Below are 57,671 nucleotides of genomic sequence, written 5' to 3'. Positions count from 1 at the left end.
AAAAACGGGTTACAGGTATATCAACAGGTAAGCCGGCTTAGGTTGGGCTTCTGTGTTTATAGATTGGCAGAAAAGGCGAGGAATCTATGCTTTTAAGGGCTGAAAGCTTGATACAACTAAATGACTGCACAATCATATTTATCACAATAGACTATAGCATCAGATCACAAACTGCATTTCTCTGAAATGTTCCAATTTTTTTGATATCTATTTTATTTTTGCTCAAAGTGAATTGGATATAAGTAACTAAAATCAGCAAAAAATCAGCCGATATTTACTAGCTAAAAGTTACGAGGTTTTTGATCTGTGATTACTATTTCACCTCGTCCACTAGGACGTCCCTGGGGTACAATTAGCTTTGCCTCAACTCTTTATCTTTGTCCAATCTTGGACTTACTTTTAGCAGAGGTTCCCTGTAGATGGCAAGCTGAACTGCGCTTAGGACTTCAAGAAGCATTAGTCAACGCAGCAAAGCACGGAAACAACCTCGATCCCAGCAAGTTAGTTATCGTTAAATTCAAGATAGAAGACGACCACTATTGGTGGTTGATTTCCGATGAAGGTTGTGGGTTTACTCCCCCCTGTGAGTGTAATGGCAACCCTCATGAATACCTACCCTCCGAAGAATCAGAAAATGGTCGGGGGCTGTGTATTCTCCACAAAATTTTTGATCGGGTACATTGGAACGCCAATGGAACAGAATTAAGACTCGGCAAACACTTTAATAATCGCTTTCGCCTACCGCTATTACACTAGCACCTCGCTCCACGCTCCTACTCTCTATTATGTCCATGTGTAGGGCAAGGTGGTGCCGAAATCGAACGATCTAACCAGCCAGATGCTTGCTGTAATCGTTGTAAAGCTTCTTCGGGTTGATCCTTGAGCAGAAATATAATTGCTGCCGCAGCTTGTTCACTCGCACGTACTTTGCGGTTAGACTTTAATCGATGCCAGTCTTGGGGAGATATCGCGAGTTTTGCCATTAAAGCTTGAGCTAATTCTAAAGTGCTAAGGTCTTGAACAGAATTCTTGTTCTGGTTAGCTTGCAACATAGTTACGAAAAAATCATTTTACTTATTCTTACCTATAATCTTGGATGCATACCAGTTGCTCTGAGGTTTGCAATATAGGATACACAAATATTAAATATTTCATATGGCGCAGTCGCCCCCAGATCCATTATCAAGTGAAATAGAGCGATCGCTTGCAGAAATAGAGCGATCGCTCGTTGCATTAAAACAACGCTACAGCCAAGTGCAAAACGACTTACACCGTCAAGCAACACTTCAGCAGCGCCAAAAAGAACTTGGTAGAACAAAAGAATTTCCAGATGAACTAAACCGCATCAAAGCCGAACTTGAAGAAATCGAAGTGAATTTAGAAAGTCAATTGTTTTCTTGGGGAAGCCTAAGAGAACCATTTTGGCAAGCTGTACGCTTTGGTGGTTTAGGAATACTCATCGGGTGGATGTTACGATCCTGTGTAGGGTAGTGACGTAGGCTTCGCGCCTGCCAGCGTCTAGGAAACTATAATAATCTTTACATTTGCCATTGTTGCTGCGCAAGGATTGCTTCTATTCATGCACAAACGGATTATAGATATTTTGCGGCACGGTCAACCGGATGAGACTGTATCAATTCAAGGTTGGGTACGGACAAAACGCGATCTCAAGGGATTTGCTTTCATTGAAGTTAACGATGGTTCTTCTTTAGCTAGCCTGCAAGTCGTACTCAATGCTGAAATGCCAGAATACGAGTCTCTGTTAAAGCAAACAAATACTGGATCATCTGTTGAAGTTACCGGAAAACTTGTTGCTTCGCAAGGTAAGGGACAACGCATAGAACTACAAGCCCAAAGCGTGAAAGTTTACGGGGAAGCTGATCCCGAAACATATCCCCTGCAAAAGAAACGTCATTCGTTTGAATTTTTACGCACCATTGGACATTTGCGATCGCGTACTAATTCTTTAGGTGCAGTTTTTCGCGTACGTAATGCTTGTGCAACCGCTGTGCATCAATTCTTTCAAGAACGCGGCTTTTTGTGGGTACATACGCCAATTATCACGCGTAACGATTGTGAAGGTGCAGGAGAATTATTTACTGTCACAGGCTTTGATCTCAAAGATGTTCCGCGCACAGAAACTCAAGATGTTGATTATAGCCAAGATTTTTTCGGTGGCAAGGCATATCTTACCGTGAGTGGGCAACTCGAAGCCGAAGTCATGGCAATGGCATTTAGTAATGTTTACACATTTGGTCCCACTTTCCGCGCCGAAAACTCTAATACATCGCGCCATTTAGCCGAATTTTGGATGATTGAGCCTGAAATGGCATTTTGCGATCTTCAGGGAAACATGGATTTAGCTGAGGCGTTTCTCAAGCATATCTTCAAATATGTGTTAGAGACTTGCCCCGAAGATATGGAGTTCTTTAACCAACGAATTGATAACTCAGTCATTGCAACGGCTGAGAATATTATTAATAACCAGTTTGAGCGAATTACTTATACAGAAGCGATCGCACTTTTAGAAAAATCCAATGCACAGTTCGAGTATCCTGTCAAGTGGGGCTTAGATTTACAATCAGAACACGAGCGTTATTTAGCAGAACAGTTATTTAAAAAACCTGTGATTGTTTCTGACTATCCCGTGGAGATTAAAGCATTTTATATGCGGCTCAACGACGATCAAAAAACCGTTGCAGCAATGGATATTCTTGCACCTAAGATTGGGGAGATTGTCGGCGGTTCGCAACGGGAAGAAAGATTAGACGTACTAGAGCGTAGAATTCAAGCTCAAGGTATGAATCCTGCTGATTTGTGGTGGTATTTAGATTTACGCCGTTATGGTACAGTGCCTCACGCAGGTTTTGGCTTAGGGTTTGAACGCTTGGTGCAATTTATGACAGGTATGGGTAATATCCGCGATGTGATTCCTTTCCCGCGATCGCCATTAAGTGCAGAGTTTTAACATAGGAGGTAAATCACATTCAACCGACTGTAGATCAAGCTTTTGCTTGTTTGCGCGTATGTCAGATGCTTTCTAACTGCTTCCAGCCTATTCATTTATTTCGCTACGATGACAGCACTGGAAATGTGTTTATTTTGGCTGGAATAAACGAAAATCTTGAAATTGTCGTTTGTCGCAACGGATTGTGGGAGTTTGCTGATGAACAAACCTAACTTTAAAGAAATGAGTAGAGCGGAACTCAGGGCTTATATTATCGCTACTCATGATGATGAAGCTATCTATGAGTTATTTGTAAATCGTCGCGATCCTAATGCCAAAAAGTATCCAGCCCCTTTAGACGAAGCAGGGATCAAAATTATGGAAGAAGCTTTTCGCCGCAAAATTCAGGGCGAACCGGAACTATAGAATACTGGGCGAATGAATTCACACACTATAAACGCGAAAGGGCTTCCCGCAGGTATAGGTAAGGCATGCTTTAACCTTTTTAAAAGTCTTAATTTTAGTGTACGAAGGTACACTTTGCCTGGATAGCCCCGACTTCAGTCGTAGGGCGTCTGCGATTCTGAGAAGCCTTAACAGAACTGTAGTTGTTCCTTACCAAAAAGCTTAAAGCTACACCGAATTTTACTGACAAAAACTCAGCGATCGCACTTGCTGAGTTGCGTTGCTTTTCTCCTATTTGCTGTGTATAATCGACATCCAGGGAATTAAATCCGGTATCCCGACCGAATAACCGGAGTTTAAAGGAGAGGGTTTCATGGGGCTGCTGCAAATTATCCCAACGCTACGAGCATCGTGGAAGAAGTTTGTGTCCCTATTTTTGGTAGGAGTCGGATTAAGTGTAGGGATGGCGTCCTGTGCGCCTTCTAGTGCCCAAAACCGCGATGTAGAGATTACACTTGTGTCCTACGCTGTTACAAAAGCTGCATACAAAGAAATTATTCCGCAGTTTACGGCAATGTGGAAACAGCAGCATAACCAAGACGTACTATTTAACGAAAGTTACGGTGGTTCTGGTGCGCAAACTCGTGCGGTGGTAGATGGTTTAAATGCTGATGTTGTAGCACTAGCATTAGCGCTTGATATGAAAAAAGTTGAAAAAGCAGGCTTGATCCAACCAGGATGGGAAAAAGAAGCGCCAAACAACGCAATTGTACATAAGTCTGTCGCCGCTATTGTCACTCGTGAAGGCAATCCTCAAGGTATTCAAACTTGGTCAGATTTAACCAAAAATAACGTAAGAGTGGTTACAGCTAATCCGAAAACTTCTGGAGGGGCGCGGTGGAACTTTTTAGCATTGTGGGGCGCAATGAAAGAAACCGGAGGAAGCAACGAGCAAGCTTTAAATTTTACTAGAGAAGTTTATCAAAATGCCCCTGTGCTACCACGAGATGCACGTGAAGCTAGCGATGTCTTCTTCAACCAAGAAGAAGGCGATGCTTTGATTAACTACGAAAATGAAGTTATCTTGGCAGCACAACGAGGAGAAAAGCTACCATATATAGTTCCTAAAGTCAATATATCGATCGATAATCCGATCGCAGTAGTAGACAGAAATGTTGATAGACACGGTAATCGCGAAGTAGCAGAAGCTTTTGTTCAATTTCTATTTACTCCTACCGCGCAACGCGAGTTTGCCAAAGTAGGATTTAGGCCTGTTGACCCTACGGTAGAACAAGAATTTGCACATAAGTATCCCAAGATAGAAACATTATTTACAGTGCAAGATCTAGGAGGTTGGAACACCGTACAACAGCAATTTTTTGAAGATGGCGCTGAGTTTGACAAGATTCAAGCTAGTTTGGCTGCAGCAAGATAGGCATTGTGCTACAAAAAAGCGATTGCTTCTTCAAGAAGTAACTCAACAACTACCACACACAATATATTGTGCTTAATTTATGGCGGCATCCTCTACTCAACCTGTTCCTGTACGTAAAAATCCCAAGTTCCACCTGACATGGCCTTGGCGAATTACAATCACTTACATGACGTTCATGCTGTTTTTACCAGTTGCTGCGTTATTTTTGAGGGCTGCAACGGTATCACCAGCTGAGTTTTGGCAAATTGCCACAAGTCCTATAGCGCTCTCCGCTTATGATGTCACCTTTGTTACTGCAATAGTTGCAGCCGCTGTGAATGCAGTATTTGGAACTTTAATCGCTTGGGTTTTAGTACGATACGATTTTCCCTTGAAGCGATTTATTGATGCAGCAATCGATTTACCATTTGCTTTACCAACAGCTGTTGCTGGATTAACCTTAGTATCTGTTTATAGCGAAACAGGTTGGATTGGTTCATTACTCGCTCCTTTGGGCATCAGAATCGCATTTACACGGTTGGGCGTCGGGGTAGCAATGCTGTTTATCTCCTTACCATTTGTCGTGCGATCGCTGCAACCAGTTTTACAAGAATTAGACATTGATGTTGAAGAAGCTGCTTGGAGTTTAGGTGCTTCTCGCATCCAAACCTTTTGGCGTGTAGTCTTACCACCATTATTGCCAGCGTTGCTTACAGGAGTCGCATTAGGCTTTTCGCGTGCAGTAGGGGAGTACGGTTCGATTGTGATTATTGCTTCCAATATCGCATTTAAGGATTTAATTGCATCTGTACTGATTTTCCAACGCTTAGAGCAATACGACTATGCAGGCGCAACTGTCATCGGTACCGTTTTATTATTAATTTCGCTACTTATTCTCGTGGGGATCAATTTATTACAAGCTTGGAGGAGACGATATGAGGTCTAATGCTTTGAGTGGCGACGTAGTTGCCCAAAATAAAGCAGGTTCTCAAACAAAAGAAGCCTCATGGGTAAAAATTGCACTCATTGGAATTGCAGTTGCCTATCTTGCGTTAGTATTATTTTTTCCTGCAATCAACGTTTTCGTCCAAGCTTTTAGAAGTGGAGTAGGACCTTTCTTTGCAAATTTCTCCGATGCAGCATTTATCAATGCTATTCGATTAACATTACTAATTGCTTTAATTGTTGTACCAATCAACACTATTTTTGGCTTGTGTGCAGCTTGGGCAATTACGCGACACAAGTTTCGCGGTCGTGCTTTAGTCGTTAGCATTATAGACTTACCCTTTGCTGTGTCTCCTGTAGTTGCAGGGTTGATGTTGGTATTGCTTTACGGAAGAAGCGGTTGGTTGGGACCGAGTCTAGAAGCAATTAATATCAGAATTATATTTGCACTACCAGCAATGATTATTGCCAGTGCTTTTATTACTATGCCTTTCGTCGCTAGAGAGGTGATTCCTGTATTAGAAGAAGCTGGTACAGATCAAGAAGAAGCTGCTAAAACCTTAGGGGCAAAAGATTGGCAAATATTTTGGCGTGTTACCCTTCCTAACATTCGCTGGGGTTTACTTTACGGTGTGATTTTGACTAACGCTAGAGTCATGGGTGAATTTGGTGCTGTCTCTGTTGTATCTGGCAACATTATTCGTAAAACACAAACGTTACCACTATATGTTGAAGAAGCTTATAAGCAATACGAGTCACAAGCAGCATTTGCTGCATCGGTATTACTCGCTTGTTTAGCGCTAGTTACCTTAGTACTTAAAGAAATTTTAGAACGCAAAACTAGCATTAAGGATGTAGAGGAATAGGTCATTATTACTCAACCCTAACGGGCGTGATGATGGCTGGTTTGATTTAGAACTACGAGGAACCAGCCAACAAATTCAAAATGCCCTAATCTATTTCAATGAATTAGATTTAGAAATTTGGAACCAGCTACCTTCAGAAGAAGACGGATGGTAATAAAAAATTACCAGCCTTATCCTATTAAGTGAATTTGCATAATTCAACAGACTCAGATATTAGAAATCAAGTAGCTGAAAACTGTATCTGAATCTGAATTTTATGTTGATTTACTTGCAGAAATATAAATCTACTTAGGTAGTAGAGCATAACTAGATAACTAGATAATCGCTCAATAGTTGAAGTTGATCACGCCATCTGATTTTCAATTGCCCACCGCGCTAATTCTGTACGGTTATGTAAGCCTGTTTTACCCAGCATATTTGAAACGTGACTTTCTACAGTCCGCTGACTAACATTAAGTTCTTCAGCAATATCACGGTTTGCTAAACCTCTAGCAACAAACTGCACAACCTTCAGTTCAGTTTGAGTCAGATGAACATCAAAAGGAACTTGAATTTTAGGTGCAACCTCACTACCGTTATTTGTTTGCTGAGTACGGCGATACGCCTGTTTTAAAGATGCTTCTACCTGTGCTACAAGTTCTTCTGGCTCAAATGGCTTGACCATATAAACATCAGCACCTGTGTTCAGACCTTTAACTCGATCTTGACTTTGACCTTTAGCTGAAAGGAACAAAACTGGAATCCAGCTGATTCTTTCGTCTTGGCGTACATTATTGACAAACGTGTAGCCGTCCATTTCTGGCATCATCACGTCGCAAATAATCATATCGGGAATTTCCTGCTCTAAAATCTGCAGGGCTTCGCGTCCATTTTCTGCGGTAATAACTTCATAACCACGGAATTCTAAATAATCCTTGACGAGCAAAATCAAGTTCGGATCATCGTCAATCAGGAGTAGTCGCTTGTTGTCTTTGGCAGTAGTTTCTTTCATGGTATATGCTACTCACTACAATTGAGCTAAAGGTATTTATCAATAATCTTTTCTACAATATTTTCTGCTTGTTGGCATGTTGTTAATAATATTATTTTGTGGTTAAAGTATATTAACATTATGTTTTTTGAGAGGGTTTGCCAGCCGTAATTGAGATAGAAGCACTGAGATATTAACAATGGTACGAAAATTTTGAAGTATATCTAACGCGATATTATATCTGCATTCTTAGGAATTGTTGGTATGCAGTTAGAAATTATCTTATTTTTGATTGAGGTTGACTAATGTCGGTAGCGATCGCTATTCAACATCCGCAGTCTCCTTTACCATTGCGGCGGGTTTAGGTAAAGGATGTGTCAAAAAAGCGTATTCCTCAACAACTCGATTACCAATAATATGCTCCTGGAGAATGCGTTCAATCACTTCTGGGGTTGCTTGTCGATACCACATACCATCAGGATAGACCACTAAAATCGGTCCTTGGCAGCACACTCGTAGACAATTTGCTTTAGTGCGAAAGACACAACTTGGACGTGTCGCAGTTGGTTTATCAAGTTTTAGCTGTTTCAAGCGCTTTTTAAGGTAGTCCCAAGATTCTAGACTCGCTTCTTTAGAGCAACATTGCGCGAGAGTCTGGTCAGCACAAATAAATATATGACGTTGGATCTGTGGCAAGCCTAAACTTTGAACGCAAGCACTTAATGCGTCTTCATCTTGCGGCGTACAAGTTTCCGCCTCTACCACATCTGTGGCTGTTAGATCCGTTGCGGCTGATTCATCCATCACGACTACATCACCAAATTCACTTCTTATCCCAGCTTTCCAATTTAAGCATAATAATTATTTTGCAGCCTTATAGTTATTAATTAGTGTTACCACCAATTACCGATTACCAATTACCCATGACCTAGTTAGTGTCATTCTAGACTTAGGAATTATCAAGGTGCGCTATGCAATCAACATCACAACCTTCCCCCAAAATTATTGTTGTCGGTGCTGGTTGGGCTGGGTTAGGAGCGACTTATCATTTAACAAAGCAAGGCTACGATGTGACGCTTTTGGAAGCAAGTCCCTATCCTGGTGGGCTAGTCGCAGGTTGGCAAGCCGCAGGGCGTTCGGTAGAAGCCGGAATTCATGGCTTTTGGTATCCCTATCGCAATACATTTTCCCTCGTCCGCGAATTAAGTATTAATCCCTTCACACCATTTACTCGTTCCTCGCAATATTCCCCAGCAGGATTAGAAGTGGTATCACCTATTTTTCAAGATTTACCGCGACTGCCTGCACCACTTGGAACATTTCTCTACACTCAGTTTCAGCGTTTACCCCTGATTGATCGCCTGAGTGCTTTACCGCTACTTTACGCTGTAATTGACTTCGATAACTCTGACGCTGCATGGCAACGCTACGATTCTGTTACCGCCAGAGAATTATTTAAAGATTTTGGTGTTTCAGCACGTTTATATCGCGATTCCTTTGAACCGATGCTTTTAGTTGGTTTATTTGCCCCTGGCGAACAATGTTCTGCTGCTGCAACTTTAGGAATGCTGTATTACTTTATCTTGGCGCATCAACCAAATTTTGATGTTGTTTGGTGTCGCGGAACTGTGGGCGAAATGATTTTTCAACCTTGGGTTAAACGCATCGAGCAAGCTGGTGGTAAATTGGTAGCAAATCAACGAGTAAGTGACTTAATTCTTGATGACAACGGTCAAGCAACAGGTGTTGTTTGTGGAGAACGAGTTTTTACCGCTGATGCAGTTATCTTTGCGGTGGGAATCAGCGGAATGCAAAAAATTATTAGCAGTAGCCGCTCCCTGCAAAGCCGTCAAGAATTCCGCGATGTGATGAACCTAGGTGCAATTGATGTTTTAGCCACTAGGCTGTGGTTTGATCGCAAAATTGAGATTCCCCGCCCATCGAATGCATGTTTTGGGTTTAATGCGACAACAGGTTGGACATTTTTTGATTTAAACGCACTGCATGATGAATATCGCAATGTTCCAGGTACAGTTATTGAAGCTGATTTTTACCACGCCAATCAATTTCTTCCCTTGAGTGACGCAGAGATTGTGTCTTTAGTACAACGTGACTTAGCAAGGTGTATTCCCGCATTTTATACCGCCAACGTCATCGACAGTAATGTCATTCGTTTACCACGGGCTGTGACGCATTTTTCCCCTGGTAGTTATCAATATATGCTGCCTGCAACGACAAGTCTCAAAAATGTGTTTATGAGCGGTGACTGGATTGTCAACCGTCACGGTTCTTGGTCGCAGGAAAAAGCTTATGTTACAGGATTGGAAGCAGCTAACTTAGTTATTTCACGCTTTGGACGCGGTACTCCAGCTGCAATTATTCCTGTTGAATCTGATGAACCACACATTCAGCTTGGGCGATCGCTCAACAATACTCTACATTACCTAACTCAGAATTTGCTCCCTGACTTTTGGTTGCCTTAGTCTACCAAAATAATACCGTATTACTACAAAAAATTATTGTCTCCAATTTAGCGCAGATTTATTTTATGGCTAGACGGAAATCACTCGTGTCAAAAGTGACAAAGAAGTATCAAGCAACGATTCCTCAAGATGTTAGAAAAGTATTGGAAATGCGTACAAATGGTATTCAAAAATTGCCATCACTGACGCTGTAGCAGAAACGGCAGGTGAGTGGGAATCAGCTGCAGATGAGCAAGCGTATGGCGAGTTATAACCAGTTTAACGAACCACAGAGTCACAGAGATCGCAGAGGAAGGAAATAAGGAGAGATACTTCATGAACAATGTAGGCTTGCTACAAGCAAATCATCTATTTTTCACCCTTACCCCTCGCTCCTCGCTCCTAGCCCCTCAGAGTGTGGCACAATGAAAAGCGGTGTCCCCACATTTTCAGGTAATCTTCTGTGAGTTCAACTGCCCAAGCTGTCCGCCGCGTTTTTCCCTTCACTGCCATTGTCGGTCAGGAAGAAATGAAACTTGCCTTATTGTTGAACGTGATTGACCCCAAAATTGGTGGTGTCATGATTATGGGCGATCGCGGTACTGGTAAATCAACAACAATTCGAGCATTAGCTGATTTGCTTCCAGAAATTGAAGTTGTTGCTGACGATCCTTTTAACAGCGATCCTCAAGATCCCGAACTGATGAGTGATGCTGTTAGGCAGCAACTCGAACAACAAGCAGAAATTCCTGTGACGCATAAAAAAGTTCCTATGGTTGATTTGCCCTTGGGCGCAACCGAAGATAGAGTTTGTGGCACTATTGATATTGAAAAAGCCTTATCTGAAGGCGTCAAAGCTTTTGAACCAGGACTTCTTGCCAAGGCAAACCGAGGCATTCTCTATGTTGACGAAGTTAACTTACTTGATGACCACTTAGTAGACGTTTTGCTCGATTCAGCAGCAGGTGGTTGGAACACTGTAGAACGTGAAGGCATTTCAATTCGTCATCCTGCACGTTTTGTTTTAGTTGGTTCAGGAAACCCCGAAGAAGGTGAATTACGTCCGCAACTCCTCGACCGCTTTGGGATGCACGCAGAAATTCATACTGTAAAAGAACCCGCACTACGCGTCCAAATTGTTGAACAACGAGCCGAATTCGATCAAAATCCACAGCAGTTTTTAGAAAAATATCAAGCCCAGCAGCAAGAATTGCAACAAAAATTAATTCAAGCTCAAGCACTACTACCTTCAGTGAATCTTGATTACGACTTGAGAGTAAACATCTCAGAAGTCTGCTCCGAACTTGATGTTGATGGCTTGCGTGGTGACATTGTTACAAACCGTGCTGCAAAAGCTCTAGCAGCCTTTGAAGGACGTACCGAAGTGACTGTCGATGATATTCGTCGCGTCATTACGTTATGCTTGCGCCATCGCTTGCGGAAAGACCCCCTAGAAGCAATTGACTCTGGATACAAAGTCGAAAAAGCTTTCAACCGCGTATTCGGTATTGAAGATGTTACCGAGACTGCACAATCAAACGGTACCGCCCAGATGAGTGGACGTCGCTAATTATCTCTTGTTGGTAGGCACAATATGGCAATTTGGCGCTTTTGGCTGAATACTTTAATTCTATCTAGCCAGTACAATCCACCCCGCTTTGTTGAGCTTATTATGCTGTGGATAGCATTAATCCTCTTAGCAGTTTGGAGTCTTGTACCATTCTGGCCTTATTTAGTATTAAGCCTCAGTTTTGTCATTGGATCGTCAATCTCGATTTTGATCCGCGAAGCGATCGCGCCTTCACCTTATATCCGTGCAACTCAAGTAACTGCAGTCCTGATGCTGATTATTAGTATTTACGGTTTAGCGGATGTCATTCAATATTTTAATTGGTGATATCTAGTAGAGTTAATAGCCAATGATTGACGTCAACTAGACTGATGTAGAATTAGACGATTGCCTTGTGGATCGTAGGCATATATTTCTTTTCCGTGAGAAGCTGTTAATGTTTCGCCTAGTGGTGGGTAGCCTAGAGAGGTAAGGTGCGCGACGGCATTTTCTAGGTCACTAACTTCTAGGCATAAACTCATTGCGCTACTTGAGTTCTCAAATTCAGGTTGGTGCATTTGCTTTGGTTTAAAAATACCTAATCGCAAACCTGGTAACTGAAACTCAGCATAACTATTTAGAGTGTAATGCTGTGGTTTTATATTTAGTAGATTACTGTAGAAAAGCACTAATTTTTCTAGATCAACTGTTGCTAACGTTATAAAGGCACTGCTACAAGAGAAATTCATAAAATAAAAATTTCATCAATTTGACACAATAAAATCATGGCTGCTCCTCATTCATCTGTAGTAGCTGGATTAACAGCTTTAAATCAAGGAGACTATCACAAGGCGATCGCGCAACTTGAAGCAGCGATCCAAAACGACAATGACCCCATAACGCTTGTGAAAGTTCAGATGGGTTTAGTCATTGCTTATAAAAATATTAGAGATGAGCGTGCGATCGCACTTTGCCAAACTTTAAGCCATCATCCCGATCCTCAAATTCAAACATGGGCATTGCGTCATCTTCAGGAATTAAACCGCCCTTCTCAACAACTTAAACCAACCCAAGTAAATCAATCTGATCGCACTAGTTCACTAAAGCAGAATTCTGCCACACCAGCGACACTCCCGACTAAACACTATGCCCAACGATTAAAAAAACTACAACGACTACCTCAGATAAATTTGCTACCGCTGTGGTTACTACAAGCAGGAACAGCGATCGCGTTCTTTTGGCTAATCTGCAAACTGCTACAAGTATTCATGGGAGTCACTAACGATTTATTAGTTAATTTACCCTACCTAGAACCAATCCAACTTTTTTACCGCGATCCAACACAGTTTGTTCTCGTCACACTTTTTGTATTGCTTAGCGTCTCTCCCTGGTTACTTGATGGATTGCTACAAGTATTTTATGGTTTACAACCCTTATCACTCGATACACTAACATCTCATAGCCCAGAAGCCCGCCAGTTACTAGAACGCTACTCTCAACGGCAAAATTGGAAAGAACCACATCTGAGATTATTACCAATTTCAGTACCGCTAGCACTCACCTATGGCAACTTACCTAGAAATGCCCGTATTGTAGTTACTCAAGGGCTTCTAGAACACTTGGCAGCAAATGAAATTGCCACGATTTATGCAACGCAACTAGGACATATTGCTCACAAAGATTTTGCACTCATGTCCTTAATTATGGCTGCAACGCAGTTACCTTACATTGCTTATTACCAAATATCGCAATGGGGTGATAAAATTTCTTACTTTTATTTGCGATTTCTTGCTGGTGTTATCGCTAATTTTGCCTACGTGGTTTGGTATCTTCTTTGCATTCCTGCGGTTTGGCTATCTCAGGTACGAATTTACTACAGCGATCGCTCTTCAACTGAAATGACAGGTAATCCAAATGGTTTAACTCGTGCTTTACTTAAAATTACTCAAGGTGTCGCAACAGACATTCAAAAACAAGAATGTCTAAGTTGGCTATTGGAAAGTTGGCAGTTGCTTGTTCCTATCAATCACCATCAAGCTATTACTCTTAGTTCATGCAAAACATCGACTGATTTTGAGTCTGTACTAACTTGGGACTGCTGTCATCCTTATCGATACTGGTTTAGTCTTAACCAGACACATCCGCTTGTAGGCGATCGCTTGCAACGTCTTGCTGACATTGCTCAAAATTGGTCTTTGAAGCCTGAATTTGCGTTCCTGAGAACAAACGTAGATAGGTCAACCTTTGTGCCTTTTTTACGACAAGGCGCTCCTTTTTTCGGCATTATCCTAGGTTTAATTCTTGGATGTCTGACTTGGTTAATTGGCGCAATTGGAATTTGGTTAAGAATACCGCAGTTAGCATGGATGTTTGGTGACTGGTTTTTAATTTTAGGTTTCTTACCAATAGGCTTTAGTATTGGTACGCTTATTCGCATTAATTCTTTTTTTCCTGACAGCAATTTTTCCAACTCAAAGTTTGAACCCCTCAATTTCTTATCTAACCCTAATATGCTCCCCCTAAATAGCCAACCGCTACGTCTACAAGGTAAACTCCTAGGGCGCCGCGGTATCAGCAACTGGTTAGTGCCAGTTTTGATTTTAGAATCGGATATTGGATTAATCAGACTGCATCAACCATTACCGAAACTTATTGACACATTGCTCAATCACCATTCACCGCTTGAAGAGCTAGTTGGTCAATATATTGTCGTGACTGGGTGGTGTCGTCGCGGAGCTACATTGTGGTTAGATCTTCATACATGGCATCAAACTCGTAGTGGTCGTAGTTATCATCCAATTTGGTCTACAATTTTAGCTTGCGCCGCCGCTATCTGGGGAGCATATATTATCTTACAAGGTGGTACAAAATAATATAAAGAAAAATTGCAGAGATCGCTTAACTTGTGTTACATTATTTTACATAAAACCAAAACTTGTCTTAGGTAAGGTATTGCGTATAAGTAATTAATTGCCTGGTCAAAGCAATATAAGGTTATTCTTTCCTTGTTCCAACACAGCAAGCTCAACCAGCCAAAGGCTGGTTTTTATTTCTCGCTCTAAACAAGAAGAGCCTCGCCTTAGATGGATAAAGCTACTGATACCGAGTCAAAAATATTGCTAAAGACGGAAATGTTGATTTTTAAGTGCTGACAAGACGAATGCCATGATACTGTAAAGAATGGTGTCAACGTTCCAGCAAACCAAAGGCGTTACCCGTAGCAAAACAGCTGGCAGCTGGTGGAATATATACTTAACCAGTTAATCAGCAGATGAGTTACAAGAAGCTATAGCCTTGAATCAGGCAAAGAACTATATTTTAGAGGTTGGCAAATATCAAAGTGAAAAATTGGTTTGTTGCAACGCACGTCAAATCCAGTCATTATCCAGCCTTCCTCATGTAATGTAAACAGTTTTGTTACCAATTCTATTCGCACCCAAGTCCGGAGGTATCTTCCATGTCAGTTCGTCTATATATTGGCAATTTGCCGAAAGAAGAGTTAGAACGCCAGGAACTGCAAGCAGTTTTTGCAGAAGCTGGAGATTCAGTGACTACAAAAGTAATAAAAGATCGGAAAACTGGTAAATGTCGCGGCTTTGGCTTTGTAACAGTTAATAGTGACGAACAGGCTGATCAAATCATTGAGAAATTCAATGGTTACATGTTCAAAGACACTCCTCTCAAAATTGAAAAAGCACTACCTCGTTCTAAGGGACAAGAAGACGAGGAACAATCTAGTCCAAGCAATGCTGCTACCAATAATTCAAGTGGTAGTAACCAAGAAAAAGGTTCAGCCCGTCGCAACAACAAAAAGTCACGTCGTAGCAACAACAGCACCCAATCTTCCAACAACCCAGACACCATCCAACCAGATCCTCGCTGGGCTTCTGAATTGGAAAAGTTAAAGCAAATGCTATCTGCACAAACAAGTAATGGGTAAGTTGTGCTGAGGTGATAAGGATTGCAGCAAGATCCAAACTTACTAGGCTTAAGCTTAGTGATCCTTTTCCTTGTGCATTTGCAATATGAAACTAGACGCAGCCAGTGCTTTACGCGTGAGAACAATTATTTACCACATTATTAGCGCTGGCTCATAAGCTTTTTCAACTAAGTGTTCATACTTGACTATTTATGTTGATGCTTTAGAAATGCTCAATCAACAATCGCACTAGTACCTTTTTGCTTAACATTGAAACTGAATAACTATTGTGCGATTTCATACAATAGACAAAAGTAAGTGCAACAATTGAGTTAGAAGAATAACTTAGAATAAAACTAACTTAAGCAAATCTGATTCTAGTCATTAGTTAAATTAATAATTTGCTTTTCTATCTTTAGGCGTAATGTGCAATTTAAAACAGTTTAGTAGACATGAGAAGCTGTCAGTAAGTATTGAGATTACACTGTATAGTTCATAGTCATAAGCAGATAACATAAAGACTTACATACAAATTTATCTATTGGTAGAAGCCAGAAATAATTCTAATCGACTCCGTATTTTCCTCAACTTAAGTTGAGCAATGGTGAATACAAAGATACCTTTTTTAGAGCAATTTTAGCCCAAATTAAATACAAAAGGTCTTACTAACGATAGAAGCGCAATTGAAAGTTTAATAAAATAAGCAATAATAGTGACTCACAAGTTTAACTTTGAGCGGATTACAGTATTTCCCATAGGGGATGTGAAGAAATGTGTGACCGCATAAATTAAACTTGAGAATGATGAACATTCCTTTTTGGTTTTTAAAGGATAGGTCACGACCACCTCAAAACCAATTTAAACCTAACTAAATTGTTCTAACAACTACACCATGAACTCTGTAAGCCAAAAGCATATAGCCTTGATTTCAGTCCACGGAGATCCAGCGGTTGAAATCGGTAAGGAAGAAGCCGGAGGACAAAACGTCTATGTGCGGCAAGTGGGAGAGGCACTCGCTGAGTTGGGATGGCAGGTTGATATGTTTACCCGTAAAGCAAGTGCAAGTCAACAAAAGATTGTCCAACACAGCCCTAATTGCCGTACGATCCGCATCACTGCAGGTCCAGAGGAGTTTGTACCCCGAGACAACTTGTTTAAGCACATACCCGAATTTGTAGAGCAGATGTTGAAGTTTCAACAGGAATCGGGAATTGAGTATGAAATTGTTCATACTAATTATTGGCTGTCTGCTGCAGTAGGTATGGAGTTAAAGAAAGTTCAGGGCTGTAAGCAAGTTCATACTTACCACTCACTAGGAGCAGTTAAATACAAGTCAGTTTCGACAATTCCTATGATTGCCAAAACTCGCTTAGCAGTGGAAAAAGAGGTTTTAGAGACTGCACAACGCATCGTAGCCACAAGCCCACAAGAGCAAGAACACATGCGATCGCTCGTCTCGACTAAAGGCAACATCGATATTATTCCTTGTGGTACCGACATTGACCGCTTCGGCAAAGTTCAACAGCAGCAAGCAAGACAACAACTAGGAATTAACCCTGATACTAAAGTAATTCTCTATGTAGGACGATTTGATTTCCGTAAAGGCATCGAAACGTTGGTACGTGCTGTTGCCCAGTCAAAATTACGAGGAGCCGATCTCAAGCTGATTATCGGTGGCGGTAGCCGTCCTGGACAAAGTGACGGAAAAGAACGCGAACGTATTGAAGGAATTGTCAATGAACTAGGAATGCAAGACTTTACTGTATTCCCAGGGCGTTTGGGTGATGACGACCTACCAACATATTACGCAGCAGCAGATGTTTGTGTTGTTCCTAGTCACTACGAGCCTTTTGGTTTAGTAGCAATTGAGGCAATGGCGAGTGGCACACCTGTTGTAGCAAGCGATGTTGGTGGATTACAGTATACAGTAGTACCAGAAGAAACTGGATTACTCGCACCACCAAAAGATAATGATGCTTTTGCAACCGCGATTGACCGCATATTAAGTGATTCAGAGTGGCGCGATCAGCTTGGTTGTGCGGCAAGAAAGCGAGTAGAAGATATGTTTAGCTGGGATGGTGTAGCTGCTCAACTCAGTAAACTATATACTCAACTGTTGGAAGAACCAGTTATTGTCCCTAAAGATGAGGCTGTTGCTACAGCATAAACTAAGCTCTGAGCATTGAATTTTGAGTTTTAGTTTGACTGTGTTCCTGACAACTTAATATTCAGCACTCATAGCTTTGATAGTGGTTTTAGCTGGCAGCTTTATAGTTGTCAGCTAATGCTATTTAGGGCAGCTTTATGATGAAGATATTACACAAACTCTGAACCGTAGGTTTAACAAAAGCGCTTCCCCTGTCTGTAGATAGTAAATTTTCTTCAATCTAGGGGTAGCATTGCGGGTACGCTTTATGAAATTGTTGAGGTTGAAGTTGCAGCATCTAAATCGTTTACAAGAAGTTATGCCCACTACCTCAACTGTTCGTCAAATATTGTCAGATTCTGAACAAGGATTACTGCCGTATCTACATCACCAGCTAGCAACAGAAGAGTTTGCTCACTTTCGTTCGCAGTTTGTTTTTCATCCTGAAGAATCCTCTACTGATGTTAATTCTGAGGCGCGATCGCCAGAATTACAAACTGCATCATTAATTTCTCTGAAGTTTACTATTATTGTAGACAGCCACATCGGTGCTGATGATGCCACGATTTTAGCATTAGAGTTTCAAGAGAAGATTGATAGCTGTTTAGTCACATGGAGTCAGAAAAACAAACAACTACTTTCTCCTGTTACGCAAATCAAAGGTTCATTCGGTAGGCTTGAAGAAGTTCGCTATCATGGAGGCTTTCTTCCTGGCTTTTCGATTGAACGCCAATTTCGTCTTCAGTACAAAACGTCTGTAGCCGCAACAGACAATTCAAATTCTAGTAGCATATTGTATAAACCAGGAGAAATAGTGCCAGAAAGCGGCTTATACGAACTGACAGGACCTCGTGGTGGCAACAAAGGACAAGAAGTCACTGCAACTAAAGGAGAACCTTTTCCGCCAACGCCAGAGTCAGGAATGTATTACAAGCTGATGACTCCAACAAAGCATAAAAATAGCTAAAAGGCAATATGCGTTGACTCACAGAGAAACTTACAAGCTTTCGTCGATTCAAAATGCTTAGGCAAGTACGTTAAAAAGGACTAATTGATCCAAATGGCAAAAGATAAAACTCACAAAGCAGGTGACTCACATAGTCGTCCTGTTGACTCAAGTGACTTAGAAATTCAAGGCAAAATTATTGATGACGGAGAACGTCCTGTCACAGCAAATCAGTTCGTTGTCACAGATACCTACCAAGAAGATGGGGAACGTCCTATCGCTGCAAATGAATTTAGCGAACAGGCAACGCTCAATATTGACGGCAAACGTCCCATCGATCCGAGTCATCTTAAAGTGCGGAATACCGTGTATATGGATGGAGAGCGACCCATTGCAGCAGATAACTTTGAAGTAAAAGGTCGGTTAAATATCGATGGTAGCCGCCCGATTGCCGCAGATGAAGCACCGTCTGATCTACCAGCAGACTTTGTAGATTAGCAAATGTTCTCTAACTGAAGTTAGGGTTATTCAAAGCTAAGTGTGACGCGCTCTCTCACACTGCAGCATTAGTTTTACAAGTGAGTCCACGCAGGTGGACTTTGTTTGTCTAGCAATGTGGTCAATATGGTTAGGACATTTTGCAGGCTCAGAACTATTGAGCTAAATAATGTTACTCCTGTGTGACACCTAACCCCTGACCTCTGCTATGGCAACGCGTGGTAGTCGGTGTTTGAAACTACAAAGGATTTCCCACGAAATTGTATTTAATTGAGTTGCCCAGTCGTCAGCTGAGATTTTTTCAGTACCATCTTCACCCAGTAGCGTCACAACTTCTCCTTCTTGAACATCAATGATCGCACTAACATCCAACATCAGTTGATCCATCGTAATCGCACCAATTTGGGGTACGCGCTGACCTCGAACTAAAACAGTCATTTGATTAGATAAATTGCGAGGTACTCCGTCAGCATAGCCAATTCCTACTACAGCAAGTTGAGTGGGGCGATCGCTCATAAATTTATGACCGTAACTCACTCCAGTTCCCGCAGGAATTGTTTTTACTTGCGTTATTCGTGCTTTGACTTGCATCACAGGCTTCAGGTCAATTGGAGCTAAATGCCAAGCTGGATAAAGCCCATACATTGCTAGCCCAACACGAACCATGTCATAGTGTAAATCTGGAGCAGTAAGGGTCGCAGCTGAGTTTGCCAAATGTAATGCGGGTTGTGTTTGCTCGTTTTGAAAAAGCAATTTTGCGTCCTTAATTTGAGCGATCGCTTGCTCAAAGTTTCGTTGTTGCTGTCTTAAGATAGTTTGGTCAGGGCTTTCTGCAGTTGCCAAATGCGAATAAATACTGGCAATCTTTAAGTTAGGCAATCGCGCAATTAACTGCACAAACTCTACAGCTTGTTGCCAAGGAGGTCCTAATCGTGACATTCCCGTATCAAGTTTTAAATGTACAGGTAAGACTGCGCTTTGCATTGCTGTTAAAGTTTCGGCAAACACGAGGGCTTGCTTGAAGTTACACAATGTCGGCTGAAGTTGCCAATGAGCGATCGCTTTAATTTGTTCTGGAGTATGCGTCGCTCCTAAAATCAAAATAGGGGCAGTGATTCCGGCTTCTCTTAATTCAATACCTTCTGGCACAGTTGCCACACCTAACCAGCTAGCTCCAGCTTGCAACACTGTCTCAGCTACCATAACAGCACCGTGACCATAAGCATCTGCCTTAACTACTGCCATCAGTTGAGTTCTTGAAGAGAGTAAATGCTTCAGCTGACGAATATTATATGCTAACGCTGCTAAACTAATTTCTACCCAAGCGCGATCGCATCGCATTGTTGCGATCGGTTGTTGCCAACTCAAAGTCATGGCTTGCTCCTCTACACTCACATTAAAGCAATTAGCGTTCAGCATTTGGCAGTTAGCTGCAACTTCAACGGCTAATTTGATTAGGCAGTTTAGCTTTCAAAACCTCATTAACACAAGTGTTACATCAACTGATACTGTTTTGCTATCAAGCGACTCTATAGTGGGTAAATGTGGGCAGAGTAGCTGTAGCGATATTGACTTGATTTGCAGCCAAGGGCTGCATTGTACAGCATAGTTGTGTTACTATCTGTAAAAAATATTGGCTTGAGCGACCATCAATGGCTAAGGTTCTAGTCCTGAACGCCTCTTACGAACCGCTCAATATTACGAGCTGGCGGCGAGCAGTTGTTTTGTTAATCAAAGGCAAAGCTGAGCAAGTAGAACACAATGGTAAGCATCTTTATGCTGACTTTCCCTTGCCAACCGTGATCCGGCTGCGTCACTACGTGCGAGTTCCTTACAAGGAAATTCCTTTGACTCGCCGTAACATTCTTCACCGTGATAGTCATACCTGTCAATACTGCGGTTATGCAGGCGACGATCTCACTCTCGATCATGTTGTTCCGCGATCGCGAGGCGGTGGTGATGCTTGGGAAAACATAGTGACGGCGTGTGTTCGATGTAACGTCAAAAAAGGTAATCGTACTCCTCTAGAAGCGCATATGCATCTTCATCATCTTCCGCGTAAACCTTACAGTAGCTTGTATTTTGAAGTTAGCAAGCACCTTAAAAGTGGGCTACACGATGAATGGCAAAAATACATTATCGGTCTTTAAAACAAGTTACTTTAATAATCGCGAATTTTGACACTATAGGTTGTTTGTCAAAGCAGCTTGAAGCATTACCAAATGGTAATGTATTTAATCATTACTTGCTTAAATGCAAAAAAGTCATCAGTAATTTAAACTAACCGCAACTTTAAATACAAAATTTACCTGCACTTAGAGATAGGCTGAAAGAATTAGTGTCGCACTCAAGGATTTTTGCGACAATTGTAGTGTGAAGCTTCGATAGCCACTTGAATATCAGAAGGCTGTTGACTGCAGTTCGCGCCTCACACTCACAGCAATTCAATTTATGAATTTGAATTCGTCTCACGCGTTAAATAATTCGTATTCTCAGACAGAGCCGAAAGAAGACCCTCATTTAATCGCATCGGTGGAATTACCTGCTCCTGACACATCTTCAATTGCAATGAGTGAACTGGGCTATCCAGCCCAGAGAAGTAACTCAGTAGTTATGCAAAAAGCAGAAGCTTTGCGGCAAGTATTTGAGCAACATAGGCAGGAACGTCAGCTTGTCATTTTGCAAGATTTTCCTGATCCAGATGCACTTTCTAGTGCTTGGACTTATCAATTAATTGCTCAAGAATATGAAATCCAATGCGATATTGTCTATGCAGGTACACTCAGTCATCAAGAAAACATTGCATTAGTTAAACTGACAGGCTTACCAGCACAACGTTGGACATTGCAAGCAGCTAAAAGTAAAGACTTGTCAATGTATACAGGATGTGCGCTGATAGACAACCAGGGAACAACCAGCCAGTTACTATCAGTTATTCAAGAAAGTGGAATCCCGATCGCAGCAGTTGTTGACCATCACAGCTTACAAGGCGATTTAAAAGCCGAATTTACAGATTTACGTCCAACAGTTCGCGCCACAGCAACCATCTTTACGCAGTATTTGCAAGCGGGATTACTTAAGTTAGATAGTAGCGTGGCACAGCATATTAAGTGTGCAACCGCCCTCATGCATGGCTTGCGCTCAGATACAGATCGATTGATGCAAGCCCAAGAAGATGATTTCTTAGCAGCTGCATATTTGAGTCGATTTTATGATGCGCAGTTGCTCAATGCCATCTTACAAGCAAATCGCTCTAAACGAGTGATGGATGTCATAGAGCGATCGCTGAAAAATCGCATGGTGCAAAATAACTTCTCAATTGCTGGTGTAGGATACTTACGTTACGACGACCGCGATGCCATTCCCCAAGCAGCAGACTTTTTAGTGACAGAAGAAAACGTCCACACCGCAGTAGTCTACGGAATTGTTCACGACGAAGACGAAGAACTCGAAGTTGTGATTGGCTCGTTACGAACGACAAAACTGACACTCGATCCTGATGAATTTATCAAGGAAGCATTTGGACAAGACAGTCACGGGCGCTTTTTTGGTGGTGGGCGCACCAGTGCTGGTGGTTTTGAAATTCCGATCGGTTTTCTGTCGGGTTATATCGAAACTTCAGACTATGCCAAGAAAAAGTGGGAAGTGTTTGATACCCAAATTAAGCAAAAGCTCTTGCGCTTAGTCAATCCTAGAGATAATCCAATTCAAACAGAGTAAAGTGAGATAGGCAAGATTGCCTGTGCTTGAAAATTTACTTGGCAACGGTAGTGGAACTTTATCTCATTCGACACGGCATTGCACAAGAGAGAGAAATAGGTCTTGCTGACGAAGAGCGATCGCTCACCGACAAAGGGCACAATAAAACACGTCAAGTTGCCCAGCGCTTGTATGATTTGGGCATACGGTTTGATGTTTTGTTAACCAGTCCTTTAGTGCGATCGCAGCAAACTGCAAAAATTTTGCATGATTGTAAACTCAGTCGCAACATAAGTGAATCTGCCCACTTAGCGCCTAATGGCAGTATCTATGATTGGTTAGATTGGTTCAAAGAGCAACAATACTCTCAACAAACACAATTAGCTCTCGTCGGTCATCAACCAAATCTAGGGCAGTGGGCAGAAATTCTTGTTTGGGGAGAAGATCGTGCCAAACTAGTACTGAAAAAAGCAGGTATCATTGGAATAGCGCTACCAGAAGCAGATTCACCGATTGGTCAAAGCCAGTTATTTTGGTTAACTGCACCCAAATTTTTGTTGTGACCAGCTTTACAGTTATTTCTGGTAAAAAGAGCGACACAACACCAGTTTCTGGTAAGTTAGCGTAGAGTATTGTACTAACAAGCAAGCAGCTGGTGAGCCATGTCCGTCTGCGAATTTAAGCCAGGTTTAGAAGGCATTCCTGCCGCCCAATCTAGTATTAGCTTTGTTAATGGACAAGAGGGAATACTAGAGTATCGTGGTATCCGCATTGAAGACCTTGCGGAAAATAGTACCTTTTTGGAAACAGCTTATCTTCTCATTTGGGGTAAGCTACCCACCAAGGACGAATTGATAGAGTTTGAACACGAAGTTCGCTACCACCGAAGAATTAAATACCGCATTCGGGACATGATGAAAAGTTTCCCTGAAAGTGGTCATCCCATGGATGCGTTGCAAGCTTCTGCCGCAGCACTTGGTTTATTTTATTCGCGCCGCGACTTAGATAATCCTGTTTATATTCGAGACGCGGTCGTCCGACTACTCGCTACAATTCCCACAATGGTTGCGGCATTTCAGTTGATGCGTAAAGGCAACGATCCAGTACGCCCGCGCGACGATTTGGACTATTCTGCCAACTTTCTTTATATGCTCAGCGAACGCGAACCCGACCCATTAATGGCGCGGATTTTTGATGTTTGCTTGACACTTCATGCCGAACATACTATGAATGCTTCAACATTCTCGGCACGAGTCACCGCTTCTACACTGACAGATCCTTACGCAGTTGTTGCTTCCGCAGTAGGAACGCTAGGCGGACCATTACATGGTGGTGCCAATGAAGAAGTTATCGGGATGCTTGAAGAAATTGGCTCAGTAGAAAATGTCGGCTCCTATCTAGAAGATCGGTTGCAACGTAAAGCAAAAATTATGGGCTTTGGACATCGCGTTTACAAAGTCAAAGACCCCAGAGCAACAATCTTGCAAAAGCTAGCTGAGCAGATGTTTGATAAGTTCGGCTACGACAAATACTACGATATTGCCGTTGAATTAGAACGCGCGATCGCCGAAAAGTTAGGTCACAAAGGAATTTACCCTAATGTTGACTTTTACTCTGGTTTAGTGTATAGGAAGATGGGAATTCCTACCGACTTATTTACGCCAGTATTTGCGATCGCCCGCGTCGCCGGTTGGTTAGCCCACTGGAAAGAGCAAATCGCTGAAAACCGCATTTTTCGACCTACTCAAGTGTATACAGGTCATCACGACGTTTCGTATACGCCTGTTGAGCAACGGTGAAAATTTAGTTTTGAATTTTGAGTTTTGAGTTTTGAATTAAACAGAGTTTTCTTAACTCATAACTCAAAACTGAGAACTCATAACTCCCTGACCTCCGACCCCTGACCTCCGACCCCTTTCAAAGACAGCAAACCTAAACACAGGTATAAGTAGAATTTCTCAGTGAAGGTTTTTTGGAGCTGACCAGACAGCGATATACTAAGCAGTGAAAGGTAAAAATATCTTCACAATAGAGATAGACCCTGAATGAAAATAGGGGATGAATTTACAAATATTAATTACAGCGGAGATGGCGATCGCCATCATGCGACAACTTCACCAAAGAAAACATGAGTACAGGAATTGACCTCCAAGGAAGTTTCATTAAATCGCTGATCGACTTAGGGCTACCAGCAGGTGCAGCCAAAGCTGTTTGGATGCCAGTCCCAATGGTACTAATGTTAATTGGCGCGACTGTAGGAGTACTAGTTACCATTTGGCAAGAACGGAAAATTTCAGCCGCCGCCCAGCAGCGGATTGGTCCAGAATTTATGGGACCATTTGGCTTACTGTCTCCTGTTGCCGATGGTATCAAGTTCGTCTTTAAAGAAGACATTATTCCAGCAAAGTCCGATCCTTGGCTATTTACTTTAGGACCAATCATTGTCGTCCTACCAGTCTTTTTGTCGTATCTAATCGTGCCGTTTGGTGAAAATCTGGCAGTGACAAACGTTGCTACTGGAGTATTTTTGTGGATTGCCTTGTCCAGCGTGCAACCAATTGGATTGTTAATGTCTGGTTATGCTTCAAACAATAAGTACTCACTGCTAGGAGGCTTAAGGGCAGCTGCACAGTCAATTAGCTATGAAATTCCTTTAGCACTCGCAGTCTTAGCTGTAGTGATGATGTCGAATAGCCTGAGTAGCATTGATATTGTCGAACAGCAATCAGGCTATGGCATTTTTGGTTGGAACGTCTGGAGACAGCCAATAGGTTTTCTCATCTTCTGGATCTCAGCATTAGCAGAATGCGAAAGAATGCCCTTTGACCTACCAGAAGCAGAAGAAGAACTTGTTGCAGGATATCAAACTGAATATGCAGGGATGAAATTTGCGCTGTACTATGTCGCATCCTATGTCAACTTGGTACTATCAGCGCTCCTTGTCACAGTTTTATATTTAGGGGGTTGGGAATCTCCTATCCCCATCGAGTTACTGGCTGGTTGGTTGGGTATCAGCGAAACAAGTCCTTGGTTAGAAATAGCAGATGCCTCACTAGGCATTACCATGACCGTACTCAAAGCCTACTTTCTCGTGTTTACAGCAATCTTATTGCGTTGGACTGTACCCAGAGTACGAATTGACCAGTTGCTAGATTTAGGATGGAAGTTTTTACTCCCCGTCAGTTTAGCAAACCTACTATTAACAGCAGCATTGAAGCTTGCCTTTCCCGCTGCCTTTGGTGGATAGCAATTAGCCCATTGCTAACAGCTACATAAAGAGAGAGACACACCATGATAAAGTTCCTCAAACAAGTCGGTGATTACGCGAAAGAGGCGGTGCAGGCTGGGCGATATATTGGTCAAGGATTGTCTGTCACCTTCGATCATATGCGGCGTAGACCAGTTACTGTACAGTACCCCTACGAAAAACTAATTCCTTCTGAACGCTTCCGAGGTCGCATTCACTTTGAATTTGATAAGTGTATTTCTTGCGAAGTCTGCGTGCGGGTTTGCCCAATTAATTTACCTGTCGTTGACTGGGAATTTGACAAAGCTAGTAAAAAGAAAAAACTGAAGCACTACAGCATCGATTTTGGTGTTTGTATCTTTTGTGGTAACTGTGTAGAGTACTGTCCAACAAACTGTCTGTCAATGACAGAAGAATACGACTTGTGTACGTACGATCGCCATCAATTAAACTACGACAACGTAGCGCTGGGACGTTTACCCTACAAAGTGACAGATGACCCCATGGTGACACCATTACGCGAATTGGTTTACCTACCCAAAGGTGTTACATCACCCCACGATCTACCTGCAAATACCCGTGGTGCTGGATTACATCCAGAAGAACTCGTAGAACAGCAGGAATAGTATTTTTTAATAAGTGGGTGAGGAGCGTTAATTGTTATTGGAGTCGTAAACCTCTAGCAATTAGCAATTAGCAACTAACAAAGGACAAAAAGCGGTGAATTTAGCTGAAGGAGTACAACTTGTTTCGTTCGCCATCTTGGCTGCCATGATGATTGGTTCAGCCCTTGGTGTTGTGCTATTTTCTAATATTGTCTACTCTGCCTTTTTGCTGGCAGGCGTTTTTGTCAGTATTTCAGGAATTTATTTGCTGCTGAATGCTGACTTTGTGGCAACAGCCCAGATCTTGATTTATGTTGGGGCGGTCAACGTGCTGATTTTGTTTGCCATTATGTTGGTGAATAAGCGCGAAGACTTTAAACCTTTGCCGAATGCTTGGGTGCGTCCGACAATGACAGCGATCGTCAGTGCTGGACTGTTTGTTTTGTTAAGTACGATGGTTCTGGTTACGCCTTGGGCATATTCTACTGAGTCAGTTTCCAGCGACACTACAATTGTTTTAATTGGTCAACACTTCTTCAGTGACTTTTTGTTGCCTTTCGAGCTAGCATCCGTTCTACTATTAATGGCAATGGTTGGAGCGATCATTTTAGCGCGGCGCGAATTTTTGCCTGACCAAGTTATGACGCCTGACAAGCAGCAGCAACCTGTATTAACCTTACCAGAACGCCCTCGCGAGCTAGTCGGAATTTCTAGTGATAAAACAAGTAATTTAGACGATAATCGTCGCAGTGAGTAGACTTACATAACTTGCGAGTTTAGCCTGCGATCGCAGGCTTTTGTGTACGATTTTGAGGATAGATTAAGAATGCAACTTCAGTACTTTCTCTTGCTAGCTGCGGCTTTATTCTGTATCGGAATTTACGGCCTAATTACTAGCCGTAACGCCGTTCGAGTATTAATGTCAATTGAATTGCTGCTAAATGCGGTAAATCTTAATTTAATGGCATTTTCTAGTTATTTAGATCCACTAGAAATTAAAGGTCAGGTGTTTACAGTATTTGTAATTACTGTTGCTGCTGCCGAAGCTGCTGTAGGATTGGCAATTATCTTAGCAATCTATCGCAACCGCGATACTGTAGATATGGAGCAATTTAACCTCTTGAAGTGGTAAGTGCGTGCAGCTTAATCAAGTTATCATTGCTCACAAAGCCGGAGATTCATTAAGTAAAAGCTGGGCAGAAAAGTGTGCGCGGCAGTTGGAAAGTCGCAACTGTCGCGTCCTTATGGGACCTAGTGGACCGCAAGATAATCCATACCCAGTATTTTTGGCATCGTCAACACAGCCGATTGATATGGCTTTGGTACTTGGAGGAGATGGTACAGCTTTATCAGCGGCGAGAAATTTAGCAGCAGATCGTATTCCCATTTTGGCGGTGAATGTCGGCGGGAATTTAGGGTTTTTAACTGAGTCGTTTGAAATATTTAAAGATTCAGAACAGGTATTTGATCGGTTAGCCTCTGATTTCTATGCGATTCAGCGGCGGATGATGCTACAAGCCCAAGTGTTTGAGGGAAATAGTAGCAATCTCGATCCTGTCAGCGATCGCTTTCTCGCCCTGAATGAAATTTGTGTCAAACCCGCATCGGCGGATCGGATGATTACTTCGATCCTGGAAATGGAAATTGATGGCGAGGTTGTTGATCAATACCAAGGTGATGGATTGATTATCGCTACACCTACAGGTTCTACAGCATACACCGTGGCGGCAAATGGTCCAATTGTGCATGATGGAATGCAGGCGATTACGGTTACTCCGATTTGCCCGATGAGTCTTTCGAGTCGTCCGATAGTATTACCTGCGGGTTCAGTTGTTAGTATTTGGCCCTTGGCAGACTATGAGTTGAATACAAAGTTATGGACTGATAGTGTCCTGGGAACTTCGATTTGGCCTGGTCAAAGAGTTGATATCCGTATGGCGGAATATCGTGCCAAGTTTATTATTTTACGAGAAAATTATTCGTACTATCAAACATTGCGTGAAAAGTTACAGTGGGCAGGCGCGAGGATTCGCTACAGTAATAATCATCGCGATAATTAATTGGGTTGGCTTGGCGACTAAAGTCGCAGCTACATAAACAAAGTCTGCCTTCGCAGACTGAATGTGCAATTACAAGTTTATACACCTATGAACGTAGGCATAATTTGTGTTGCTTTATTTTCTTTTTATCAAGTTTTTTTTAATCTTTATAAATTTAAAGCTTTCATGTTTTAAATATAGAAAAGCTCTAACAAACCAAATTAGTTAATTTCTTGCTCATCCTTACTCTGCTTGAGCTTGAGACTACATAAGAACTATTTTTGATCAAAAAAATACTAAATTTTTCCGAAATACAATGTAGTTGCATTGAGATTAATTATGACGGCAATGCAGGGAGAAATCCCTGTTTTCTTGCTGAATTAAGTATAAATATTTATAAGGAACTACTTGTAATGGCTACAGTAACATTTCAAACGCTGAAATGTAATAGTTCACTAGGTACAGTCACACTAAACTTTCAAGCACCACCTAACCCAGTGTGGGGTCCGAGTGGGATGACCGCAGGTGTAGCAGTAAGCATAGGTGTACATCGATCTTTTAGTGCTACAAGTACAGTTACACTTTCAGTAAAAACTAGAACAGGAACTATACTGAGCAATAATCAAAATCTGCACATCACAGCAGGTTCTAAAACGTTGCATTTTCCAATTTCCAGTGCAACTTACACATTAACTTGTAATATAGTGTAACTCTTAAACAATCTTAAAAAATAGAGACGAGTTGCAATACATCTAGAGATAGTTCGTTTTACAGCTCGTTTTTTCTATTAATATGGTTTAATCATTAAAGCAAGCTTTGTGTATTAAACCTAAATTTTAGTTATTTAAATTCAAAATATCTTAAAAGACTGAAAAAAATAGGTCTTTACTTATGAAGCATAATATCAATCTTTTTTGGATTTTCGGAAATCTTTTTTTAGGGATTTTACCTAACTCAGTTCAAGCACAAATTATTCCTGATGGTACAACACCAACGGCACCTGCAGCTTGTGCCACAGTGTGTGAAATTACAGGTGGAACTCAAGCCGGAGAAAATCTTTTTCATAGCTTTTCTCAATTTAATATTAATTCAGACCAACAAGTTACTTTTAGCGATCCAGGGGTAACTAATATTATCACCCGCGTAACTGGTGGAAATTCTTCTAATATCTTGGGAACGTTAGATGTTGTAGGAGATGCTAATTTATTTTTAATTAATCCAAACGGAATTATTTTTGGTCCTACTGCTTTTGTTAATGTTAGTGGTTCTTTTGTTGCTACTACTGCTAATGCAATTCAGTTTAACGGTCAAGGGAGCTTTAATGTTAATCCTGCTAATAACGCAGAATTACTGACTGTAAATCCTTCAGCGTTTTTATTTAATCAAATAACATCACCTCCGCCCAGGATAGAACTTAATGATGGACTAATTTTTCTTCCTGATGCTCAAAGCTTGCTGTTATTAGGTGGCAATATTAATGTAGTTGGGGATTTGAATATAGAACATTTAGTTGCACCTAGCGGGCGACTTGAATTAGGAGGAGTTTTAGGTGTAGGAGCAGTAAGATTGAATAATATTAATGGTAAGAATTTGAGCTTGAGTTTTCCGACAAATATAGAGAGAGGTGATGTATCAATTAGTCAGGGTATAATTGCTAGTGTGGCTGGAGATGGTAGCGGTAGCATTGCTATCAATGCTAAAAACATAAATATTGCTCAAAGTTATATTCAAGCAGGTGTTAGAGCAGACTTTGAAGGAACTAATACTCAACTAGGAAATATTAGTTTAAATGCTACAGAAGGTATAGAAATTATAAGGGCTACACTTACTAACGAAGTACAACCAGGTACAGTAGGTAACGCTGGTGACATTCAAATAAAGGCAGGATCGCTTTTATTAGACGAATTTTCTAATATTAATTCCACAGTTAATTCACGTGCGAACGGTAATGCTGGAACAGTATTAATTGAAGCAAAGGATGTAGCGATCGCAAATAATGCAGGTATTTATACATCACTGCTGGGTTCTGCGCAAGGAGATGGAGGAGACATTCAAATTAATGCAGATTCTCTCCTGCTGGAAAATGGTGGTAGTCTAAATGCTCAAGCTACTACACCAGGAAGCGCAGCAGGTAACGTATACATAAATGTTAATAACTCCGTTTCCTTAGCAGGAAATGAAAGTTTTATTGGAACCGCAGCCTCTGTTTTTGCTAGTCGTGGCGGTGAAGTTAATATCCAAACCAATACACTTTCTCTAACTGATGGCGCAAGTATATCTTCTAATACTACTGACGAAGCAGGACGCGCCGGCAACATAAATATTACAGCAAATACAGTTTCTTTAGCAAATAGTGTTGTCTACAACGACACTATAGGATTAGGAGATGCAGGAAATACTCAAATCAATGCTAGAAGTTTAAACATTACTGATGGTGGAAGTATTAGTACGAGTACAAATGGTGTTGGCAATGCAGGCAATATTTTTATAAATGCTTCTGAATTCGTCACGCTGAGTAGCGCTAACCCTAATGCAATAACACTATCAAGAGACATCCCTAGTACAACTTCTAGCGGTTTATTCGCCTTCACCGACACAAATGCTACCGGACGTGGTGGGAATATTCAAGTCAATACAGGCAATTTAAACATTCTCGATGGTGCAGTTATCAGTGCGCGGACTCGCGGTATTGCACCTGGAGGAGATATCACAGTCAATGCAGCAAACGTTGCTGCTACGAATGGCGGACAAATTTTAACGACTGCCTTTAATCAAGGTATGGCAGGTAATATTACAGTTAATGCAGCAAATAGTGTCAATATTTCGGGAAGCGATCGCACTTACAATGACAGACTGCAACAAACACCCGATCGCGTCGATAATGATGGTGCAGCGAGTGGTTTCTTAGCAAGAGTTCGGGGAGATGCGATCGCCGATGCGGGACAAATTAAAGTAACTGCACCTTCAATATTCCTCGACAATCAAGGCACAATTTCTACTGCAACTACCCAAGGCGCAGGCGGACAAATTTCACTTCAAGGAAGCAATGTTGCTTTACGCGACAATAGTAGTATTACAGCTACCGCTGGTACGGCAAATGCTGGTGGTGATGGTGGTAATATTGATATCAGTACAGAATTATTTTTTGCTACTAGAAATAGTGCTGTAACTGCTAACGCCTTTACAGGAAGTGGTGGAAATATCCGCATTGCAACGCAAGGCTTCTTTCTTTCTCCTGATAGTGTGATCTCTGCAAGTTCCGCACAAGGAGTTGACGGCGTTGTCGAAATTGTTGTTTTAGATGATGAACCAAGTCGCGGTTTAGTTTCCTTACCAGAACAGCCTGTAGATGTCAGTAACCTAGTTGCACAAGGATGCGCTGCGGATACAAGCATTGCGACAAACACAAGTGAATTTATCATTACTGGGCGCGGTGGATTACCACCAACTCCTAGCGAAGCAATTAATGCAAATTCCGTGTTAGCAGATTTAGGCACTCCTATACAGACTCAAGCATCTCCAACATTAAATACTGTTGCAAGTGACCTTAACAATTCTCAGCCAAAATCTCTTGTAGAAGCACAGGGATGGATGATAGGCTCCAATGGCGAAGTAGTACTGATGGCACAAGTGCCAACTGCTACAACTCATAATCCTTTGTCTACGGCTGTTGCTTGCAATGCACCATAAACTTGTTCGCCGCCTACAATTTTCGCTGAGTGGGCTTGTGTTACTTGTTATCAACACTCAGATTGCTGCGACATCAGCAGCAGAAATCGATCTTGCCCAAGCAATTCCGCTACCACCTCCTCAGGATGTCATTCCGCCACCAAGCCCGACACCACCACCACAACCACCGACTGAACCCTTACCACCGCCAGAAGAGTTACTACAGCCACCATCTATAGCACCATCACCACCAACACCTTTACCAGGAATACTTGATACCGTTGTTATTAAGAGATTTGATGTTGTCGGTAGTACAGTATTTAGTGCAGCAGAATTTGCGCAGTTACTAGCACCATTTACAAATCGTCCAATTTCATTTGCAGAACTTTTGCAAGCACGTTCGGCAGTTACTCAACTCTACATCGATCGCGGCTACATCACTTCAGGCGCTTTAATTCCACCGCAGACACTCCAAGAAGGAGTCGTGACAATTCAGGTAGTCGAAGGCGAGTTAGAAGCAATTAACATTACAGGTACGCAACGTCTTAACCCGAATTACGTGCGATCGCGCATTGCTGTTCGTACGGATGCACCTTTAAATCAACAACGCCTCTTAGAAGCACTGCAACTCTTGCAACTCGATCCGCGCATTCAAAATTTATCTGCTGAATTATCCGCAGGTTCGCGCCCTGGAACGAATGTCCTCGATATCCAAGTACAGGAAGCCCGAACATTTAATATACAAGTGATTGGAGACAACAGGCGATCGCCTAGTGTCGGTAGCTTTCGGCGTGGCGGACAAATCAATGAAGCAAATCTCCTCGGATTTGGTGACAGCATTAGTGTTGGATATAACAATACCGACGGTAGCAATACATTTGATGTTAGCTATGCACTACCAATCAATCCACGCAACGGCACTATCGGCTTAAATGTAGGCGCAGCAGATAGCAGTGTTATCGAGCCGCCATTTGATTTTTTAGAAATTGACTCGTATTCGCGCTACTACGACTTAACATTTCGCCAACCAATCAGTCAAAGTCCTTCAGCAGAATTCGTTCTTGGATTAACCGCATCTCGCCGAGAAAGTAATCTTGCATCAAGTGTCCTCGAAGAATTTGGCGTTCCTTTATCAGAACTCTCTCCTGGGGCAGATGACGAAGGACGTACACGTATTTCTGCTCTACGCTTTTTTCAAGAATGGACGCAGCGTGGTAGTCGCGAAGTCATTGCAGCGCGATCGCAATTTAGTGTAGGTATCGGTGCCTTTGATGCCACAATTAACGATGATGCTCCTGATAGTCGATTTTTCTCTTGGCGGGGACAAGCTCAATGGGTGCGTCTTTTAGCTCCTGATACTTTACTTTTGGTGCGCGGTGACGTACAACTGGCAGATCAATCCTTGGTTCCAGTAGAACGCTTTAGTTTAGGTGGATTTGACAGTGTTCGTGGTTATCGTCAAGATGCTTTGTTAACTGATAACGGTGCGTTTGCTTCCGTAGAGTTGCGTGTACCCATTTCGCGCATTCCCGAATGGCAAGGACTTTTACAATTGACTCCGTTTGTAGACATTGGCACGAGTTGGAACGCTGAAGACGCCAATCCTGATACTAGTACGTTAGTTTCGGTCGGACTTGGCTTACGCTTGCAAGTAGGTAATAATCTCACCGCCCGCATTGACTGGGGCATTCCTTTAGTTGATATCACATCGGAGCGAAGAACATGGCAAGAGAACGGCGTGTATTTTTCCGTAGTCGCCAGCCCATTTTAGCGTTGGGTGTTGCTTTTCTCGTTTGGTGTGGAGGATCGCCAGCTTGGGCGCGGGTAGCAGATGTATCATTCAGTAGCTCTACTTCTGAATCGATTCAGCAGGGAAGAGAACTTTACACAACTGGACAATATGCGCAAGCCGCAGTAGTTTGGCAGCAAGCCGCAAAAGTTTATCAACAGCGTGATGACAGCTTAAATCAAGCAATGGCGTTGAGCAATCTTGCTTTAGCGTATCAACAATTAGGAAATTGGTCGCAAGCGAATCAGGCGATCGCCACGAGTCTAAAACTGTTATCAACTTCTGCAACAAACCCCCAACAGGCACAAGTTCTCGCCCAAGCATGGAATAATCAAGGAAGTTTGCAATTTGCTCAAGGACAAGCTGAACAAGCACTGAACAGCTGGCAAAAAGCAACTGCAGCATATACCAAAGCAGCAGATAGCGTTGGCGTTACACGTAGCCTAATTAATCAAGCCCAAGCACAGCAAGCTTTAGGGCTATACCGCCGTGCAATAACGACACTCAACCAAGCGAATCAAACTCTACAACAACAGCCAACTGCAATTAAAGTTACTGGGTTACGTAGTTTGGGGAATGCGCTGCGTGTTGTGGGAAATCTCAGTCAATCACAGCAAGTACTGCAACAAAGTCTTAAATTAGCTCAAGAATTGCGATCGCCAGAAGAAATTGCCGCAACATTAACAAGTTTGGGGAACACTGTGCGATTGCAGCAAAACCCACAAGCTGCATTAACCTACTATCAACAAGCTGCGAGTGTATCGTCTACAGCAAGCACACAACTGCAAGCACAACTCAATCAACTCAGCTTATTACTCGAAACAGGCGATCTCAACACAGCACAAGCGTTATTGCCTCAAATTAATTCTCACCTAGCAAACTTACCGACAAGTCAGACAAAAGTTTATGCTCGCATTACCTTGGCACAAAACTTGATGCGCTTGCACCAAGCGCAGCCTCAAAAATCCCAAATAGCGATTCCTTCATGGTTGGAGATTGGCAAACTCCTCGCTACCGCCGTACAAGAAGCAAAACACCTCCAAGATCCACGCGCCATAAGCTATGCTTTAGGAAACTTGGGAGGATTGTACGAACAAACTCAACAGTGGACAAGTGCGCAAGAATTAACGCAACAAGCACTCGTATTAGCCCAAGGAATTAATGCATTAGATATTTCCTATCGTTGGCAATGGCAACTCGGACGTCTATTGCAAGCTCAAGGCAATACAGAAAAAGCGATCGCCGCTTACGATGATTCAGTGCAATCACTGCAAACTCTCCGCTACGATTTAGTGGCAATTAACCCTGACGTTCAGTTTTCTTTTCAAGAAGAAGTTGAACCTGTTTATCGCGAACTTGTCAGTTTACTACTGCAATCGAACGGAACTCAACCAAGTCAACAGAACTTGCAAAAAGCCCGTCAAACAATCGAATCGCTGCAATTAGCAGAGCTAAATAACTTTTTCCGTGCAGCGTGTTTAGATGCAAATCGTCAGATCGATCAAATTGTAGACGAGCAAGATCAAACCGCAGCCGCGATCTATCCAATTATTTTACGAGATCGCCTCGAAGTCATTATCAAACTACCACAGCAACCACTGCGCCATCACACCGTTAATATTTCACAAACCGAGTTTGAAACTACCCTAGAGCAACTTCAACAAAATCTGATTGAACCAGATACTTTCACCGAAGTGCAAGCACTGTCTCAGAAAGTGTATGAATGGTTAGTGCGTCCTCAACTAACTGCACTCAATGCGAGTGATATCAAAACTTTGGTTTTTGTTTTAGATGGTTCGCTGCGTAATATTCCTATGGCAGCATTATATGACGCACAGCGCCAGCAGTATCTTATAGAACAGTATAGTATTGCCCTAGCACCAGGGTTACAACTAATTGACCCGCAGCCATTACAGCAGCAAAGATTACAAGCCTTAACAGCGGGACTCAGTGAACCTCGTTATGGTTTTGAAGGGTTGAGTTACGTTGAAAGCGAAATCGAGCAAATCACATCTGAAGTTTCCAGCCAAGTATTACTCAATCAAGATTTCACTAGCCAAGCACTACAAAAGCAAGTTAACTCACAGTCATTTCCTGTCGTACATTTGGCAACTCACGGTCAATTTAGTTCTAACATTGAGCAGACTTTTATTCTCGCATGGGATAAGCCAATCAATGTTAATGAGTTAAATGATTTACTCCGCAATCGCACTCAAAACTCGTCTAGCGCAATTGAACTTCTGGTTCTTAGCGCTTGTGAAACTGCAACTGGCGACAAACGCGCAGCTTTAGGTATTGCCGGAATTGCCGTGAGAGCTGGAGCACGCAGCACGCTAGCATCTTTGTGGTCTGTAGATGACCAGTCCACAGCTTTATTAATGAGTCAATTTTATGCCGAATTAGCAAGCAGTCAAGTTAATAAAGCTACCGCTTTGCGTCAAGCGCAACTGTCACTATTAAAAAATCCTAATTACGCTCATCCAATGTATTGGTCTGCCTACGTATTAGTGGGAAATTGGCTATAAGATGCCCTCCGACTGAAGTCGGGGCTACCCAAACAAAGTGTGCCTCCGCTACACTCTCATTAATGTAGTCCACGGAGGTGGACTTTGTTTGTTTAACTGCGAATTTATTCGCCAAGCTTTATCAATCTCTTCTGACTTGCTGCATGAGATCGCAACATGAGGCAATGGGTTCAGAAGCGATCGCATCTAAGCCAACAAAGCGCAATACATCAGTCCAATTTTTTGCTATTGCCATATCACTTGGATTGTGGTAGTGTAGCTGCCCTAGTGTCGTTACTGCATCAAACCAAAATCCATTAGCAAAGTAAAGCTGTGTTTGTTGTTGTGGAGTTGCTTGCGCTAATTGGCTAGCGAGGGTGGGAGTAATGGCACGCCTTTGGATTCCGCCATGAACAATAGCCGTTGGTGGCTTACGTTCGGCACAATAAATGTTGAAATACCAGTGATATTGATTTGTGACTTCTAATGCTACCGTTGTAGGCAAAGTCAAACTAATAACCCCAGGCTTATTTGGCAGTGAAACTGAAGTTTGATAAACAAGTTGATTATCTGCTGTGCGTAAAACAAACCTAGCAGAATGGACGTCCTGAGCACGATAAGGTACATAAAACCAGAAGGTGGGATGCTCAACCGTTGTCAGTCCCCATACTACCTCTAAACCTGTAGCGGCTTTGGTTATTGGCACTAAAGCTGTGAGTTGCTTATTATCTACTGAATCGTTGTTAACTAAACAGCCACGTCTACCTGCACCAGTGCGATCGCCTGGAATTCCAATATTCACTGGAGGTGGAGGCGGAGTAAAGTTAAGTTGCCCTGTGGCACTGGCGATGACCTGTTGTTCTACCTTTATTTTGGGAACAGAGTATACTTTTGCTGGGAATACACCAATAACTGCTAACCCAATCAGGGCAAATTTGTAACACTGCCAGTAAAAATTCATGTTAAGTACTCCCTGAGTAGAGTTTTGTACTTTGTCCCTGTTTTTGAGAGGTATTTTGTACGATAACACCAGCGCTAGTCGCAACTAATGCTAACCCTGATGGTACAAGCGGCACCCAACAGCTTTGAAGTAAAAAGAACATAGAGCATAGCGCAGACAGCACAATAACTGTAATTGCTAATGCTAGCTCTAGATGTAATACTGAACGGTAGCGCCAAGCAAGTAAGCCACCCAAAATCGACCAGCCCCAAATCCATAATAATTCGCCCCACTGCGGTAACACCCACAACAGTGGTCGTTGATTTTTGACAACACTGAGTAGTTGACTGACCATTTGAGCGTGGATAAACACGCCAGCCATTTTTTGATACGTCCCTCCACCGGTACTATAAGGTGTCGCAAAATAATCGCCAACACTAGGAGCAGTCACACCAATCAAAACGATCCTATTCTTAACATCATCAGGTCTAACTCGATTCCGCAAAACATCAGTTAGTGTAACTCTGCTCGCAATATTTTCTGGCGATTGGTAAGAATTGTAATTGAGCAGCATTTGAAAGCCTGCAGCATCAATTGTTTGATAACCTCCGGTGTGCGAGTGCAAGCGCGGTAAAACAATATCACCTAACTGTAATTGTCCTTCAGGTGTCCACTGAGGAAAAATCCCATTCGCCGCTAAGTAACGAAATGCAAGTTGCGTGCTAAATGCATAAGGTGCGCCGCAAATGGAAGCAGGATGCGGATTGACTGCGACAAGATATCGGCGGAGAATACCATCAGGGTCAAGAACAACATCACTAAATCCTTGACGTGCTTCGGGAACTTCAGGCGGTGGTGCCACACTCGGATCTTCAGTTGCAGTTGGATCGCTAATTTTACATACAGCAATAAAGCGATCGCTCTGTTGCATATACTTTGCTAAATCTTCTTGTTGAGGATTTACGGCATCTTCGCGATAAATATCTAAACCAATGGCTCGCGGTTGATATTGCTCTAATTTTGCTAAAAGTTGTGCTAGTGCTAAATCAGATAGCGATCCGGTGCGATTTTTCTGTTCTGGTATTTTGAAATCGTCTTCAGTAATGGCGACAACCAATAAGCGCGGATCAGTTCCTTCATGCGATCGCAATCGCATTAGTTGATCGAAGGCTTTCAGTTCAAAAGGTTGTAATGCTCCTAAATGGCGCACTCCCCAAATGACAGATGTTACAGCTATACTCGTCAGCATTATTGTCCGTAGGCGCTGTAATCCTATTTTTTTGAGCGATCTCCGAGGATGTTGGTAATTTCTACTGCGATCAACAGCAAGTTGATTTGATAGGGCTGTCCACAGCGGCGGGTTCTCTGCAGGATTTTGATAAATCACAGGTAGCCAACTTGCACAAGGATACTGATCTTCTAATCCTTGTAAACGCTCGCGTGCTTCGCGTACTGATAAATAAAAAGACTGACCACCCGCGAAAGTATACAAAAAATTCTTGAGAAACTCGTGCGCGACTTTATCTGGTACTGGCTCCCGCATGACAATCACTTGCGGAATATATAAGTTAGCCAGTTCGCGAGCTAATCCTAAACCATCACAAGAATTAAAAATTGCTAACTTTAAGCCGTGTGCTACAGCAGTTTTGAGTGCATATTTTAAGTCACTAATCGACAAGCTATCAGTTTGATTGATACAAATTCGACCATCTCCATTCGCCAAACTTGAACTATGCCCTGCAAAAAAAAGAATATCCCAGCCTTGGCTCCATAATTGATTGTTGAGTTCTTGGCGTTGTGGTTCAACTAAAAATTGCACAGTTGCGCCAGGCAGTTTTTCTAACAAAGCCCGATCTGCTTGGGTATCGATTCCTGTACTATCACCAAGAATGGCAAGAATAGTGACTTTATTTTTGAGTTGAGAAACTTGTTTGACTCGTTCGTAAGCTGGAGTGCTAAGGGCAATTTCTGCTTTAGGGTAACGCTCGAAGAGATCGCAGAAATGCCAAGGTAAGCGTTGCAAAAGCTCATCTTCTGTTTGCAAAATAACTCGAATCTCATCTGATGGCAGCAATTTTTCTAACCATTTTTCCCGAATCGAACGAAAAGACTCAGAGTGTATCCAGCTATTTAAACGGTTGCGTAGAACTTGTACAGCGTGCCAGCAATCATCAATCACTGAAACGTTTGTTACTTGAATAGGCTTTGCTTCTAGACGGGTAGACCAACCTAAACAAAGATATGCTGATTGCCAGCAATTGTAATATTGAGGAATTTCTGGAGCAGGTGGTAGCTTACCTAAAGTTTGGATTGCCGGAGAATCGCCTTCTTCTCCTATTTGCATCGTTACAGGGAATCCCTGCTCAAAGCTTCCTTCGCCTACTTTTAAAACAACTAACTTAGCCACTACGGTGTTCCTGCAGGCGCGGTGATGAAACTAAATCATAAAGTTTTCTATTATACTGTCATTGCCAAGCGCTACTCGCACACTAAACTTTTCTCCTGGTTTGCCACTAAACTGTAATTGAATATAATTATCGGCTTTTCTTGCTTGAGCTTCAAGGAAAATTGCTTCAGAAGCATCCAAGACAGTTAGCTGTAGTTGGGTTGGTAAATAAATTTGACTACCTGTAGGATGGACTTGTAGCAAAATATCCATCTTTTGGTCAGACACCGAGCGCAGTTCAACAATCAAAGCTACTGCGTGACCTGCTAGTTGCATTCCTAAATCAATTAATTTAGCACGTCGAACACGGTCTTCGCGATTCTCGTTTGTGCCTCCCACTAAGGGATCAGACCTGCGGAAACTAAATGCTAAATTAGCTCGTGCCGATCCAAGAATTGTTTCAATAGCTTGCCATTCTGTCTCAAAAACCTGATTAAACCATTGACTTAACTGCACTAATGGTTGCTGATCGATATTCAACCTTAATTCATTCAAATGTGCGAGTAAGTCTTCGAGTGGTTGTAACTCGTCAATCGGTAACTGCGCGATCGCTTTTGGAGTAAACCCTAATAATGTTGCTTCGCGGAGTGCTTCATCAAACTGTACGACAACATACCCAATTCGATCCTCCCACACTTCTGGGGGAATATCACATTGCATTGAGGGCGATCGTAGCCAGCGACACTCTAAACGACCAAGTCCTGACACTTCTAAGTCAGCAATATCAGCACACAACCGCAGCACTGGATTCCAACTATCACTAGCTGTAATATTTGTGTTAATTCCCATCATCTGTAAGTAGTTATCAACTATGCAAACAGCTAGGGTATTTAATTTTATTTTTTCTACCTTGTCTGGAAAATCTTGTACTTGATCAATGAATTTTTGGGCAGTTTCTTGTGCAATTTGAGTAATAGGTAGTGGCAAGGCAAATCCTTGTATTTGCTTAGTATTTTTAGGCATAGTTTAAATTCTCAATTTTGTATTATTTTTTACCTGCAAGTTGCGGCATTTTTTTGACTTATATTTAAGTAGCAATCAAATAAAAAAGCACTAATATACCATTTAAAGCTTCATCATAAATAACCTTGAGATTCACCAAATTTACGCAAGCGAGGAATACATTGCCTTCTATAAAAACTTGTCAGAGTAGAAATTGAAATCTGGTATTCTTCAGATATCTTTTCCCAACTTGTTTCTGGAGGTAGCCTTTGTAAAATTAATACTTGACAATTAACTTTCGGGTGTCCTTGAATATGAACGCGACGTAACTCGCCATCAAAGTCAGTTTTCGCCCAAGTAATTGTCATTTCTAGAATAGGTGGAATATCAGGTGGTGCAACCAAAGCAGCTGTAGTGTCAATAACCTCATCTTCTGTGGTCTGAAATGAGGCAGTTTGAGTAAGAGTTTCATATTCTTCTACACGAAAATCTTGTAGCCGTCGCCTCAAATAAGCATTTAGCCAAGTAGTCACACTACTACGATTTGGATCGTATCTTTCCCCTGTATTTGCTTCGCACAAATTGCGGCAGAAATATAGCCAAGTTTTCTGCAGTGCATCCTCATAATAAGGAGAAGTATCCTTCCAGAGTTTGCCAGATTTGTAGATCGCGCGCACAATCTTTGTTAAACCTTGCTGGCGTTCAACACTGTATTGTTTATATTGACAAGTTGTTGTTATTAACTGACGTAGTTGTGTTTCTAGTTGATCCATATCAGCTCTGTTGAACACAAGTAAAATTGAACTTTAAATAACTAAAATTCATCAGTAATTCTTGTACTCCTTTTGCTTAGTATTCCGTCTATTCATTTGCTGTTAAGAATCTGAAATTGAACACTGGTCAAGAAAGAATGAGTGCGTAAAACATTACATAATTGTTTGATAAGTAAACTTATCCATAACTATCAATAGCAAAGTGCCTGGCTATGACAGACCAGTTATCTGGCTATCATGCGATCGCTACTTTAACGATTAGTTGTAACGGCTGTTGCTCCTTAAGATACTTGCTATCTAAATTATCAGTAGCAAAAAAAATAATTATGCAAGTCTTTTTCACAAAGCTGTTTCTTTAATTTATATACTTGCAATTGGCAATCTTGGTTCGCAAAAACTCTAGACATCAGTAACTTACCCTCTTTACCTATTTTCTGTGCATGTTATAGCATCAGCGAATGCCCCTTAAGACTGTATTATTTAATTTTTCTTTAAGTTTCTATTGTAAAATTGCAGCATCAGTGAGATTCTTGCTTGTAGTGTCGTCACAAGAACCACGTCAGCAATCCGAACTCAAGCATCAAGCGTTTTCTCAGTAAAGCTTCGTACAGTACTCAAGATTCCAAATCAACAAAACTTATACATTACGGTTTTGGTGATTTGGAGTATGTTCTCTTTAAATTAAGATTAGCGAGAAGTTAATTGTATCAAGCTTTATGAAGTCGGCAACTTATGATGTGATTCAAGTAACAAAACTGTTACACAACTGCTTATCACGGCAGATTCCTCATACAAGTCTAAGTTGGTTGGCAGAAAAAAGAAACCAGATCGCTCAAGGAGCAACACAACGAGTCTTTTATACAACTTTTAGTGCAGTACCTCGCTATCTTGGTAAAAAATCATTAGCCCTATCAGCAGAAGATCTGCTAGCAGCCCAGACAATTCGCCCTGGTTGGAATCCTCAGCACTGGAGTGTCGATCAAGCAGGGCGGGCGTTGGTTGTTTTATCCTTACCTCATGCAGATGTTGAGAAATATTTATGGATACTCGAACAAGTCTTCACAACAGCAGATGTCAGAGAATTAGTTGCCTTGTATCAAAGTTTACCCTTACTGCCACATCCAGAAAAGCATTGTGCTAGAGCAGCAGAGGGAGTACGAAGTAATATGACAACTGTATTTGATGCTGTTGCTTTGCGTAATCCTTATCCAGCAGAATATTTTGACGATCTTGCTTGGAATCAAATGATCCTCAAAGCAGTTTTTGTGGAGAGTCCGTTGTATCTTATTCAAGGTAGCGATCGCCGTGCCAATCCAGAGTTAGCTAGAATGCTGCTTGATTATGTACGCGAACGCTGGGCAGCAAAACGAAGTGTGACACCTGAACTATGGCGCTTTGTTGGATATTCTGCTAAAGAGTTGCAAGTTTTGGCAGAAGTCTTAGAAACAGATGATATTGTGCAGCAAGAAGCCGCAGCTTTAGCATGTGCGCACTCTCCCCTACCACAAGCCCAAGAATTACTAGCACGTTACCCAAATTTACAAGCAGCAATTCATCACGGCGATCTGACATGGAGTAGCTTTAGCTGCGATCGCCTCGGCGCTGATGTACGATAATTCGCAATCGTTCTCCTCAATTACCTATTACCAATTACCCATTACCTTATGATGTTCATTGACCCTCATATCCACATGGTTTCGCGGACAACTTACGATTATATGGTGATGCGCGAGTATGGTGTTGTCGCCGTTATTGAACCGTCGTTTTGGCTAGGGCAACCGCGCACAAGTTCTGGATCATTTAAAGATTACTTCAGTAGTCTTATTGGCTGGGAACGCTTTCGGGCAAGTCAGTTTGGTATTCAGCACTATTGTACGATTGGCTTGAACCCCAAAGAAGCAAACAACGAAGCTTTAGCCGAAATGGTAATGGAACTGTTGCCACTGTATGCGTGTAAAGAAGGAGTCGTGGCAATTGGTGAAATTGGCTATGATGATATGACACCTGCTGAGGACAAATACTTTTGTCAACAACTTGAACTCGCCCAAGAACTCGATATGTTGGTGTTGATTCACACACCACATCGCAATAAAAAAGCTGGTGCTAGCCGAAGTATGGATCGCTGTGTTGAATATGGTTTAGCACCATCACGAGTTATTATTGACCATAACAATGAAGAAACCGTAGAAGAAGTGCTAGTACGGGGGTTCTGGGCAGCATTTACAATTTACCCACATACCAAAATGGGTAATGCACGGATGGTTGAGATTGTCCGTCAATATGGGTGCGATCGCATTATTGTTGATAGTAGTGCTGATTGGGGTGTGAGCGATCCGCTAGCTGTACCAAAAACTGCCCAATTGATGCTTGAACGCGGAATTCCTGAAGCCCACGTCAGGGCGGTATGCTATGAAAATGCTTTAGCAGCCTATAGTCAAAGCCATCAATTCAGTGAAACCGACTGGCTAAATACTTCTACAATCGATCAACGCGAACTCTATTACGGTAACTCCGTCTTACGCGGACAAACCCCAGTTGTTGAAGCTACCTGCGATCAAATCTTAATTGAGTAGAGAAAGCATTTCAGTTTCAGTATCAAGCAACACCAATTACCTATTACCTATTACCTATTACCGATTCCCAATTAGGAGACACAACAATGTTGCAAGCAGCGAAAAGCCAAACACGGGCTTATTTGCAACTGATGCGACCTGCTAACATTGTCACAGCTTGGGCAGATATTTTAGTCGGCTTCGCGGCATCTGGTTTAGTATTGTGGCGACAAGTAGATCTTCTCAATATTTTGCCTTTAGTCTGGCTATTACTGGCAACAAGTGGTTTGTATGGTGGTGGCGTCGTTTTTAATGATGTCTTTGATGCCGAATTAGACGCTCAAGAACGACCAGAAAGACCAATACCTAGTGGTACTATTGCTAGACAAAATGCGATCGCCTTAGGAACTTTTCTTTTAGTTATTGGTATCATTGCAGCTGCCCAAGTCTCGGCAACAAGCCTTGTTATTGCTGCTACAGTTGCTTTTGCAGCAATTCTTTACGATGCGTTTAGTAAGCACCATGTTGTTTTTGGTCCACTAAATATGGGAATCTGTCGCGGAGGTAATCTGCTACTCGGCGTGAGTGCGGTTCCGGCGATGGTAGAACAACTGTGGTTTTTAGCATTGATTCCGATCGCTTATATTGCGGCGATTACGGCAATTAGCCAAGGTGAAGTTCACGGCGGAAATAATAGCACTGGCATCGTTGCATTAGTCATGATTGCAGGAGTTATCAGTGGAGTTTTAACGCTAGGGATATTGCCAGAATATCAAGTGATTAGCGCATTACCTTTTGTCGCATTGTTTGCTTGGCGTGTTGTTCCTGCTTTTGTGCAAGCTTGGCGCGAAGCAACTCCAGTGAATATTCGTACCGCAGTTAAAGCGGGAGTGTTGTCGCTGATTATTTTAGATGCAGCGATCGCATCTGGTTTTGCCGGATTACCTTATGGCTTACTCGTGTTAGGTTTGCTGCCTATTTCATTGAGTTTAGCTCAAATTTTTGCTGTCACTTAATTTAATAGTAATTATGACAATTGGGATCAAAAGTGCATCTGATATGCGATCGCGAAGCGTTCCCTGTGGGAAATTGCTTAAACAATGTTTCCCTGTGACATTTAATTATGATGTCCACTTTACTAATGGACTATTTGAGTTAGATAATCCTCTTTTCGCACAAGTTCTTACCATCGACGGAGATAGCTCAAAAAAAGTCTTAACGGTAATTGATGCAGGTTTACTACAACATCAACCAACACTACTAGAAAAATTAGCAGCCTATGCTCAGTTTTATCGAGATACATTTACACTCGTTCAGCAACCGGCGATCGTTCCTGGGGGGGAAACGGCAAAGAACGATCCTAAACTGATTGAACAAATTCACCAAATTATTGATCGTAGTGGATTGTGTCGCCATTCTTATGTATTAGCAATTGGTGGTGGTGCAGTATTAGATATGGCAGGATACGCAGCAGCAACCGCACATCGAGGAATTCGCTTAATTCGCGTTCCGACGACAGTATTAGCGCAGAACGATTCAGGTGTTGGCGTCAAAAATGGTATTAATGCCTTTGGTAAGAAGAATTTTTTGGGAACTTTTGCACCGCCTTATGCAGTATTAAATGATATCAATTTTCTGACCACTCTAGATGACCGTGACTGGCGTTCTGGAATTGCCGAAGCTGTGAAAGTCGCATTAATTAAAGATGCAGATTTTTTTAAATTCATTACAAAATACGCAACTGCATTAGCGCAACGCGATCTGCAAGCGATGCAAGAATTAATTTATTGTTGCGCTCAATTACACTTAGAGCATATTGCAACTAGTGGCGATCCGTTCGAGAAAGGTTCCTCACGCCCTTTAGACTTTGGACATTGGGCGGCACATAAACTCGAACAGTTGACGAACTACAGCCTACGTCATGGAGAAGCTGTGGCAATTGGGATAGCTTTGGATAGCACCTATTCCTATTTAATCGGGCTACTCACAAAATCAGATTGGCAGCAGATTTTAGATACACTCCAGACACTAGGTTTTAGTTTGTATGTAGCGGAATTAGTAGATAAATTACATCAACCAGAACATTCTGATTGTATTTTTCGAGGGCTGAGTGAGTTTCGGGAACACTTAGGTGGAGAATTAACCCTGATGCTGCTAGAGAAGATTGGTAAAGGAGTTGAGGTACATCAAGTTGATTTATTAGTGTATGAGAAGGCGATCGCGTTGTTGCAACAATACCATGACAAGCTTGGCAACTAAAGTCGCAGCTTAACAAACAATAGTCCACCTTCGTGGACTAATAATATCGAATAAAACCTGTGCAGACAGGTTTCGTTTATGCAGCTGCGGTTTCAACCGCTGTTGAAAGAACCACAATTACATATCAGGAAAATGCAGCTAGAAAATATCCACTTAACGTATTGCACAAACGTTCATCCTGGAGAATCTTGGCAGGATGTATTTGCAAACTTAAAAGCCTATATTCCTGAACTCAAAGCTAGAATAGCACCAAAAAAGCCGTTTGGCATTGGTTTAAGATTAGCAGCTCAAACAGCAAGTGAACTTTTAGAAAGTAATTATCTTGCCCAATTTCAAGCTTGGCTGAAGCAAAATAATTTATATGTTTTTACCTTAAATGGCTTTCCTTACGGCGGATTTCATCATCAAGTTGTCAAAGATAAAGTCTATGCACCCGATTGGCAAACAAGCGATCGCCTCAACTACACCTTACATTTAACTCAAATTCTGGCAACACTATTACCCGAAGGTATCGATGGCGGAATTTCTACACTGCCACTGTCTTACAAACCTTGGTTTACAAAAGTCAGTAGAGATAATGTATTTGAGAGTGCCACGCTAAATATAGCCGCAGTCGCTGCCGAAATGCATCGCATTCGCGAAACAACAGGTAAGTTGCTTCATCTCGATTTAGAACCTGAACCTGACGGATTAATTGAAAATACAACAGAAGTTATTGACTTTTTTTCTTCTTGGCTATTACCAATTGGTGGAAACTATCTCAGTAAAAGTTTAGACATTTCTCAAGCTACCGCAGAAGCGTTGTTACTTGAACATGTTCGTATTTGCTATGATACGTGTCATTTTGCTGTAGAGTACGAAGATCCGAAGTCTGCTTTTACACGTTTACGATCAGCAGGCATTCACATCGGTAAAATTCAAATTAGTGCAGCTATCCAAGTTACATTACCAAAAGAAACAGCCCAGCGCAAAATTATTAGCGATCGCTTAAGTTTATTTGCAGAATCAACTTATTTACACCAAGTTATCGCGCGATCGCAAGATGGTACGTTACATCACTACTCAGATCTCACCACAGCATTACCTCATCTAGCACAATCTACTGCCCAAGAGTGGCGAACCCACTTTCACGTTCCAATTTTTATTCGCGGTTATCAAACGTTGCAATCTACACAAGACGATATTGTTGAAGTTCTCAATTTATTAGGACAATCATGTCACCATTTAGAAATTGAAACTTACACCTGGGATGTACTACCACCAGCGATGAAACTAGATTTACTCGCCTCAATTCAACGCGAATATGAATGGGTATTGCAAAAACTTGGCAACTAAGCATACTAAGTCCAGATGGTGCGTGAACTAACCCAGCAATAGGCTCTGCAGAAACCTGTCTCCACAGGTTTTGTCTTTGTAGCTGCTGACGTTAGTATTAAAGGATTTGCTTAAACAAAGTTATGCACAAAACCGTTGTTCTAAATGTAGTCGGATTAACGCCCAGTCTATTAAAACATACACCATTCTTATCAAAATGGGCAGCATCTGGACACACAGCTTTTATTAAACCAGTATTACCTGCGGTAACGTGTTCGGTGCAAGCAAGTTATTTAACTGGGAAGTATCCTCAAGATCATGGTATTGTTGCCAATGGTTGGTACTTCCGCGATGAATGTGAAGTAAAATTTTGGCGGCAGTCAAATAAATTAGTTCAAGCTGAGAAAATATGGGAAGCGGCACGCGCTTTAGAACCTAATTTCACCTGCGCGAATCTCTTTTGGTGGTATAATATGTACTCCTCAGTCGATATTTCGGTAACGCCACGACCGATGTATCCCGCAGACGGTAGAAAGATCCCTGACATATACACGCAACCTGCAGACTTAAGAGTTAAGTTACAAGAACGTTTAGGAACTTTCCCCTTATTTGAATTTTGGGGACCAAAAACAACTATACGTTCAACGCAGTGGATTGCTTCTTCTGCGATCGCTGTAGAGGAAATGTATTCTCCAACATTAACACTCATTTATCTTCCGCATTTAGATTACTGCTTACAGCGTTTAGGAACTGATCCCAGCACAATTGCCCGTGATTTACAAGAAATAGACGCAGTATGTCAGGAGTTAATTCAATTCTATGAGTCGCGTGCCAAAGTGATTATAGTTTCTGAATATGGCATTACCTCTGTCAATCGTGCAGTTTCCTTAAATCGAGTCTTGCGCGAACATGGTTATTTAGCAATACGCGAAGAACTTGGAAGAGAACTTTTAGATCCAGGTGCAAGTACGGCTTTTGCCGTTGCAGATCACCAAATTGCCCATATCTATGTTAGCGATCGCAATAAAATTGCAGAAGTACAGCAACTCATCGAACAAGTACCAGGAGTTGATTTTGTTTTGGGTGAAGAAGGTCAGGCAGCGTATCATTTAAATCATCCACGTTCTGGTGAATTAGTAGCTGTTTCTGCCCCTGATGCATGGTTTACTTATTATTATTGGCTTGATGACAACAAAGCACCAGACTTTGCTCGCACTGTCGATATTCACCGCAAACCAGGCTACGATCCTGTAGAATTATTCGTCGATCCGGCGATTCGCTGGCAGCAATTAAAAGTTGCAAAAATCTTACTACAAAAGCAACTCGGATTTCGTACGTTAATGGATATTATTCCTTTAGACGCTTCTTTAGTTAAAGGTTCACACGGGCGAATTCCTACTTCTACCGACGAAGCACCATTACTAATAACTCATGCAACCAACTTGCTACCATCAATCTTAAGTGCAGTAGACATTCATGACGTCATCTTGTCTCATTTACAGCAAGAGGGATAAACGCATATGTTTCCTTATCTCTTTACTGGTAAAGTAATTTCCCAAATGCCTTGACTTCCACCGAATTCTAAAACATAGATCTTATTACCAATAATTTCAGCATCAATTGGCTGTCGAAAGCTTCTGACGATTCTTCTTGCGTTTAGTCTATAGTTAGTACTGCCAACTTTTGTTAGTTTTAAATGCAGTAAATCTTCACTAGGATCTCGAAAAGGTCCGCGCCTAGAATCTCCATTTGAATTGCCTTTTGTCCAACTCAACAGAAAGCCATCTCCCTGAAACTCAGAACTTAATGCTTTTTGAGTATCGAAGACTAATCCTAAAGGAGAACGATGTGCTGTGAAAGTACTCAGAGATCTTCCTAGATTACTAGCATCTTTAACGAGTCCATCTTGAGGATCGCGAAAACTATCAGCATGAGGACCAAAATTAGGAATTGGTTCTGTCAAGGTTATATTAGGTTTTTTAGGAAAAGTCGGATCGTTGCGATAAAAACCTTGCTTAACTGCATGAAACAGAGGATTTAATAGCCGATCTTGAGTAGGATTATAACCAGGATATTGCTGAGGATTATTTGCTCCACCTATACGCCAAGGAAAACCATAATGACGACCTTGACGCAGCCAATTTAATTCTTCTGGCATATCGCGATCAGGACCATTTTCTGCGCCGAATAAATGCCCGTTAGGTGCAAAAGCCATGTCAAACGTATTGCGAATACCTTCGGCAAAAACATAGCCTCTTGACTTTAATAGTTGTCGATTATTTGGCAGAAAAATATTTTTACCATTTGTAGGTAAGCGAAAGATACAAGTTGTTAATCCTACTTCGCGAGTGTTAGGAAATTGTCCATTAGCAGATTGGATTTCTCCATGATCAGTCCGAGAACCACTGTTGACATAAATATATTTATTTCCAGAACTCACAACAATACCATTGAAGCCATGATCGTAGGCTGTATTGCTTTTAGGATATCCTGCTGTTTCAGCTAGAATAGACCAGAAGCGATCGCTTGTACTAGAATTCATCACTCCTTTAACAATTGTTGCTTTTGTCAAACTATTAGTTAAATTTGTATTTCCTACTAAGTAAATAGCACCATCTGGTCCAATTGCCATTCCTTGAGTATTAGTTAATTGATGATCTTTACGGCTATAAACCAATTGACTTTGAGAAGTCGCTAGATTAACGCGATAAATTTCACCATTTCGCTTTAAATAGTAAAGATGATTACTTCTAGGATCTTTAGCAATCCGCACTGAAGGAGATGCCGCTAGCGTATACATAACATTGCGTACTTTAATGCCAGAACGTAACGCTTGAGGCTTTGTATTGGCACTTGCTGTATTACTCAATAAAAAAATTGTAGTAAATGATAGCAATATTACACTTTTAAAGCATTGTCTAACACTCAACATATCAATAAAATATTGATGCTACTTATGTGTCAGCTCAATTTTATTGATATCTTTGTAACTCAATTATTCTCTGTAACAAATGTTTGAATTACTTAAAGTACCAGTAGTGACGTAATTACTTTAGCAATTAAGGTTCTGGTAATTTATATTGATTAACAATTCGCTTGGCAAATTCTGGTAAGTGCGCAGCTAACTTTTCAGGATAATGGCGTTTGACATAGAGATAATTGCGAGTGAAGTGCGAATCAATCGAAAATCGGGCGTATTCCAAGCCTTTAGGACCAATTTTTTCAATCACGACACCCATGAGTTTGGCAGCCCACATCGGTAGTGTAACGCCTTTGTCGTAGGCAGGGATACTTTGTTGCACTGCTGCGGTGCGATCGCCTTTTGACATCACAGGTTGCACTTCTAGCTGATCTTGAACTAAATCCAGCATTTCTTGTCCGCGATCATTCCGTACCACAAGCCATTGCCAACCAAATGGTGCACCCATGTAGCCCACGACCAAATCAGCAAGCGAATTTACATAATCAAAGCAACTCATACAAGAAGGTGCAAACACATCTTTGAGTTGATTCGTCTTTAAACCAAAGAAAGGTACTGTTTCCTCTGAACCATCCTCATGCTTGAAGTGGACGCGGAAATCTTGCATGAACTCATAATGCACGACTGTATCAGGAGAACGACTCGTTGTTTCCAAAAATTTCTGTAGCCCAGCCCGCGTCACATTGTCTACACAAGGAGTTCCCAACACATACAGTTTCTCTAACCCTAATTGCTTCTCTACTGCCCGTAAAGCTTGAATTTGACATCCTACACCAATAACTAACAACCGCTTCATCCCCGATTGTTCTACTTGTTCGAGGATTGAAAGATTCGGCGATAATGTTGGTTTATTCACCCGTGCTGCTAAAATCTCTTCTGGAGTACGGGCAATAATTGGCATCGGTTGAAAGCGATCTTCTTTGGTGTTTTGAACGCAAACGACGCCTTCAACTATGCTGCGATTGAGCATTTCTATGGCAATTGAACTGACAATTCCTGTCCACTGTGCCCCTGGAATTGGTTCAGTTTTGCGCGCCGCCATCATAGTTTGATGAACGCCAAAGTAAAGTTCATCGGGATTATCTAAATCGCGGGCGCGAGTGTGCGATCGCATCTCTAATTCCGCAATCTGTTGATTAAGAAATGCACACGCTTCCTTGACATAGTGAATATAATATGTATCACACAGCCCACACTCGCTACAAAGTTCTTTTGCAGGGCGACGACTCGATGATTTTAATGCTTTAGCTTTTTTGTGCTTGGCTTGCGGTGTCACTGATGTCATGAGCGAAGGAGCATTGATGCAGAACTATCTTTACCCAACGATACATGAGAGTTGGTTTGACTTGTACTTTAGCCATCAATTTTGCAATATTTTGCAATTTCACAACGAAGCCTTATTATGTAAGTACAATGTAATTCCATCCAAGACAATGTATGGGAACAGCTATTAAAGCTCGCATAGTAAGAATTGGCAACTCTCAAGGAATTCGCATTCCCAAAACTCTGTTAGAGCAAAGTGGAATTTCCACAGATGTAGAAATCGAACGTCAGGATGGTTATCTAGTAATTCGTGCAGTATCGCGGCGAAAGAGTTGGGATGAGGCGTTTGCAGCAATGGCAGAGCGGAAGGATGATACATTATTAGACGATGCTAGTACCACTGAGTGGGATCAAGCCGAGTGGGAATGGTAGTCAGGCGTTTTGATGTTTTCCTTATAACTCTTGATCCTACTGTCGGTAGTGAAATTCAGAAAACAAGACCTTGTCTAGTCATATCACCTGACGAGATGAATAGGCATATCGCTACTGTCATTGTTGCTCCGATGAGAACAAAAGGTCAGTGTTATCCTACGCGTGTAGCGTGTCAGTTTCAAGACAAAGATGAACAGATTGTTCTCGATCAAATTCGTACTGTTGATAAAACCCGTTTGGTCAAATATTTAGGGCAGATTAGCTCAGAAGCACAACAGGCAGTTCTTAATACCTTAGCTGAGATGTTTACTGAGTAATTTAGTATTTACTACAGATTGCCTAGTTAAACATACAGACAGATAAGCTGCCATACTATATAGGTACAAAGAAGCCTATGGATTGTAAGATTATCAATTGACAAAACGTATCACATATAGCTAAATTCTGTCAATTTTGATAAGTTGTCATGGTGGCTTGAGGATACGTGCTGTCTGCAATCCAAACAGGAAACTTCTGTATGCTCGATCGCTCAAAATTTAATTATGCAGCTTTACCCTTCATTGGTATTCATCTTGCTTGCCTAGCAGTCTTTTGGCTGGGTGTAGACTCAGTAGCAATCTCGATGTGTGTTGTACTATTTCTCGTTCGCAAATTTGGCATTACTGGCGGCTATCATCGCTATTTCTCGCATCGTGCCTATAAAACTAGTCGTCTGTTTCAATTTTTGCTAGGATTTTTAGGTGTAACTGCTGGACAAAGAGGTCCAGTTTGGTGGGCTGCACAACACCGTCATCATCACAAGTATTCTGACACAGACGAAGATATTCATTCAGCTGAAAAGCAAGGTTTTTACTGGTCACATGTAGGCTGGATATTGTCTCCAGAATATGACGACTATAACGAGAAATTAGTCAAAGATTTAACTCGTTACCCTGAACTACTTTGGTTAGAAAAATATCACTTTGCACCCCCTATCCTACTTGCGGTTGTCTGTTACCTAACTTACGGCTGGCTAGGACTATTTTGGGGCTTCTTTGTCAGTACAGTGGTTCTCTACCACACCACCTTTGCCATTAATTCTTTATGTCATGTATTCGGTAGTAAACGCTATGACACCGGAGAATCAAGTAAAAACTCATTGTGGTTAGCAATCATTACTTTAGGCGAAGGCTGGCACAACAATCACCACCGTTATCCTCTCGCAGCTTGTCAAGGGTTCTTTTGGTGGGAAATTGACATTAGTTACTACATTTTGGTTATTCTGTCGTGGTTAGGTATCGTCTGGGATTTAAAACAACCGCCCAAACAACTTTTACAACCTGAAGCCATGATTGCAAAAGCTTCATCCATAGCCTAGTTTCTGTAGTTATTACATATAGAACTGCTAGCTAATCACTCCAATCACTAGTCACTAGTCACTAGTCACTAGCTACTAATATGGAAAATTCGCGCCAGCTTGCTTTTATTGCCCTCCGTTCAGTACAGCGGGGGGCTTATGCTGATGTTGCTTTAGATCGCATATTGCGTCAAACCGACCTAAGTAGTGTCGATCGCCGTTTGGTGACAGAATTGGTTTATGGTAGTGTCCGCCGACAGCGATCGCTTGATGCTTTGATCGATCAGTTAGCGAAAAAGAAAGCCCAGCAACAACCACCCGATTTACGTATTATTCTGCATTTAGGACTGTATCAATTGCGGTATCTCGATCATATCCCTGATGCTGCTGCTGTAAATTCTACTGTGGAGTTAGCGAAAAAAAACGGTTTCTCAGGACTCGCCAGTTTTGTCAATGGATTACTGCGTCACTATGTTCGGTTAGCAAGCAGTGAAGCAGATCTCTTAAAATTACCAGACGATCCAGTAGAACGCTTAGGAATTTTACACAGTTATCCTGACTGGATTGTCGAAGTATGGTTAAATCAATTCGGCTACGCAGAAACAGAACAACTCTGTAAGTGGTTAAATAAACCACCAGCAATTGATTTACGCATTAATTCTTTACGCACTTCTTTAGAAAAAGTAATGGCAGCACTGCAAGAAGTTGGAGTCAGTGTTACTCATGTCGCCACTCTACCCCAAGCTTTAAGATTTAACAGTAGCACGGGTGCAATTGAAAAATTACCAGGGTTTGATGCAGGTTGGTGGACAATACAAGACAGCAGTGCACAACTTGTTAGCCATATTCTCGATCCACAACCGGGGGAAGTCGTGATTGATGCATGTGCTGCACCAGGAGGAAAAACAACACACATTGCTGAATTGATGCAAGATACAGGAACAATCTGGGCGTGCGATCGCACCGTCTCGCGCTTAAAAAAACTTCAGCAAAATCTCGCACGATTACAACTCAAATCGATTCAAATCTGCACAGGTGATAGCCGCAATCTTCCTCAATTCACCGGTGTTGCAGATCGTGTCCTTCTCGATGCACCGTGTTCAGGCTTAGGTACTCTTCATCGTCATGCAGATGCCCGCTGGCGACAAACTCCCGCGACAGTACGCGAACTTATAGTTTTACAAACAGAACTTCTCTCTCACGTTGCTACTTGGGTTAAGCCTGGAGGTGTTCTTGTCTACGCGACATGTACTTTACATCCCGAAGAAAATGAAGCGATCGTTCAAGATTTCTTGACGCACCATCCGCGTTGGAGAATAGAAAGTCCCGCTGCAAACTCTCTAGGTTTCCCTTATGCTACAACCGCAGGGTGGATGAAAGTGTTACCTCATCACCAAGCAATGGATGGATTCTTTATAGTTCGTTTACAGAAAGAATCAGAATAAACTTGTATCGTGAAATAAAATTGCTAATTTTTCAAAATCTGAGGACAAAATTACATGAAAGAAGACAAAGCTAGTGTAAAAAAGTTAGTAAAAATCTTGATTGGGGCTGCTTGGGTAGATGGAGTCATCCAACCCGAAGAAAGAGAATATTTACATAAAGTAGCAATAGAAAAAGACGTGGCTGCCGATCCAGAAATTCAGCCTTTGCTCAATGAACTCAAGACTGTGCAGCCAACTGAGTGCTACGAATGGATAAAAGAGTATTTAGGAGAGCACCCTGGTTCTGAAGCTTACCAAGATTTACTAGAAGCTATCAGTGGCTTGATTTACCGTGATGGAGAAGTAGCAACAGAAGAAGCACGACTTCTTACCAAATTACAATCATTGGATACAGCAGATAGTTCTCCTCAAAGAGCTTACTCTACTGTACTCAAAGGAATTCAGACGCTTTACCGACGCTGGGTCAGCACTCAAAGCTAGGTATAAAATAGCACAGATAATAACTAAGATTTTGGCTCACCAACACCTGGAGTTTCTTCTTTCTTAACCTCTGGCACAATATCTGGGCGCTCTTTATTTTCCCAACCAACGGGGCGTTTGGAGTTGTACCAAGCGATCGAACCAATAGTAGTAGCAGCGATAAAGCCAACAACAATAGCTGCGGTAGCAGCAACGGGAAAGTGAGGAACGTTATCTGTTGCTGCTTGCATTAATATTTCCATGATTATTCTTCCTATATTTAGTCAGTACTGCTTTTAAGACCGTATAAAAACACAATATAACTTACATCCACCCCAAGTTTGATCCCAATGTGAGAGATCGGAATTTGAGAAGCAGAGGACACAGGGTAGGCGGGTAGTAAAGAACAATAATAATTAAATCTCTCCCACACTCCCACACTCCCACACTCCTACAACCACTCATCACTCTTTCGTCGGTACAACATAACCAGCATCAGACGTTCCAGAAGAACTGTTAGCTGGAGGTAGCTCTTTTCTTGGAGTATCAGACTGGCGCAGGTTGCGTAAACGTTCTCGTAGTTCTCCTTGCGGTGGTGTAGGTGTTTGAGCGCTTCCTGGATTGACAGGAGGTGAGGCTGGGCGTTCGTTACGACGACGCGATCGCCTTCTAGGTTGAGGTGCGATTGCTTCTGACTGATTGCGGCGATAACTTCTGCGACGGTTGTTGCTCAAATCAGAATTTCTGTTAGATGAAGGTCTTCTCCTCGTTGAAACTCGCTTCGGTTTAATCGGTTGTGCCTTAATACTACCCTTGCGCCCTGTTAAAGTTGGACGTTCTGAGAAATCTTCTACTGGGATATCTTCTACTGCGCTCATCATAAATTGACGCCAGGTAGCAGCAGCAGTACCGCTATTACCCCAAGTTGGTTCATTGTTATCGTTTCCTAGCCAAACCCCAGCAACAAGTTGCGGAATATAGCCCACGAACCAGAGATCGCGTGATTCATCTGAAGTTCCTGTTTTTCCAGCAACAGGACGATTTAAAGATGCAGGGCGTCCGGTTCCTGCTTGCACTACATTTTGTAGCATCCAAGTTGTAATTGCCGCGCTACCTGGATCTAAAACTCGCTTTGGTTTATGTTCAGTACTGTAAAGAACTTCTCCACTCCGGTTGAGAATTCGGCGAATTCCGTGTGGTTCTACGTGCATGCCTTGAGTTGCAAGCGTACCATAAGCACTTGTGAGTTCGAGTAAATTAACTTCAGATGAACCAAGTGCAAGCGAGTACATCGGTTGTAGTTGTGACTTGATTCCCATTTGTTGTGCGAGTTTAATCACGGGATCAAAGCCTACGTCAATCAGGACCTTAACTGCGATCGTATTAATCGAACTTGTCAAAGCATCCCGCATTGTTAGCCAACCACGAAACTCACGGCTATAGTTTTTTGGTTCGTATCCTTCGACGATGTAAGGAGCATCCAAGTAGGAATTGTAAGGAGAAAGTCCTGTAGCGATCGCTGCTGTATAGACAAAGCCTTTAAATGTCGATCCTGGCTGACGCTGTGCTTGAGTAGCGCGGTTAAACTGATTTTTCTCAAAGTCTTTTCCACCTACTAAAGCTCTAATTTCACCATTGCGAGGATTAATTGCTACCAAGGCGGCTTGCTCAAAATTTTGCCACCTACCATTGTTTGTGACGGTGTTCTTGACTGCTGTCTCTGCTGCATTTTGCCACTGCGCATTTAATGTTGTCTCGACAATTAAACCACCCGCTTCAATGACTTCTGGCGCAACATACTTGGGTAATTCCTTTTGGATATAAGTTGTGAAGTAGGGTGCTGTAACTTGGAGGCGCTTGGGTAAATTGGTATTGAGAGTAATCGGTGCAGTTCTTGCTGCAGTTGCGGTT

Annotated in this window: 54 protein-coding genes and 1 pseudogene (1 of these 55 cut by a window edge); 41 read left to right on the top strand and 14 right to left on the bottom strand. The window is 41.9% G+C overall.

The annotated features are described in order from the left end of the window. The first annotated feature begins 306 nt into the window (after positions 1 to 306). Positions 307 to 756 (top strand): ATP-binding protein, encoded by a 450-nt coding sequence (locus CSQ79_RS14735; protein WP_099701927.1) that lies wholly within the window; start codon positions 307 to 309, stop codon positions 754 to 756. A gap of 17 nt (positions 757 to 773) precedes the next feature. On the opposite strand, the gene CSQ79_RS14730 is transcribed toward CSQ79_RS14735, so the two are convergent. Continuing rightward, a complete protein-coding gene (locus tag CSQ79_RS14730) occupies positions 774 to 1,052 on the bottom strand; it encodes a DUF6439 family protein (RefSeq protein ID WP_099701926.1) in 279 nt (92 codons plus the stop codon). Between the two features lie 103 nt (positions 1,053 to 1,155). On the opposite strand from CSQ79_RS14730, the gene CSQ79_RS14725 reads away from it, so the two are divergent. The 4 genes from CSQ79_RS14725 to CSQ79_RS14715 all read left to right on the top strand — a co-directional run bounded on the left by CSQ79_RS14725 (position 1,156) and on the right by CSQ79_RS14715 (position 3,373). Then, positions 1,156 to 1,491: a sll0565 family protein gene (locus tag CSQ79_RS14725; RefSeq protein WP_099701925.1), complete on the top strand. Its 336-nt coding sequence runs from the start codon at positions 1,156 to 1,158 to the stop codon at positions 1,489 to 1,491. A gap of 88 nt (positions 1,492 to 1,579) precedes the next feature. Beyond that, positions 1,580 to 2,968, top strand: coding sequence for an asparagine--tRNA ligase (gene asnS, locus CSQ79_RS14720; RefSeq protein ID WP_099701924.1), 1,389 nt, complete (start codon positions 1,580 to 1,582; stop codon positions 2,966 to 2,968). A 17-nt stretch (positions 2,969 to 2,985) separates the two neighbouring features. After that, on the top strand, positions 2,986 to 3,180 hold the full coding sequence (locus CSQ79_RS27825; RefSeq protein WP_502693932.1) for a DUF6888 family protein: 195 nt from the start codon (positions 2,986 to 2,988) through the stop codon (positions 3,178 to 3,180). Next, positions 3,167 to 3,373, top strand: coding sequence for a DUF6887 family protein (locus CSQ79_RS14715; protein ID WP_099701923.1), 207 nt, complete (start codon positions 3,167 to 3,169; stop codon positions 3,371 to 3,373). The genes CSQ79_RS27825 and CSQ79_RS14715 overlap by 14 nt, the downstream gene beginning before the upstream one ends. 94 nt (positions 3,374 to 3,467) lie before the next feature. On the opposite strand, the gene CSQ79_RS27080 is transcribed toward CSQ79_RS14715, so the two are convergent. Continuing rightward, positions 3,468 to 3,740 carry a hypothetical protein gene (locus CSQ79_RS27080; RefSeq protein WP_143755457.1) on the bottom strand — a complete coding sequence of 91 codons (273 nt, stop codon included), beginning with the start codon at positions 3,738 to 3,740 and terminating at the stop codon, positions 3,468 to 3,470. Here CSQ79_RS27080 and CSQ79_RS14710 point away from each other — a divergent pair. The 4 genes and pseudogenes from CSQ79_RS14710 to CSQ79_RS14695 form a co-directional block, all read left to right on the top strand. Then, positions 3,726 to 4,787 (top strand): sulfate ABC transporter substrate-binding protein, encoded by a 1,062-nt coding sequence (locus CSQ79_RS14710; RefSeq protein ID WP_099701922.1) that lies wholly within the window; start codon positions 3,726 to 3,728, stop codon positions 4,785 to 4,787. The genes CSQ79_RS27080 and CSQ79_RS14710 overlap by 15 nt on opposite strands. Before the next feature lie 79 nt (positions 4,788 to 4,866). Further along, positions 4,867 to 5,712 carry a sulfate ABC transporter permease subunit CysT gene (gene cysT, locus CSQ79_RS14705; RefSeq protein ID WP_099701921.1) on the top strand — a complete coding sequence of 282 codons (846 nt, stop codon included), beginning with the start codon at positions 4,867 to 4,869 and terminating at the stop codon, positions 5,710 to 5,712. Then, positions 5,702 to 6,577, top strand: coding sequence for a sulfate ABC transporter permease subunit CysW (gene cysW, locus CSQ79_RS14700; RefSeq protein ID WP_099701920.1), 876 nt, complete (start codon positions 5,702 to 5,704; stop codon positions 6,575 to 6,577). The genes cysT and cysW overlap by 11 nt, the downstream gene beginning before the upstream one ends. Positions 6,578 to 6,608: 31 nt before the next feature. Next, positions 6,609 to 6,731 (top strand): annotated as a pseudogene (locus CSQ79_RS14695) (NIL domain-containing protein); the annotation flags it as partial. Between the two features lie 189 nt (positions 6,732 to 6,920). On the opposite strand, the gene CSQ79_RS14690 reads toward CSQ79_RS14695, so the two are convergent. Both CSQ79_RS14690 and CSQ79_RS14685 read right to left on the bottom strand, forming a co-directional pair. Beyond that, positions 6,921 to 7,568: a response regulator transcription factor gene (locus tag CSQ79_RS14690; RefSeq protein WP_099701919.1), complete on the bottom strand. Its 648-nt coding sequence runs from the start codon at positions 7,566 to 7,568 to the stop codon at positions 6,921 to 6,923. Between the two features lie 300 nt (positions 7,569 to 7,868). Beyond that, a complete protein-coding gene (locus tag CSQ79_RS14685; protein ID WP_099701918.1) occupies positions 7,869 to 8,351 on the bottom strand; it encodes a (2Fe-2S) ferredoxin domain-containing protein in 483 nt (160 codons plus the stop codon). 167 nt (positions 8,352 to 8,518) lie between these two features. On the opposite strand from CSQ79_RS14685, the gene CSQ79_RS14680 reads away from it, so the two are divergent. The 4 genes from CSQ79_RS14680 to CSQ79_RS14665 all read left to right on the top strand — a co-directional run bounded on the left by CSQ79_RS14680 (position 8,519) and on the right by CSQ79_RS14665 (position 11,906). Continuing rightward, positions 8,519 to 10,030, top strand: coding sequence for a hydroxysqualene dehydroxylase (locus CSQ79_RS14680; protein ID WP_099701917.1), 1,512 nt, complete (start codon positions 8,519 to 8,521; stop codon positions 10,028 to 10,030). A 65-nt stretch (positions 10,031 to 10,095) separates the two neighbouring features. Next, positions 10,096 to 10,224, top strand: coding sequence for a hypothetical protein (locus CSQ79_RS27820; protein ID WP_289501140.1), 129 nt, complete (start codon positions 10,096 to 10,098; stop codon positions 10,222 to 10,224). Positions 10,225 to 10,472: 248 nt separating this feature from the next. Further along, a complete protein-coding gene (gene bchI, locus CSQ79_RS14670; protein ID WP_099701915.1) occupies positions 10,473 to 11,579 on the top strand; it encodes a magnesium chelatase ATPase subunit I in 1,107 nt (368 codons plus the stop codon). 24 nt (positions 11,580 to 11,603) lie between these two features. Next, on the top strand, positions 11,604 to 11,906 hold the full coding sequence (locus CSQ79_RS14665) for a hypothetical protein (protein WP_099701914.1): 303 nt from the start codon (positions 11,604 to 11,606) through the stop codon (positions 11,904 to 11,906). Positions 11,907 to 11,938: 32 nt separating this feature from the next. Here CSQ79_RS14665 and CSQ79_RS28635 read toward each other — a convergent pair whose 3' ends face one another. Then, complete coding sequence (locus CSQ79_RS28635; RefSeq protein WP_099701913.1) at positions 11,939 to 12,307, bottom strand: VOC family protein; 369 nt, start codon at positions 12,305 to 12,307, stop codon at positions 11,939 to 11,941. 36 nt (positions 12,308 to 12,343) lie between these two features. On the opposite strand from CSQ79_RS28635, the gene CSQ79_RS14655 reads away from it, so the two are divergent. The 5 genes from CSQ79_RS14655 (at position 12,344) to CSQ79_RS14635 (ending at position 19,067) form a co-directional block, all read left to right on the top strand. Beyond that, positions 12,344 to 14,431 carry a M48 family metalloprotease gene (locus tag CSQ79_RS14655; protein ID WP_099701912.1) on the top strand — a complete coding sequence of 696 codons (2,088 nt, stop codon included), beginning with the start codon at positions 12,344 to 12,346 and terminating at the stop codon, positions 14,429 to 14,431. A gap of 584 nt (positions 14,432 to 15,015) precedes the next feature. After that, positions 15,016 to 15,498 carry an RNA recognition motif domain-containing protein gene (locus CSQ79_RS14650; RefSeq protein WP_099701911.1) on the top strand — a complete coding sequence of 161 codons (483 nt, stop codon included), beginning with the start codon at positions 15,016 to 15,018 and terminating at the stop codon, positions 15,496 to 15,498. Between the two features lie 871 nt (positions 15,499 to 16,369). After that, positions 16,370 to 17,644, top strand: a complete 1,275-nt coding sequence (locus tag CSQ79_RS14645; protein WP_099701910.1) for a glycosyltransferase family 4 protein — start codon at positions 16,370 to 16,372, stop codon at positions 17,642 to 17,644. A 247-nt stretch (positions 17,645 to 17,891) separates the two neighbouring features. Beyond that, positions 17,892 to 18,590 carry a hypothetical protein gene (locus CSQ79_RS27810; protein WP_099701909.1) on the top strand — a complete coding sequence of 233 codons (699 nt, stop codon included), beginning with the start codon at positions 17,892 to 17,894 and terminating at the stop codon, positions 18,588 to 18,590. A gap of 93 nt (positions 18,591 to 18,683) precedes the next feature. Further along, the gene (locus CSQ79_RS14635; protein WP_099701908.1) at positions 18,684 to 19,067 is read left to right on the top strand and encodes a hypothetical protein; all 384 of its coding nucleotides are present in this window, start codon (positions 18,684 to 18,686) and stop codon (positions 19,065 to 19,067) included. Positions 19,068 to 19,256: 189 nt separating this feature from the next. On the opposite strand, the gene alr is transcribed toward CSQ79_RS14635, so the two are convergent. After that, the gene (gene alr, locus CSQ79_RS14630) at positions 19,257 to 20,441 is read right to left on the bottom strand and encodes an alanine racemase (protein ID WP_099701907.1); all 1,185 of its coding nucleotides are present in this window, start codon (positions 20,439 to 20,441) and stop codon (positions 19,257 to 19,259) included. A gap of 278 nt (positions 20,442 to 20,719) precedes the next feature. Between alr and CSQ79_RS14620 the strand changes: the two genes are divergently transcribed. From CSQ79_RS14620 to CSQ79_RS14560, 12 genes are all read left to right on the top strand, one after another. Continuing rightward, complete coding sequence (locus tag CSQ79_RS14620) at positions 20,720 to 21,217, top strand: HNH endonuclease (protein WP_099701905.1); 498 nt, start codon at positions 20,720 to 20,722, stop codon at positions 21,215 to 21,217. A gap of 301 nt (positions 21,218 to 21,518) precedes the next feature. After that, positions 21,519 to 22,787 carry a DHH family phosphoesterase gene (locus tag CSQ79_RS14615; protein ID WP_099701904.1) on the top strand — a complete coding sequence of 423 codons (1,269 nt, stop codon included), beginning with the start codon at positions 21,519 to 21,521 and terminating at the stop codon, positions 22,785 to 22,787. A 50-nt stretch (positions 22,788 to 22,837) separates the two neighbouring features. Continuing rightward, positions 22,838 to 23,329, top strand: coding sequence for a phosphohistidine phosphatase SixA (sixA, locus tag CSQ79_RS14610; protein WP_099701903.1), 492 nt, complete (start codon positions 22,838 to 22,840; stop codon positions 23,327 to 23,329). Between the two features lie 99 nt (positions 23,330 to 23,428). Further along, a complete protein-coding gene (locus CSQ79_RS14605) occupies positions 23,429 to 24,565 on the top strand; it encodes a citrate synthase (protein ID WP_099701902.1) in 1,137 nt (378 codons plus the stop codon). 329 nt (positions 24,566 to 24,894) lie between these two features. Further along, positions 24,895 to 26,013 carry an NADH-quinone oxidoreductase subunit NuoH gene (gene nuoH / locus CSQ79_RS14600; protein WP_099701901.1) on the top strand — a complete coding sequence of 373 codons (1,119 nt, stop codon included), beginning with the start codon at positions 24,895 to 24,897 and terminating at the stop codon, positions 26,011 to 26,013. A 44-nt stretch (positions 26,014 to 26,057) separates the two neighbouring features. After that, positions 26,058 to 26,639, top strand: a complete 582-nt coding sequence (ndhI, locus tag CSQ79_RS14595) for an NAD(P)H-quinone oxidoreductase subunit I (protein WP_099701900.1) — start codon at positions 26,058 to 26,060, stop codon at positions 26,637 to 26,639. A gap of 94 nt (positions 26,640 to 26,733) precedes the next feature. Then, positions 26,734 to 27,375, top strand: a complete 642-nt coding sequence (locus CSQ79_RS14590; protein WP_099701899.1) for an NADH-quinone oxidoreductase subunit J — start codon at positions 26,734 to 26,736, stop codon at positions 27,373 to 27,375. A gap of 69 nt (positions 27,376 to 27,444) precedes the next feature. Continuing rightward, complete coding sequence (gene nuoK / locus CSQ79_RS14585; protein WP_041918524.1) at positions 27,445 to 27,750, top strand: NADH-quinone oxidoreductase subunit NuoK; 306 nt, start codon at positions 27,445 to 27,447, stop codon at positions 27,748 to 27,750. A 4-nt stretch (positions 27,751 to 27,754) separates the two neighbouring features. Then, a complete protein-coding gene (locus tag CSQ79_RS14580) occupies positions 27,755 to 28,678 on the top strand; it encodes an NAD(+) kinase (RefSeq protein WP_099701898.1) in 924 nt (307 codons plus the stop codon). Positions 28,679 to 29,548: 870 nt separating this feature from the next. Further along, positions 29,549 to 32,347: a beta strand repeat-containing protein gene (locus CSQ79_RS14570; RefSeq protein WP_099701896.1), complete on the top strand. Its 2,799-nt coding sequence runs from the start codon at positions 29,549 to 29,551 to the stop codon at positions 32,345 to 32,347. Then, positions 32,337 to 34,097: a ShlB/FhaC/HecB family hemolysin secretion/activation protein gene (locus CSQ79_RS14565; protein WP_099701895.1), complete on the top strand. Its 1,761-nt coding sequence runs from the start codon at positions 32,337 to 32,339 to the stop codon at positions 34,095 to 34,097. Before CSQ79_RS14570 ends, CSQ79_RS14565 begins: the two co-directional genes overlap by 11 nt. Further along, complete coding sequence (locus CSQ79_RS14560) at positions 34,049 to 36,640, top strand: CHAT domain-containing protein (RefSeq protein WP_099701894.1); 2,592 nt, start codon at positions 34,049 to 34,051, stop codon at positions 36,638 to 36,640. The genes CSQ79_RS14565 and CSQ79_RS14560 overlap by 49 nt, the downstream gene beginning before the upstream one ends. A gap of 121 nt (positions 36,641 to 36,761) precedes the next feature. On the opposite strand, the gene CSQ79_RS14555 is transcribed toward CSQ79_RS14560, so the two are convergent. The 4 genes from CSQ79_RS14555 to CSQ79_RS14540 all read right to left on the bottom strand — a co-directional run bounded on the left by CSQ79_RS14555 (position 36,762) and on the right by CSQ79_RS14540 (position 41,720). After that, positions 36,762 to 37,580, bottom strand: coding sequence for a DUF928 domain-containing protein (locus CSQ79_RS14555; protein WP_099701893.1), 819 nt, complete (start codon positions 37,578 to 37,580; stop codon positions 36,762 to 36,764). A gap of 1 nt (position 37,581) precedes the next feature. Further along, positions 37,582 to 39,966: a CHASE2 domain-containing protein gene (locus CSQ79_RS14550; protein ID WP_099701892.1), complete on the bottom strand. Its 2,385-nt coding sequence runs from the start codon at positions 39,964 to 39,966 to the stop codon at positions 37,582 to 37,584. Between the two features lie 30 nt (positions 39,967 to 39,996). After that, on the bottom strand, positions 39,997 to 40,968 hold the full coding sequence (locus CSQ79_RS14545) for a DUF1822 family protein (protein WP_099701891.1): 972 nt from the start codon (positions 40,966 to 40,968) through the stop codon (positions 39,997 to 39,999). A gap of 113 nt (positions 40,969 to 41,081) precedes the next feature. Beyond that, positions 41,082 to 41,720 (bottom strand): hypothetical protein, encoded by a 639-nt coding sequence (locus CSQ79_RS14540; protein WP_099701890.1) that lies wholly within the window; start codon positions 41,718 to 41,720, stop codon positions 41,082 to 41,084. Positions 41,721 to 42,436: 716 nt separating this feature from the next. On the opposite strand from CSQ79_RS14540, the gene CSQ79_RS14535 reads away from it, so the two are divergent. The 6 genes from CSQ79_RS14535 to CSQ79_RS14510 all read left to right on the top strand — a co-directional run bounded on the left by CSQ79_RS14535 (position 42,437) and on the right by CSQ79_RS14510 (position 49,359). Continuing rightward, positions 42,437 to 43,336, top strand: a complete 900-nt coding sequence (locus CSQ79_RS14535) for an EboA family metabolite traffic protein (RefSeq protein ID WP_099701889.1) — start codon at positions 42,437 to 42,439, stop codon at positions 43,334 to 43,336. Between the two features lie 48 nt (positions 43,337 to 43,384). Further along, positions 43,385 to 44,293: a TatD family hydrolase gene (locus CSQ79_RS14530; RefSeq protein ID WP_099701888.1), complete on the top strand. Its 909-nt coding sequence runs from the start codon at positions 43,385 to 43,387 to the stop codon at positions 44,291 to 44,293. Positions 44,294 to 44,379: 86 nt separating this feature from the next. Then, positions 44,380 to 45,288, top strand: coding sequence for a UbiA-like protein EboC (eboC, locus tag CSQ79_RS14525; protein ID WP_099701887.1), 909 nt, complete (start codon positions 44,380 to 44,382; stop codon positions 45,286 to 45,288). Positions 45,289 to 45,331: 43 nt separating this feature from the next. Further along, positions 45,332 to 46,531, top strand: coding sequence for a 3-dehydroquinate synthase (locus CSQ79_RS14520; protein ID WP_099701991.1), 1,200 nt, complete (start codon positions 45,332 to 45,334; stop codon positions 46,529 to 46,531). Positions 46,532 to 46,663: 132 nt separating this feature from the next. After that, positions 46,664 to 47,866 (top strand): metabolite traffic protein EboE, encoded by a 1,203-nt coding sequence (gene eboE, locus CSQ79_RS14515; RefSeq protein WP_099701990.1) that lies wholly within the window; start codon positions 46,664 to 46,666, stop codon positions 47,864 to 47,866. A 122-nt stretch (positions 47,867 to 47,988) separates the two neighbouring features. Then, positions 47,989 to 49,359 (top strand): alkaline phosphatase family protein, encoded by a 1,371-nt coding sequence (locus CSQ79_RS14510; RefSeq protein ID WP_099701886.1) that lies wholly within the window; start codon positions 47,989 to 47,991, stop codon positions 49,357 to 49,359. Positions 49,360 to 49,373: 14 nt separating this feature from the next. On the opposite strand, the gene CSQ79_RS14505 is transcribed toward CSQ79_RS14510, so the two are convergent. Together CSQ79_RS14505 and CSQ79_RS14500 are read right to left on the bottom strand one after the other, a co-directional pair. Continuing rightward, on the bottom strand, positions 49,374 to 50,714 hold the full coding sequence (locus tag CSQ79_RS14505; RefSeq protein ID WP_289501136.1) for a PQQ-dependent sugar dehydrogenase: 1,341 nt from the start codon (positions 50,712 to 50,714) through the stop codon (positions 49,374 to 49,376). A gap of 190 nt (positions 50,715 to 50,904) precedes the next feature. Next, a complete protein-coding gene (locus CSQ79_RS14500) occupies positions 50,905 to 52,110 on the bottom strand; it encodes a Coenzyme F420 hydrogenase/dehydrogenase, beta subunit C-terminal domain (RefSeq protein ID WP_099701884.1) in 1,206 nt (401 codons plus the stop codon). Between the two features lie 152 nt (positions 52,111 to 52,262). Between CSQ79_RS14500 and CSQ79_RS14495 the strand changes: the two genes are divergently transcribed. The 5 genes from CSQ79_RS14495 to CSQ79_RS14475 all read left to right on the top strand — a co-directional run bounded on the left by CSQ79_RS14495 (position 52,263) and on the right by CSQ79_RS14475 (position 55,781). Beyond that, on the top strand, positions 52,263 to 52,520 hold the full coding sequence (locus tag CSQ79_RS14495) for an AbrB/MazE/SpoVT family DNA-binding domain-containing protein (RefSeq protein ID WP_099701883.1): 258 nt from the start codon (positions 52,263 to 52,265) through the stop codon (positions 52,518 to 52,520). Continuing rightward, positions 52,514 to 52,837 (top strand): type II toxin-antitoxin system PemK/MazF family toxin, encoded by a 324-nt coding sequence (locus tag CSQ79_RS14490; RefSeq protein ID WP_289501135.1) that lies wholly within the window; start codon positions 52,514 to 52,516, stop codon positions 52,835 to 52,837. Before CSQ79_RS14495 ends, CSQ79_RS14490 begins: the two co-directional genes overlap by 7 nt. 167 nt (positions 52,838 to 53,004) lie before the next feature. Then, the gene (locus tag CSQ79_RS14485) at positions 53,005 to 53,877 is read left to right on the top strand and encodes an acyl-CoA desaturase (RefSeq protein ID WP_289501134.1); all 873 of its coding nucleotides are present in this window, start codon (positions 53,005 to 53,007) and stop codon (positions 53,875 to 53,877) included. Between the two features lie 80 nt (positions 53,878 to 53,957). Next, positions 53,958 to 55,301: a 16S rRNA (cytosine(967)-C(5))-methyltransferase gene (locus CSQ79_RS14480; RefSeq protein WP_099701880.1), complete on the top strand. Its 1,344-nt coding sequence runs from the start codon at positions 53,958 to 53,960 to the stop codon at positions 55,299 to 55,301. 54 nt (positions 55,302 to 55,355) lie between these two features. After that, the gene (locus tag CSQ79_RS14475; protein ID WP_099701879.1) at positions 55,356 to 55,781 is read left to right on the top strand and encodes a tellurite resistance TerB family protein; all 426 of its coding nucleotides are present in this window, start codon (positions 55,356 to 55,358) and stop codon (positions 55,779 to 55,781) included. 23 nt (positions 55,782 to 55,804) lie between these two features. Here CSQ79_RS14475 and psb35 read toward each other — a convergent pair whose 3' ends face one another. Both psb35 and CSQ79_RS14465 read right to left on the bottom strand, forming a co-directional pair. Further along, on the bottom strand, positions 55,805 to 56,023 hold the full coding sequence (gene psb35, locus CSQ79_RS14470; RefSeq protein WP_099701878.1) for a photosystem II assembly protein Psb35: 219 nt from the start codon (positions 56,021 to 56,023) through the stop codon (positions 55,805 to 55,807). A gap of 201 nt (positions 56,024 to 56,224) precedes the next feature. Continuing rightward, on the bottom strand, positions 56,225 to 57,671 hold the 3' portion of the coding sequence (locus tag CSQ79_RS14465; RefSeq protein ID WP_099701877.1) for a transglycosylase domain-containing protein. Its footprint extends 857 nt past the window's final position; the window shows 1,447 of its 2,304 coding nt (coding positions 858-2,304); its start codon lies beyond the right edge, outside the window; it ends in the stop codon at positions 56,225 to 56,227.

The organism is Gloeocapsopsis sp. IPPAS B-1203 (genome assembly GCF_002749975.1).
Taxonomy (GTDB): domain Bacteria; phylum Cyanobacteriota; class Cyanobacteriia; order Cyanobacteriales; family Chroococcidiopsidaceae; genus Gloeocapsopsis.
This window is presented reverse-complemented; position numbering and strand designations above follow the sequence as displayed.

Coding starts and splice junctions, on each gene's coding strand:
- CSQ79_RS14730 (WP_099701926.1), bottom strand. CDS start 1,052: ATGTTGCAAGCTAACCAGAACAAGAATTCTGTTCAAGACCTTAGCACT.
- CSQ79_RS14725 (WP_099701925.1), top strand. CDS start 1,156: ATGGCGCAGTCGCCCCCAGATCCATTATCAAGTGAAATAGAGCGATCG.
- asnS (WP_099701924.1), top strand. CDS start 1,580: ATGCACAAACGGATTATAGATATTTTGCGGCACGGTCAACCGGATGAG.
- CSQ79_RS14715 (WP_099701923.1), top strand. CDS start 3,167: ATGAACAAACCTAACTTTAAAGAAATGAGTAGAGCGGAACTCAGGGCT.
- CSQ79_RS14710 (WP_099701922.1), top strand. CDS start 3,726: ATGGGGCTGCTGCAAATTATCCCAACGCTACGAGCATCGTGGAAGAAG.
- cysT (WP_099701921.1), top strand. CDS start 4,867: ATGGCGGCATCCTCTACTCAACCTGTTCCTGTACGTAAAAATCCCAAG.
- cysW (WP_099701920.1), top strand. CDS start 5,702: ATGAGGTCTAATGCTTTGAGTGGCGACGTAGTTGCCCAAAATAAAGCA.
- CSQ79_RS14690 (WP_099701919.1), bottom strand. CDS start 7,568: ATGAAAGAAACTACTGCCAAAGACAACAAGCGACTACTCCTGATTGAC.
- CSQ79_RS14685 (WP_099701918.1), bottom strand. CDS start 8,351: ATGGATGAATCAGCCGCAACGGATCTAACAGCCACAGATGTGGTAGAG.
- CSQ79_RS14680 (WP_099701917.1), top strand. CDS start 8,519: ATGCAATCAACATCACAACCTTCCCCCAAAATTATTGTTGTCGGTGCT.
- CSQ79_RS27820 (WP_289501140.1), top strand. CDS start 10,096: ATGGCTAGACGGAAATCACTCGTGTCAAAAGTGACAAAGAAGTATCAA.
- CSQ79_RS14665 (WP_099701914.1), top strand. CDS start 11,604: ATGGCAATTTGGCGCTTTTGGCTGAATACTTTAATTCTATCTAGCCAG.
- CSQ79_RS28635 (WP_099701913.1), bottom strand. CDS start 12,307: ATGAATTTCTCTTGTAGCAGTGCCTTTATAACGTTAGCAACAGTTGAT.
- CSQ79_RS14655 (WP_099701912.1), top strand. CDS start 12,344: ATGGCTGCTCCTCATTCATCTGTAGTAGCTGGATTAACAGCTTTAAAT.
- CSQ79_RS14650 (WP_099701911.1), top strand. CDS start 15,016: ATGTCAGTTCGTCTATATATTGGCAATTTGCCGAAAGAAGAGTTAGAA.
- CSQ79_RS14645 (WP_099701910.1), top strand. CDS start 16,370: ATGAACTCTGTAAGCCAAAAGCATATAGCCTTGATTTCAGTCCACGGA.
- CSQ79_RS27810 (WP_099701909.1), top strand. CDS start 17,892: ATGAAATTGTTGAGGTTGAAGTTGCAGCATCTAAATCGTTTACAAGAA.
- CSQ79_RS14635 (WP_099701908.1), top strand. CDS start 18,684: ATGGCAAAAGATAAAACTCACAAAGCAGGTGACTCACATAGTCGTCCT.
- alr (WP_099701907.1), bottom strand. CDS start 20,441: ATGACTTTGAGTTGGCAACAACCGATCGCAACAATGCGATGCGATCGC.
- CSQ79_RS14620 (WP_099701905.1), top strand. CDS start 20,720: ATGGCTAAGGTTCTAGTCCTGAACGCCTCTTACGAACCGCTCAATATT.
- CSQ79_RS14615 (WP_099701904.1), top strand. CDS start 21,519: ATGAATTTGAATTCGTCTCACGCGTTAAATAATTCGTATTCTCAGACA.
- CSQ79_RS14605 (WP_099701902.1), top strand. CDS start 23,429: ATGTCCGTCTGCGAATTTAAGCCAGGTTTAGAAGGCATTCCTGCCGCC.
- nuoH (WP_099701901.1), top strand. CDS start 24,895: ATGAGTACAGGAATTGACCTCCAAGGAAGTTTCATTAAATCGCTGATC.
- ndhI (WP_099701900.1), top strand. CDS start 26,058: ATGATAAAGTTCCTCAAACAAGTCGGTGATTACGCGAAAGAGGCGGTG.
- nuoK (WP_041918524.1), top strand. CDS start 27,445: ATGCAACTTCAGTACTTTCTCTTGCTAGCTGCGGCTTTATTCTGTATC.
- CSQ79_RS14570 (WP_099701896.1), top strand. CDS start 29,549: ATGAAGCATAATATCAATCTTTTTTGGATTTTCGGAAATCTTTTTTTA.
- CSQ79_RS14565 (WP_099701895.1), top strand. CDS start 32,337: ATGCACCATAAACTTGTTCGCCGCCTACAATTTTCGCTGAGTGGGCTT.
- CSQ79_RS14560 (WP_099701894.1), top strand. CDS start 34,049: ATGGCAAGAGAACGGCGTGTATTTTTCCGTAGTCGCCAGCCCATTTTA.
- CSQ79_RS14555 (WP_099701893.1), bottom strand. CDS start 37,580: ATGAATTTTTACTGGCAGTGTTACAAATTTGCCCTGATTGGGTTAGCA.
- CSQ79_RS14545 (WP_099701891.1), bottom strand. CDS start 40,968: ATGCCTAAAAATACTAAGCAAATACAAGGATTTGCCTTGCCACTACCT.
- CSQ79_RS14540 (WP_099701890.1), bottom strand. CDS start 41,720: ATGGATCAACTAGAAACACAACTACGTCAGTTAATAACAACAACTTGT.
- CSQ79_RS14535 (WP_099701889.1), top strand. CDS start 42,437: ATGAAGTCGGCAACTTATGATGTGATTCAAGTAACAAAACTGTTACAC.
- CSQ79_RS14530 (WP_099701888.1), top strand. CDS start 43,385: ATGATGTTCATTGACCCTCATATCCACATGGTTTCGCGGACAACTTAC.
- eboC (WP_099701887.1), top strand. CDS start 44,380: ATGTTGCAAGCAGCGAAAAGCCAAACACGGGCTTATTTGCAACTGATG.
- CSQ79_RS14520 (WP_099701991.1), top strand. CDS start 45,332: ATGCGATCGCGAAGCGTTCCCTGTGGGAAATTGCTTAAACAATGTTTC.
- eboE (WP_099701990.1), top strand. CDS start 46,664: ATGCAGCTAGAAAATATCCACTTAACGTATTGCACAAACGTTCATCCT.
- CSQ79_RS14510 (WP_099701886.1), top strand. CDS start 47,989: ATGCACAAAACCGTTGTTCTAAATGTAGTCGGATTAACGCCCAGTCTA.
- CSQ79_RS14500 (WP_099701884.1), bottom strand. CDS start 52,110: ATGACATCAGTGACACCGCAAGCCAAGCACAAAAAAGCTAAAGCATTA.
- CSQ79_RS14495 (WP_099701883.1), top strand. CDS start 52,263: ATGGGAACAGCTATTAAAGCTCGCATAGTAAGAATTGGCAACTCTCAA.
- CSQ79_RS14490 (WP_289501135.1), top strand. CDS start 52,514: ATGGTAGTCAGGCGTTTTGATGTTTTCCTTATAACTCTTGATCCTACT.
- CSQ79_RS14480 (WP_099701880.1), top strand. CDS start 53,958: ATGGAAAATTCGCGCCAGCTTGCTTTTATTGCCCTCCGTTCAGTACAG.
- CSQ79_RS14475 (WP_099701879.1), top strand. CDS start 55,356: ATGAAAGAAGACAAAGCTAGTGTAAAAAAGTTAGTAAAAATCTTGATT.
- psb35 (WP_099701878.1), bottom strand. CDS start 56,023: ATGGAAATATTAATGCAAGCAGCAACAGATAACGTTCCTCACTTTCCC.